The 55,846-nt window shown below is 61.5% G+C and carries 60 protein-coding genes (2 of these 60 only partly in view); 52 read left to right on the top strand and 8 right to left on the bottom strand.

Annotated features, from left to right (window positions below; genetic code table 11):
• The 36 genes from rpoC to dsbD all read left to right on the top strand — a co-directional run.
• A protein-coding gene (rpoC, locus tag FNZ07_RS31850) for a DNA-directed RNA polymerase subunit beta' (protein WP_091019593.1) crosses the window boundary here: on the top strand, positions 1–1,942 show its end. Its footprint begins 2,297 nt before the window's first position; only the last 1,942 of its 4,239 coding nucleotides appear in the window; its start codon lies off the left edge, out of view; the stop codon is at positions 1,940–1,942.
• 177 nt (positions 1,943–2,119) lie between these two features.
• Positions 2,120–3,967 (top strand): DNA helicase RecQ, encoded by a 1,848-nt coding sequence (recQ, locus tag FNZ07_RS31845; protein ID WP_091019595.1) that lies wholly within the window; start codon positions 2,120–2,122, stop codon positions 3,965–3,967.
• 208 nt (positions 3,968–4,175) lie between these two features.
• The gene (rpsL, locus tag FNZ07_RS31840) at positions 4,176–4,556 is read left to right on the top strand and encodes a 30S ribosomal protein S12 (RefSeq protein WP_035935550.1); all 381 of its coding nucleotides are present in this window, start codon (positions 4,176–4,178) and stop codon (positions 4,554–4,556) included.
• Positions 4,557–4,753: 197 nt separating this feature from the next.
• Positions 4,754–5,224 (top strand): 30S ribosomal protein S7, encoded by a 471-nt coding sequence (gene rpsG, locus FNZ07_RS31835; RefSeq protein WP_006053291.1) that lies wholly within the window; start codon positions 4,754–4,756, stop codon positions 5,222–5,224.
• 124 nt (positions 5,225–5,348) lie between these two features.
• Positions 5,349–7,451 carry an elongation factor G gene (gene fusA / locus FNZ07_RS31830; protein ID WP_091019598.1) on the top strand — a complete coding sequence of 701 codons (2,103 nt, stop codon included), beginning with the start codon at positions 5,349–5,351 and terminating at the stop codon, positions 7,449–7,451.
• 48 nt (positions 7,452–7,499) lie between these two features.
• Positions 7,500–8,690, top strand: a complete 1,191-nt coding sequence (gene tuf / locus FNZ07_RS31825) for an elongation factor Tu (RefSeq protein WP_091019580.1) — start codon at positions 7,500–7,502, stop codon at positions 8,688–8,690.
• Positions 8,691–8,824: 134 nt separating this feature from the next.
• Positions 8,825–9,136, top strand: a complete 312-nt coding sequence (rpsJ, locus tag FNZ07_RS31820; RefSeq protein WP_091019600.1) for a 30S ribosomal protein S10 — start codon at positions 8,825–8,827, stop codon at positions 9,134–9,136.
• A 198-nt stretch (positions 9,137–9,334) separates the two neighbouring features.
• Entirely contained in the window at positions 9,335–9,994 is a 660-nt protein-coding gene (gene rplC / locus FNZ07_RS31815; protein WP_091019908.1) for a 50S ribosomal protein L3, read from the top strand.
• Positions 9,994–10,614: a 50S ribosomal protein L4 gene (gene rplD / locus FNZ07_RS31810; protein WP_091019602.1), complete on the top strand. Its 621-nt coding sequence runs from the start codon at positions 9,994–9,996 to the stop codon at positions 10,612–10,614. The genes rplC and rplD overlap by 1 nt, the downstream gene beginning before the upstream one ends.
• Positions 10,611–10,925 carry a 50S ribosomal protein L23 gene (gene rplW / locus FNZ07_RS31805; protein ID WP_091019604.1) on the top strand — a complete coding sequence of 105 codons (315 nt, stop codon included), beginning with the start codon at positions 10,611–10,613 and terminating at the stop codon, positions 10,923–10,925. The genes rplD and rplW overlap by 4 nt, the downstream gene beginning before the upstream one ends.
• Positions 10,926–10,927: 2 nt before the next feature.
• Positions 10,928–11,755 carry a 50S ribosomal protein L2 gene (gene rplB, locus FNZ07_RS31800; RefSeq protein WP_091019606.1) on the top strand — a complete coding sequence of 276 codons (828 nt, stop codon included), beginning with the start codon at positions 10,928–10,930 and terminating at the stop codon, positions 11,753–11,755.
• Positions 11,756–11,765: 10 nt separating this feature from the next.
• Complete coding sequence (rpsS, locus tag FNZ07_RS31795) at positions 11,766–12,041, top strand: 30S ribosomal protein S19 (RefSeq protein WP_091019609.1); 276 nt, start codon at positions 11,766–11,768, stop codon at positions 12,039–12,041.
• 7 nt (positions 12,042–12,048) lie between these two features.
• Entirely contained in the window at positions 12,049–12,381 is a 333-nt protein-coding gene (rplV, locus tag FNZ07_RS31790; protein ID WP_007180133.1) for a 50S ribosomal protein L22, read from the top strand.
• 11 nt (positions 12,382–12,392) lie between these two features.
• Positions 12,393–13,208 (top strand): 30S ribosomal protein S3, encoded by an 816-nt coding sequence (gene rpsC, locus FNZ07_RS31785; RefSeq protein WP_091019612.1) that lies wholly within the window; start codon positions 12,393–12,395, stop codon positions 13,206–13,208.
• A gap of 2 nt (positions 13,209–13,210) precedes the next feature.
• Positions 13,211–13,627, top strand: coding sequence for a 50S ribosomal protein L16 (gene rplP, locus FNZ07_RS31780; protein WP_091019613.1), 417 nt, complete (start codon positions 13,211–13,213; stop codon positions 13,625–13,627).
• Positions 13,628–13,637: 10 nt separating this feature from the next.
• On the top strand, positions 13,638–13,832 hold the full coding sequence (gene rpmC / locus FNZ07_RS31775) for a 50S ribosomal protein L29 (RefSeq protein WP_091019615.1): 195 nt from the start codon (positions 13,638–13,640) through the stop codon (positions 13,830–13,832).
• The gene (gene rpsQ, locus FNZ07_RS31770) at positions 13,829–14,101 is read left to right on the top strand and encodes a 30S ribosomal protein S17 (protein ID WP_091019616.1); all 273 of its coding nucleotides are present in this window, start codon (positions 13,829–13,831) and stop codon (positions 14,099–14,101) included. Before rpmC ends, rpsQ begins: the two co-directional genes overlap by 4 nt.
• A gap of 290 nt (positions 14,102–14,391) precedes the next feature.
• Positions 14,392–14,760 carry a 50S ribosomal protein L14 gene (rplN, locus tag FNZ07_RS31765; protein ID WP_091019618.1) on the top strand — a complete coding sequence of 123 codons (369 nt, stop codon included), beginning with the start codon at positions 14,392–14,394 and terminating at the stop codon, positions 14,758–14,760.
• A gap of 9 nt (positions 14,761–14,769) precedes the next feature.
• On the top strand, positions 14,770–15,078 hold the full coding sequence (gene rplX / locus FNZ07_RS31760) for a 50S ribosomal protein L24 (RefSeq protein WP_091019620.1): 309 nt from the start codon (positions 14,770–14,772) through the stop codon (positions 15,076–15,078).
• A gap of 16 nt (positions 15,079–15,094) precedes the next feature.
• On the top strand, positions 15,095–15,634 hold the full coding sequence (rplE, locus tag FNZ07_RS31755) for a 50S ribosomal protein L5 (RefSeq protein WP_091019622.1): 540 nt from the start codon (positions 15,095–15,097) through the stop codon (positions 15,632–15,634).
• A gap of 7 nt (positions 15,635–15,641) precedes the next feature.
• Entirely contained in the window at positions 15,642–15,947 is a 306-nt protein-coding gene (rpsN, locus tag FNZ07_RS31750; protein ID WP_091019624.1) for a 30S ribosomal protein S14, read from the top strand.
• 14 nt (positions 15,948–15,961) lie between these two features.
• Positions 15,962–16,357, top strand: coding sequence for a 30S ribosomal protein S8 (gene rpsH / locus FNZ07_RS31745; RefSeq protein WP_091019626.1), 396 nt, complete (start codon positions 15,962–15,964; stop codon positions 16,355–16,357).
• A 19-nt stretch (positions 16,358–16,376) separates the two neighbouring features.
• Complete coding sequence (rplF, locus tag FNZ07_RS31740; RefSeq protein ID WP_091019630.1) at positions 16,377–16,907, top strand: 50S ribosomal protein L6; 531 nt, start codon at positions 16,377–16,379, stop codon at positions 16,905–16,907.
• Positions 16,908–16,919: 12 nt separating this feature from the next.
• Positions 16,920–17,285, top strand: coding sequence for a 50S ribosomal protein L18 (rplR, locus tag FNZ07_RS31735; protein WP_091019632.1), 366 nt, complete (start codon positions 16,920–16,922; stop codon positions 17,283–17,285).
• 14 nt (positions 17,286–17,299) lie between these two features.
• The gene (rpsE, locus tag FNZ07_RS31730) at positions 17,300–17,818 is read left to right on the top strand and encodes a 30S ribosomal protein S5 (protein WP_091019634.1); all 519 of its coding nucleotides are present in this window, start codon (positions 17,300–17,302) and stop codon (positions 17,816–17,818) included.
• Between the two features lie 11 nt (positions 17,819–17,829).
• Entirely contained in the window at positions 17,830–18,012 is a 183-nt protein-coding gene (rpmD, locus tag FNZ07_RS31725; protein ID WP_091019636.1) for a 50S ribosomal protein L30, read from the top strand.
• A 29-nt stretch (positions 18,013–18,041) separates the two neighbouring features.
• Entirely contained in the window at positions 18,042–18,476 is a 435-nt protein-coding gene (gene rplO, locus FNZ07_RS31720; protein ID WP_091019638.1) for a 50S ribosomal protein L15, read from the top strand.
• 46 nt (positions 18,477–18,522) lie between these two features.
• Positions 18,523–19,869, top strand: a complete 1,347-nt coding sequence (gene secY / locus FNZ07_RS31715) for a preprotein translocase subunit SecY (RefSeq protein WP_091019640.1) — start codon at positions 18,523–18,525, stop codon at positions 19,867–19,869.
• 8 nt (positions 19,870–19,877) lie between these two features.
• Positions 19,878–20,096, top strand: a complete 219-nt coding sequence (gene infA, locus FNZ07_RS31710; RefSeq protein ID WP_004521905.1) for a translation initiation factor IF-1 — start codon at positions 19,878–19,880, stop codon at positions 20,094–20,096.
• Between the two features lie 20 nt (positions 20,097–20,116).
• Positions 20,117–20,233 (top strand): 50S ribosomal protein L36, encoded by a 117-nt coding sequence (gene rpmJ / locus FNZ07_RS31705; protein WP_004199844.1) that lies wholly within the window; start codon positions 20,117–20,119, stop codon positions 20,231–20,233.
• Positions 20,234–20,274: 41 nt separating this feature from the next.
• A complete protein-coding gene (gene rpsM, locus FNZ07_RS31700) occupies positions 20,275–20,640 on the top strand; it encodes a 30S ribosomal protein S13 (protein WP_091019643.1) in 366 nt (121 codons plus the stop codon).
• A gap of 28 nt (positions 20,641–20,668) precedes the next feature.
• Positions 20,669–21,073, top strand: a complete 405-nt coding sequence (gene rpsK, locus FNZ07_RS31695; protein ID WP_091019645.1) for a 30S ribosomal protein S11 — start codon at positions 20,669–20,671, stop codon at positions 21,071–21,073.
• 146 nt (positions 21,074–21,219) lie between these two features.
• On the top strand, positions 21,220–21,843 hold the full coding sequence (gene rpsD / locus FNZ07_RS31690; protein ID WP_091019647.1) for a 30S ribosomal protein S4: 624 nt from the start codon (positions 21,220–21,222) through the stop codon (positions 21,841–21,843).
• Between the two features lie 124 nt (positions 21,844–21,967).
• Positions 21,968–22,945 (top strand): DNA-directed RNA polymerase subunit alpha, encoded by a 978-nt coding sequence (locus FNZ07_RS31685; protein ID WP_091019650.1) that lies wholly within the window; start codon positions 21,968–21,970, stop codon positions 22,943–22,945.
• 142 nt (positions 22,946–23,087) lie between these two features.
• On the top strand, positions 23,088–23,483 hold the full coding sequence (rplQ, locus tag FNZ07_RS31680) for a 50S ribosomal protein L17 (RefSeq protein ID WP_091019652.1): 396 nt from the start codon (positions 23,088–23,090) through the stop codon (positions 23,481–23,483).
• Positions 23,484–23,764: 281 nt separating this feature from the next.
• Complete coding sequence (gene dsbD / locus FNZ07_RS31670) at positions 23,765–25,645, top strand: protein-disulfide reductase DsbD (RefSeq protein WP_091019654.1); 1,881 nt, start codon at positions 23,765–23,767, stop codon at positions 25,643–25,645.
• 95 nt (positions 25,646–25,740) lie between these two features.
• On the opposite strand, the gene hemB is transcribed toward dsbD, so the two are convergent.
• Positions 25,741–26,739 (bottom strand): porphobilinogen synthase, encoded by a 999-nt coding sequence (gene hemB, locus FNZ07_RS31665; RefSeq protein WP_091019657.1) that lies wholly within the window; start codon positions 26,737–26,739, stop codon positions 25,741–25,743.
• Between the two features lie 259 nt (positions 26,740–26,998).
• Complete coding sequence (gene yihA / locus FNZ07_RS31660; RefSeq protein WP_091019659.1) at positions 26,999–27,649, bottom strand: ribosome biogenesis GTP-binding protein YihA/YsxC; 651 nt, start codon at positions 27,647–27,649, stop codon at positions 26,999–27,001.
• Between the two features lie 206 nt (positions 27,650–27,855).
• Between yihA and FNZ07_RS31655 the strand changes: the two genes are divergently transcribed.
• The 5 genes from FNZ07_RS31655 (at position 27,856) to msrQ (ending at position 33,921) form a co-directional block, all read left to right on the top strand.
• A complete protein-coding gene (locus tag FNZ07_RS31655) occupies positions 27,856–28,509 on the top strand; it encodes a c-type cytochrome (RefSeq protein ID WP_091019661.1) in 654 nt (217 codons plus the stop codon).
• 122 nt (positions 28,510–28,631) lie between these two features.
• The gene (locus FNZ07_RS31650; RefSeq protein ID WP_091019664.1) at positions 28,632–30,842 is read left to right on the top strand and encodes a cytochrome c biogenesis protein ResB; all 2,211 of its coding nucleotides are present in this window, start codon (positions 28,632–28,634) and stop codon (positions 30,840–30,842) included.
• Between the two features lie 4 nt (positions 30,843–30,846).
• Positions 30,847–32,064: a c-type cytochrome biogenesis protein CcsB gene (ccsB, locus tag FNZ07_RS31645; protein WP_091019666.1), complete on the top strand. Its 1,218-nt coding sequence runs from the start codon at positions 30,847–30,849 to the stop codon at positions 32,062–32,064.
• A 171-nt stretch (positions 32,065–32,235) separates the two neighbouring features.
• Positions 32,236–33,231: a protein-methionine-sulfoxide reductase catalytic subunit MsrP gene (gene msrP, locus FNZ07_RS31640; protein WP_091019910.1), complete on the top strand. Its 996-nt coding sequence runs from the start codon at positions 32,236–32,238 to the stop codon at positions 33,229–33,231.
• Positions 33,232–33,243: 12 nt separating this feature from the next.
• A complete protein-coding gene (gene msrQ, locus FNZ07_RS31635) occupies positions 33,244–33,921 on the top strand; it encodes a protein-methionine-sulfoxide reductase heme-binding subunit MsrQ (protein ID WP_091019668.1) in 678 nt (225 codons plus the stop codon).
• Positions 33,922–34,057: 136 nt separating this feature from the next.
• Here msrQ and lysA read toward each other — a convergent pair whose 3' ends face one another.
• A complete protein-coding gene (lysA, locus tag FNZ07_RS31630; RefSeq protein ID WP_091019670.1) occupies positions 34,058–35,320 on the bottom strand; it encodes a diaminopimelate decarboxylase in 1,263 nt (420 codons plus the stop codon).
• Between the two features lie 9 nt (positions 35,321–35,329).
• A complete protein-coding gene (gene lptM / locus FNZ07_RS31625) occupies positions 35,330–35,668 on the bottom strand; it encodes an LPS translocon maturation chaperone LptM (RefSeq protein ID WP_091019672.1) in 339 nt (112 codons plus the stop codon).
• Between the two features lie 37 nt (positions 35,669–35,705).
• Here lptM and cyaY point away from each other — a divergent pair, with 37 nt between their 5' ends.
• Positions 35,706–36,023, top strand: a complete 318-nt coding sequence (gene cyaY, locus FNZ07_RS31620) for an iron donor protein CyaY (protein WP_091019674.1) — start codon at positions 35,706–35,708, stop codon at positions 36,021–36,023.
• A 44-nt stretch (positions 36,024–36,067) separates the two neighbouring features.
• On the opposite strand, the gene FNZ07_RS31615 is transcribed toward cyaY, so the two are convergent.
• The gene (locus tag FNZ07_RS31615) at positions 36,068–38,470 is read right to left on the bottom strand and encodes a penicillin-binding protein 1A (RefSeq protein ID WP_091019677.1); all 2,403 of its coding nucleotides are present in this window, start codon (positions 38,468–38,470) and stop codon (positions 36,068–36,070) included.
• Positions 38,471–38,757: 287 nt separating this feature from the next.
• On the opposite strand from FNZ07_RS31615, the gene pilM reads away from it, so the two are divergent.
• From pilM to FNZ07_RS31580, 7 genes are all read left to right on the top strand, one after another.
• The gene (pilM, locus tag FNZ07_RS31610; RefSeq protein WP_091019679.1) at positions 38,758–39,735 is read left to right on the top strand and encodes a pilus assembly protein PilM; all 978 of its coding nucleotides are present in this window, start codon (positions 38,758–38,760) and stop codon (positions 39,733–39,735) included.
• A 5-nt stretch (positions 39,736–39,740) separates the two neighbouring features.
• A complete protein-coding gene (locus FNZ07_RS31605; protein WP_143098174.1) occupies positions 39,741–40,415 on the top strand; it encodes a fimbrial assembly protein in 675 nt (224 codons plus the stop codon).
• Positions 40,412–41,338 (top strand): hypothetical protein, encoded by a 927-nt coding sequence (locus tag FNZ07_RS31600; RefSeq protein ID WP_245811741.1) that lies wholly within the window; start codon positions 40,412–40,414, stop codon positions 41,336–41,338. Before FNZ07_RS31605 ends, FNZ07_RS31600 begins: the two co-directional genes overlap by 4 nt.
• Positions 41,335–42,960 carry a type IV pilus secretin PilQ gene (locus FNZ07_RS31595; RefSeq protein WP_091019684.1) on the top strand — a complete coding sequence of 542 codons (1,626 nt, stop codon included), beginning with the start codon at positions 41,335–41,337 and terminating at the stop codon, positions 42,958–42,960. The genes FNZ07_RS31600 and FNZ07_RS31595 overlap by 4 nt, the downstream gene beginning before the upstream one ends.
• A gap of 92 nt (positions 42,961–43,052) precedes the next feature.
• The gene (locus FNZ07_RS31590) at positions 43,053–43,604 is read left to right on the top strand and encodes a shikimate kinase (protein ID WP_091019686.1); all 552 of its coding nucleotides are present in this window, start codon (positions 43,053–43,055) and stop codon (positions 43,602–43,604) included.
• A gap of 20 nt (positions 43,605–43,624) precedes the next feature.
• Positions 43,625–44,701 carry a 3-dehydroquinate synthase gene (gene aroB, locus FNZ07_RS31585; RefSeq protein ID WP_091019688.1) on the top strand — a complete coding sequence of 359 codons (1,077 nt, stop codon included), beginning with the start codon at positions 43,625–43,627 and terminating at the stop codon, positions 44,699–44,701.
• 138 nt (positions 44,702–44,839) lie between these two features.
• Positions 44,840–45,988, top strand: coding sequence for a deoxyguanosinetriphosphate triphosphohydrolase (locus FNZ07_RS31580; protein ID WP_245811746.1), 1,149 nt, complete (start codon positions 44,840–44,842; stop codon positions 45,986–45,988).
• A gap of 78 nt (positions 45,989–46,066) precedes the next feature.
• On the opposite strand, the gene FNZ07_RS31575 is transcribed toward FNZ07_RS31580, so the two are convergent.
• Both FNZ07_RS31575 and FNZ07_RS31570 read right to left on the bottom strand, forming a co-directional pair.
• Complete coding sequence (locus FNZ07_RS31575; RefSeq protein WP_091019690.1) at positions 46,067–46,444, bottom strand: DUF883 family protein; 378 nt, start codon at positions 46,442–46,444, stop codon at positions 46,067–46,069.
• Positions 46,445–46,793: 349 nt separating this feature from the next.
• Entirely contained in the window at positions 46,794–47,513 is a 720-nt protein-coding gene (locus FNZ07_RS31570; protein ID WP_091019692.1) for an OmpW/AlkL family protein, read from the bottom strand.
• Positions 47,514–47,700: 187 nt separating this feature from the next.
• On the opposite strand from FNZ07_RS31570, the gene FNZ07_RS31565 reads away from it, so the two are divergent.
• The 3 genes from FNZ07_RS31565 (at position 47,701) to FNZ07_RS31555 (ending at position 54,978) form a co-directional block, all read left to right on the top strand.
• On the top strand, positions 47,701–48,408 hold the full coding sequence (locus FNZ07_RS31565; RefSeq protein ID WP_091019694.1) for a transposase: 708 nt from the start codon (positions 47,701–47,703) through the stop codon (positions 48,406–48,408).
• A 300-nt stretch (positions 48,409–48,708) separates the two neighbouring features.
• Positions 48,709–53,412, top strand: coding sequence for a glutamate synthase-related protein (locus FNZ07_RS31560; protein ID WP_091019696.1), 4,704 nt, complete (start codon positions 48,709–48,711; stop codon positions 53,410–53,412).
• A gap of 99 nt (positions 53,413–53,511) precedes the next feature.
• Positions 53,512–54,978, top strand: coding sequence for a glutamate synthase subunit beta (locus FNZ07_RS31555; RefSeq protein WP_091019699.1), 1,467 nt, complete (start codon positions 53,512–53,514; stop codon positions 54,976–54,978).
• A 146-nt stretch (positions 54,979–55,124) separates the two neighbouring features.
• On the opposite strand, the gene FNZ07_RS31550 is transcribed toward FNZ07_RS31555, so the two are convergent.
• Positions 55,125–55,846: the 3' portion of a D-amino acid dehydrogenase gene (locus FNZ07_RS31550; RefSeq protein WP_091019701.1), read on the bottom strand. 547 nt of this gene lie beyond the right edge of the window; only the last 722 of its 1,269 coding nucleotides appear in the window; its start codon lies off the right edge, out of view; it ends in the stop codon at positions 55,125–55,127.

Raw genomic sequence — 55,846 nt, 5'->3', positions numbered from 1 at the left:
GAACTTCCGCGAAGGCCTGAACGTGTTGCAGTACTTCATCTCGACCCACGGTGCACGTAAGGGTCTGGCTGATACGGCACTGAAGACGGCGAACTCGGGTTACCTGACGCGTCGTCTCGTCGACGTCACGCAGGATCTCGTGGTGGTCGAAGACGATTGCGGCACGTCGAACGGCGTGGCGATGAAGGCACTCGTCGAAGGCGGTGAAGTCGTCGAAGCACTGCGTGACCGGATTCTCGGCCGCGTTGCGGTGGCGGACGTCGTCAACCCGGAATCGCAGGAAACGCTGTACGAATCGGGCACGCTGCTCGATGAAGATGCGGTCGAAGAAATCGAACGCCTCGGCATCGACGAAGTGCGCGTACGTACGCCGCTCACCTGCGAAACGCGTTACGGCCTGTGCGCCGCGTGCTACGGCCGCGACCTCGGCCGCGGCTCGTCGGTCAACGTCGGCGAAGCAGTGGGCGTGATCGCTGCTCAGTCCATCGGCGAACCGGGTACCCAGTTGACGATGCGGACGTTCCACATCGGCGGTGCGGCATCGCGTGCGGCAGTGGCTTCGTCGGTTGAAGCCAAGTCGAACGGTACGGTGCGTTTCACGTCGACGATGCGTTACGTCACCAACGCGAAGGGCGAGCAGATCGTCATCTCGCGTTCGGGCGAAGCGATGATCACCGACGACCACGGCCGTGAGCGTGAACGTCACAAGGTGCCGTACGGCGCGACGCTGCTGCAGCTGGACGGTGCGCAGATCAAGGCCGGTACGCAACTCTCGACGTGGGATCCGATGACGCGTCCGATCATCACCGAGTACGGTGGTACGGTGAAGTTCGAAAACGTCGAAGAAGGCGTGACGGTGGCAAAGCAGATCGACGACGTGACGGGGCTTTCGACGCTCGTCGTGATCGACGTGAAGCGCCGCGGTTCGCAGGCTTCGAAGAGCGTGCGTCCGCAGGTGAAGCTGCTCGACGCGGCCGGCGAGGAAGTGAAGATCCCGAACACCGAGCATTCGGTGCAGATCGGCTTCCAGGTCGGCGCGCTGATCACCGTGAAGGACGGTCAGCAGGTGCAGGTCGGTGAAGTGCTCGCACGTATTCCGACTGAATCGCAGAAGACGCGTGACATTACCGGTGGTCTGCCGCGCGTGGCCGAACTGTTCGAAGCACGTTCGCCGAAGGACGCCGGCATTCTCGCGGAGGTCACGGGTACGACGTCGTTCGGTAAGGACACGAAGGGCAAGCAGCGTCTCGTTATCACGGACCTCGAAGGCGAACAGCACGAGTTCCTGATCGCGAAGGAAAAGCAGGTTCTGGTGCACGATGGTCAGGTCGTCAACAAGGGCGAAATGATTGTCGACGGACCGGCCGATCCGCACGACATCCTGCGTTTGCAGGGCGTCGAGGCGCTGTCGCGCTACATCGTGGACGAAGTGCAGGACGTGTACCGTCTGCAGGGCGTGAAGATCAACGACAAGCACATTGAAGTGATCGTGCGTCAGATGCTGCGTCGTGTGCAGATTTCGGACAACGGCGATACGCGCTTCATTCCGGGCGAACAGGTCGAGCGGTCGGACATGCTCGACGAGAACGACCGGATGATCGCGGAAGACAAGCGTCCGGCGACGTACGAAAACGTGCTGCTCGGTATCACGAAGGCGTCGCTGTCGACCGATTCGTTCATCTCAGCGGCGTCGTTCCAGGAAACGACCCGCGTGCTGACCGAAGCGGCGATCATGGGCAAGCGCGACGATCTGCGCGGGCTGAAGGAAAACGTGATCGTCGGTCGTCTGATTCCGGCTGGTACGGGTCTCGCGTTCCACAAGGCGCGCAAGAGCAAGGAACTGTCCGACCGCGAGCGTTTCGATCAGATCGCGGCCGAAGAGGCCTTCGAATTCGGTACGCCGGAAACCCCGGCAGCCGAACAGCAACACTCCGGCGAGTAAGACCTGGCGGCGCAAGCCGCCTGGCCTGCAAACCGATCGAGCCGCCCAGTTTCGACTGGGCGGTTTTTTTTCGCCCTTTCAACCGACCGAACGGCTAATGTCTGCGAGAAATGCGGGCACGGGCCGGATGCGTTGGTAAAATTCGTCAGTCCGCCCCGCCGTCTCTTCCCGATCTCAATGTCCCGTCCGCTCGAAATTCTCAAAGAAGTCTTCGGTTATCCCGCGTTCAGAGGGCAGCAGGGCGAGATTGTCGAGCACGTGGCCGCGGGTGGCGACTCGCTCGTGTTGATGCCGACCGGCGGCGGCAAGTCGCTGTGTTACCAGATTCCATCGTTGGTGCGGCGCGAAGCGGGCTTCGGCGCCGGCATCGTCGTGTCGCCGTTGATCGCATTGATGCAGGATCAGGTCGCGGCGCTCACCGAGGTCGGCGTGCGCGCGGCTTACCTGAATTCGACGCTGTCCGGCGCGGAAGCCGCCGCGACCGAGCGCGCCTTGCGCGAAGGCGATATCGACCTGTTGTACGTCGCGCCGGAACGGCTCATGACGTCGCGCTTTCTCGAGCTGCTGGAGCGCGCGCGCATTGGCCTCTTCGCGATCGATGAAGCGCATTGCGTGTCGCAATGGGGGCACGACTTCCGGCCGGAATATATCCAGCTCTCCGTGCTGCATGAACGGTTTCCGTCGGTGCCGCGTATCGCGCTCACCGCGACCGCCGACGCGATCACCCGCGAGGAAATCGTCCAGCGTCTCGCGCTCGATGACGCGCGCATCTTCGTATCGAGCTTCGATCGTCCGAATATCCGCTACCGCATTGTCGAAAAGGACAACGCGCGGTCGCAGCTGCTCGACTTCATCCGCGCCGAACACACGCGGCAGGACGGCACCACCGATGCCGGCGTGGTCTATTGCCTGTCGCGCCGCAAGGTCGAGGAAACCGCGGAATGGCTGAAGGCGCAGGGCGTGCGCGCGCTGCCTTATCACGCGGGCATGGAGTTCGAGATCCGCCAGAAGCATCAGGAGATGTTTCAGCGCGAGGAGGGCATCGTGATGTGCGCGACGATCGCCTTTGGTATGGGCATCGACAAGCCCGACGTCCGTTTCGTCGCTCACCTCGATTTGCCGAAGAGCGTCGAAGGCTACTACCAGGAAACCGGCCGAGCTGGGCGCGACGGCATGCCCGCCAACGCGTGGATGACCTACGGTCTCGGCGACGTGGTGCAGCAGCGCAAGATGATCGATGAATCCGAGGCGGACGAGGCGCACAAGCGCGTGCAGACCGGCAAGCTCGATGCGCTGCTCGGCCTGTGCGAAGCCGCATCGTGCCGGCGCGTGCGGCTACTCGGCTATTTCGGCGAACCGAGCGCGCCGTGCGGCAACTGTGACACCTGCCTCGAACCGCCGGCGTCGTGGGATGCAACCCGCGAGGCACAGATGGCGCTGTCCTGTGTGTTCCGCGCGCAGCGCGCGAGCGGTTTTCACTTCGGCGCAGGACATCTGATCGACATCCTGCGCGGCAACCGGAGCGAGAAAATCCTTCAGCGCGGTCACGAGAAGATCAGCACGTTCGGCATCGGCGCTGCGCTGTCGGAGCCCGAGTGGCGTGCGGTATACCGCCAGCTCGTCGCGTTCGGCTACCTGTCTGTCGACCACGAGGGCTATGGCTCGCTGGTACTGACCGAAGCGAGCAAGGCGGTGCTCAAGGGCGAGCAGAACGTGACGCTGCGCCGCTACGTGAAACCGACGCGGACGCGCCAGTCGTCGGGCCGCACCAGCGAGCGCGCCGACCCGACGCTCGGCATGGGCCCGCGCGAACGCGCCCGCTGGGAGCGCCTGCGCACATGGCGCACGGAAACCGCGAAGAGCGACGGCGTACCGGCCTACGTGATCTTCCACGACGCAACGCTCGCCGAGATTGCCCGCAATGGGCCCGAGACAATCGACGGTTTGCGGCATATTCCGGGCATCGGCGCCCGCAAGCTCGATCGCTTCGGTACCGAACTGCTGGAAGTCGTGTCCGCGGACTGACTACACCCCTCTCCAAACCCTCGCAAGCTGTTGACTCAGTTGGTATTTCCAGAATATCATGCTAGGTTCCGGATTTTGGCTTGCCCGCGCACGTCTTTCGTGCGTCGGTTGCGGCTTGGATACGGGAGTTTGGAAGTTTTCGATGCTCTCCATTTCTGCTTTGCCCAGAAACAGTTGCATCGATTTTGTTCAATTTCAGGAATAAACAATGCCAACCATCAATCAACTGGTTCGCAAAGGCCGCGCTTCAGAAACTGTGAAGAGCAAGAGCCCGGCCTTGCAGGACTGCCCCCAGCGTCGTGGCGTGTGCACCCGCGTGTACACGACGACGCCGAAGAAGCCTAACTCGGCGCTCCGTAAGGTCGCCAAGGTTCGTCTGACGAACGGCTTCGAAGTTATTTCGTACATCGGCGGTGAAGGCCACAACCTGCAGGAACACTCGGTTGTGCTGATCCGCGGCGGCCGCGTGAAGGATTTGCCGGGTGTGCGATATCACATGGTTCGTGGCTCGCTGGATACCCAGGGCGTCAAGGATCGTAAGCAAGCTCGCTCGAAGTACGGTGCGAAGCGCGCCAAGGCCGGCAAGTAAGCAGCCGGTCAGCAGTAACAGGGTTCAGGTCGCCTGAAAGGGCGGTAATGGCGGTGGTGCCGGATTCGCCGGTGCTGTCGAGTAAGTGGTCACCCGACCGGGCTGGTTAGTCGTAAAAGATGGATCGGGTTAGTTGGTGACCGCGGGGCCAGGTGCCAGAAAGGCACGGTTCCAACTGAAAAGTTAAAGGAAGAAACATGCCGCGTCGTCGCGAAGTCCCCAAGCGGGAAGTGTTGCCGGATCCGAAGTTCGGTAACGTTGATGTAGCAAAATTCATGAACGTACTGATGCTCTCCGGCAAGAAGTCGGTTGCCGAGCGTATCGTGTACGGCGCTTTTGAACAGATCCAGACCAAGGGTGGCAAGGACCCGCTGGAAGTGTTCACGGTAGCGCTCAACAACGTGAAGCCGGTGGTCGAAGTGAAGAGCCGTCGCGTTGGTGGTGCGAACTACCAGGTTCCGGTCGAAGTGCGCCCGTCGCGTCGTATGGCATTGGCGATGCGTTGGCTGCGTGAGGCTGCGAAAAAGCGTAGCGAGAAGTCCATGGCCCTGCGCCTGGCTGGTGAACTGTCCGAGGCTGCTGAAGGCCGCGGCGGCGCGATGAAGAAGCGCGACGAAGTCCACCGGATGGCAGAAGCCAACAAGGCGTTCTCGCATTTCCGTTTCTAAGCGTCCCGACCCCGGGTCAAGCGGAAAGAAATTCCGGGCGGGTGCGCTTTAAAGCGCCTCGCCCGTTTGTGTTAGGGCGCGCAGGGATTCATGTCCCGCGCGCCAACCCCCATAGAGGATCAAAGTGGCTCGCAAGACTCCTATCGAGCGCTACCGCAATATCGGTATTAGCGCTCACATCGACGCCGGCAAGACGACGACGACCGAGCGCATTCTGTTTTACACCGGCGTGAACCACAAGATTGGTGAAGTGCACGACGGCGCTGCAACCATGGACTGGATGGAGCAGGAGCAGGAGCGCGGCATCACGATTACGTCCGCTGCTACCACTGCTTTCTGGAAGGGCATGGGCGGCAACTATCCGGAACACCGCATCAACATCATCGACACCCCGGGCCACGTCGACTTCACGATTGAAGTGGAACGCTCGATGCGCGTGCTCGACGGCGCATGCATGGTGTATTGCGCAGTGGGCGGCGTGCAGCCGCAGTCGGAAACCGTGTGGCGTCAGGCGAACAAGTACAAGGTTCCCCGTCTCGCGTTCGTCAACAAGATGGACCGTACCGGCGCGAACTTCTTCAAGGTCTATGAACAGTTGAAGACGCGTCTGAAGGCGAATCCGGTTCCGGTTGTAGTGCCGATCGGTTCGGAAGAGAGCTTCAAGGGCGTTGTCGACCTGATCAAGATGAAGGCGATCGTGTGGGACGAAGCGTCGCAAGGTACGAAGTTCGACTACATCGACATCCCGGCTGAACTCGTTGACACGTGCAACGAGTGGCGCGAAAAGATGATCGAGTCGGCTGCCGAAGCCAGCGAAGAGCTGATGGAAAAGTACCTCGGCGGCGAAGAGCTGAGCGAAGCGGAAGTGGTGAAGGCGCTGCGCGACCGTACGATCGCGTGCGAAATCCAGCCGATGCTGTGCGGTACCGCGTTCAAGAACAAGGGCGTGCAGCGTATGCTCGACGCCGTGATCGATTTCCTGCCGTCGCCGGTTGACATTCCCCCGGTCACGGGCGAACTCGAAAACGGCGAGAAGGCAGAGCGCCGCGCAGCTGACGACGAAAAGTTCTCGGCACTCGCGTTCAAGATCATGACCGACCCGTTCGTCGGCCAGTTGATCTTCTTCCGTGTGTACTCGGGCGTCGTCAAGTCGGGTGACACGCTGCTGAATGCGACCAAGGACAAGAAGGAACGTCTCGGCCGGATTCTGCAGATGCATGCGAACCAGCGCGAAGAAATCAAGGAAGTGCACGCGGGCGACATCGCCGCGGCTGTCGGCCTGAAAGAAGCGACGACGGGCGACACGCTGTGCGATCCGCAGCATCCTATCGTGCTCGAACGCATGATTTTCCCGGAGCCGGTGATCTCGCAGGCCGTCGAGCCGAAGACCAAGGTCGACCAGGAAAAGATGGGTCTCGCACTGAACCGTCTGGCTCAGGAAGATCCGTCGTTCCGCGTTCAGACGGATGAAGAATCGGGTCAAACCATCATTTCGGGCATGGGCGAGCTCCACCTCGAAATTCTGGTCGACCGGATGAAGCGCGAGTTCGGCGTCGAAGCGACGGTCGGCAAGCCGCAGGTGGCATACCGCGAAACCATTCGCGGCACGGCAACGGATGTCGACGGCAAGTTCGTCAAGCAGTCGGGTGGTCGCGGCCAGTACGGTCACGCAACCATCACGCTCGAGCCGAACGAGCAGGGCAAGGGTTACGAGTTCCTCGACGAGATCAAGGGTGGCGTGATTCCGCGCGAATACATCCCCGCGGTCGACAAGGGTATCCAGGACACGCTGAAGGCTGGCGTGCTGGCCGGCTTCCCGGTGGTTGATGTGAAGGTTCACCTGACGTTCGGTTCGTACCACGACGTCGACTCGAACGAAAATGCGTTCCGTATGGCTGGCTCGATGGCGTTCAAGGAAGCGATGCGCCGCGCGAACCCGGTCGTGCTCGAGCCGATGATGGCGGTGGAAGTGGAAACGCCTGAAGACTACATGGGTAACGTGATGGGTGACCTGTCGGGTCGCCGCGGTATCGTTCAGGGCATGGAAGACATGGTCGGCGGTGGCAAGATCGTTCGTGCAGAAGTGCCGCTGTCGGAAATGTTCGGCTATTCGACGTCGCTGCGTTCGCTCACGCAAGGTCGTGCGACGTACACGATGGAATTCAAGCACTACTCCGAAGCGCCGCGCAACGTGCAGGAAGCGATCATCAGCGCCAAGTCGAAGTAATCGCGCGGCAAGTCATCAATCGATCAACATTTTTGAAAGAAGAGAATCATGGCAAAAGGTAAATTCGAACGGACGAAGCCGCACGTGAACGTTGGCACGATCGGTCACGTTGACCACGGCAAGACCACGCTGACGGCAGCGATCACGACGGTGCTGACCGCGAAGTTCGGCGGCGAAGCGAAGGCGTACGACCAGATCGACGCAGCGCCGGAAGAAAAGGCGCGCGGTATCACGATCAACACGGCGCACGTGGAGTACGAAACGGCGAACCGCCACTACGCGCACGTTGACTGCCCGGGCCACGCTGACTATGTGAAGAACATGATCACGGGCGCAGCGCAGATGGACGGCGCAATCCTGGTGTGCTCGGCCGCTGACGGCCCGATGCCGCAAACGCGTGAGCACATCCTGCTGGCGCGTCAGGTCGGTGTGCCGTACATCATCGTGTTCCTGAACAAGTGCGACATGGTGGACGACGCCGAGCTGCTGGAGCTGGTGGAAATGGAAGTTCGCGAACTTCTGTCGAAGTACGACTTCCCGGGCGACGACACGCCGATCATCAAGGGTTCGGCCAAGCTGGCGCTGGAAGGCGACAAGGGCGAACTGGGTGAAGTGGCGATCATGAACCTGGCCGACGCACTGGACACGTACATCCCGACGCCGGAGCGCGCAGTGGACGGCGCATTCCTGATGCCGGTGGAAGACGTGTTCTCGATCTCGGGTCGCGGTACGGTGGTGACGGGCCGGGTTGAGCGCGGCGTGGTGAAGGTCGGCGAAGAAATCGAAATCGTCGGGATCAAGCCGACGGTGAAGACGACGTGCACGGGCGTGGAAATGTTCCGCAAGCTGCTCGACCAGGGTCAGGCGGGCGACAACGTGGGTATCCTGCTGCGCGGCACGAAGCGTGAAGACGTGGAGCGTGGCCAGGTGCTGGCCAAGCCGGGTTCGATCAACCCGCACACGCACTTCACGGCCGAAGTGTACGTGCTGAGCAAGGATGAAGGCGGCCGTCATACGCCGTTCTTCAACAACTACCGTCCGCAGTTCTACTTCCGTACGACGGACGTGACGGGCTCGATCGAGCTGCCGAAGGACAAGGAAATGGTGATGCCGGGCGACAACGTGACGATCACGGTGAAGCTGATCAACCCGATCGCCATGGAAGAAGGTCTGCGCTTCGCTATCCGCGAAGGTGGCCGTACCGTCGGCGCTGGTGTCGTTGCCAAGATCCTCGAGTAAAATCGCGGGCTTGCTGTTGTAGTTGCAGTAAAGGTGCCCGGGACCGGGTGCCCGCCTCCGCGGAGGGTGCCCGGTCCTACGTTCTTTTTTAATCCGGCGGTGCAAGACCGCCTCGCTCTTTTCAAGGAATTGTCATGCCGAACCAGAAAATCCGTATTCGCCTGAAGGCTTTCGACTATCGCCTGATCGATCAATCGGCTGCTGAAATCGTCGATACGGCCAAGCGCACTGGCGCGATCGTCCGTGGTCCGGTGCCGCTGCCGACGCGTATTCAACGCTTCGACATTCTGCGCTCGCCGCACGTCAACAAGACGTCGCGTGACCAGCTCGAAATTCGTACCCACCAGCGCCTGATGGACATCGTCGATCCGACGGACAAGACCGTCGACGCATTGATGAAGCTCGATCTGCCGGCTGGCGTGGACGTCGAAATCAAGCTGCAATAAGGGTTGTACAGACTGTCCGGGGTATCGGGCAGTGCTAAGTCATTGATTGCTTGCGGAAAACGAAAAGCCTGCTATAATGCAAAGCTTTTCGCGCATTTGCGCAAAAAAGTCGGTGTGATTTCCCGGTTAAACACGGGTCCGAGCGCCGGCATTTTGTAAATTAGCCCCGACCAATCGCAGTCGGGAATGGAGAAAACGATGAGCCTTGGACTCGTAGGTCGCAAGGTTGGCATGACCCGTATCTTCACGGCTGAAGGGGATTCGATTCCCGTTACCGTGCTGGACGTGTCCGACAACCGCGTGACGCAGATCAAGACTGTTGAAACCGACGGCTACACAGCTGTTCAGGTTGCGTTCGGTACGCGCCGTGCTTCACGCGTGACGAAGCCGCTCGCAGGTCATCTCGCCAAAGCCGGTGTTCAGGCAGGCGAAATCCTCAAGGAATTCCAGATCGATGCCGCTAAGGCAGCCGAGTTGTCGGCTGGCACAGTGGTGGACGTCGATGTCTTCGAAGTGGGCCAGAAAGTCGACGTGCAAGGCGTGTCGATCGGTAAGGGCTACGCCGGTACCATCAAGCGTCACAACTTCGCATCTGGCCGTGCCTCGCACGGTAACTCGCGCTCGCACAACGTGCCGGGTTCGATCGGTATGGCGCAGGATCCGGGCCGTGTGTTCCCGGGTAAGCGCATGACCGGTCACATGGGTGACGACACCGTTACGGTACAAAACCTCGAAATCGCTCGTATCGACACCGACCGCAAGCTGTTGCTGGTCCGCGGTGCCGTTCCGGGGGCGAAGGGCGGCAAGGTCTTCGTGACGCCGGCCGTGAAGACGCGTGCCGTGAAAGGAGCGAAATAATGGAACTTAAGCTCCTGAACGCCAATGGTCAGGAAGGCGCAGCAGTCAGCGCGTCGGACGTCGTGTTCGGCCGTGACTACAACGAAGCCCTGATTCACCAGGTCGTGGTGGCCTACCAGGCCAATGCCCGTAGCGGCAACCGCGCGCAGAAGGACCGTGAGCAGGTCAAGCACACGACCAAGAAGCCGTGGCGCCAGAAGGGTACGGGCCGCGCCCGTGCCGGTATGTCGTCGAGCCCGTTGTGGCGCGGCGGTGGCCGTATCTTCCCGAATTCGCCGGAAGAAAACTTCTCGCACAAGGTCAACAAGAAGATGCATCGCGCAGGTCTCTGCTCGATCTTCTCGCAGCTGGCCCGTGAAGGCCGTATCTCGGTGGTTGACGAGCTGACGCTCGAAGCGCCGAAGACCAAGCTGCTGGCCGAAAAATTCAAGGCAATGGGTCTCGATTCCGTGCTGGTCATTACCGACACGGTTGACGAAAACCTGTACCTCGCGTCGCGCAACCTCGCCCACGTGGCGGTTGTCGAGCCGCGTTATGCCGACCCGCTGTCGCTGATCTACTTCAAGAAAGTACTGATCACGAAAGCCGCGGTCGCCCAGATCGAGGAGTTGCTGTCATGAGCGAGATTCGCAAAAACGATCATCGTTTGATGCAGGTTCTGCTCGCGCCGGTGATCTCCGAAAAAGCGACGCTGGTGGCCGACAAGCACGAGCAAGTCGTGTTCGAAGTCGCGCCGGATGCGACGAAGCAGGAAGTGAAGGCTGCTGTCGAGCTGCTGTTCAAGGTGGAAGTCAATTCCGTCAACGTGCTGGTCCAGAAGGGTAAAGCCAAGCGCTTTGGCCGCTTCATGGGCAAGCGCAAGGACGTGAAGAAGGCGTATGTCTGCCTGAAGCCCGGCCAGGAAATCAACTTTGAAGCGGAGGCCAAGTAATCATGGCAATCGTTAAAGTTAAGCCGACTTCGCCGGGCCGCCGTGCGATGGTCAAGGTGGTCAACAAGGATCTGCATAAGGGCAAGCCGTTCGCACCGCTGCTCGATTCGCAGAGCGTGACCGCCGGCCGTAACAACAACGGCCACATCACCACACGCCATAAGGGCGGTGGTCATAAGCAACAGTACCGTATCGTCGACTTCAAGCGTTCGAAGGACGGCATTCCGGCAAAGGTCGAGCGTCTCGAATACGACCCGAACCGCAGCGCGAACATCGCACTGGTTCTGTACGCAGACGGCGAACGTCGCTACATCATCGCATCGAAGGGTATGACGGTCGGCCAGCAACTGCTGTCCGGCTCGGAAGCGCCGATCAAGGCTGGCAACACGCTGCCGATCCGCAACATCCCCGTCGGTACGACGATTCACTGCATCGAAATGCTGCCGGGCAAGGGCGCGCAAATCGCACGTTCGGCTGGCACGTCGGCCATGCTGCTGGCTCGCGAAGGCACGTACGCGCAGGTTCGCCTGCGCTCCGGCGAAATCCGCCGCGTGCACGTCGAGTGCCGGGCAACGATCGGTGAAGTGGGCAACGAAGAACACAGCCTCCGTCAAATCGGTAAGGCCGGCGCAAATCGCTGGCGCGGTATCCGTCCGACGGTGCGTGGCGTTGTCATGAACCCGGTCGACCACCCGCACGGTGGCGGTGAAGGCAAGACGGCAGCAGGTCGCCATCCGGTGAGCCCGTGGGGCACGCCGACGAAGGGCTACCGTACCCGCAGCAACAAGCGCACGACGAGCATGATCGTCCAGCGCCGTCACAAGCGTTAAGGAGCAGACAATGGCACGTTCTGTAAAAAAAGGTCCGTTCTGCGACGCCCATTTGCTGAAGAAGGTAGAGGCGGCTGCAGCTACGCGCGACAAGAAACCGATCAAGACCTGGTCACGTCGTTCGACGATCCTCCCGGACTTCATCGGTCTGACGATCGCCGTCCATAACGGCCGTCAACACGTTCCGGTGTACGTCTCGGAAAACATGGTCGGCCACAAGCTTGGCGAGTTTGCATTGACCCGTACGTTCAAGGGTCATGCAGCCGACAAGAAGGCCAAGAAATAAGGGGCTCATGATGGAAGTGAAAGCAATTCATCGCGGTGCCCGCATCTCGGCGCAGAAAACGCGCCTTGTGGCTGACCAGATCCGCGGTTTGCCGGTCGACAAGGCGCTGAACGTTCTGACGTTCTCGCCGAAGAAAGCGGCTGGCATCGTGAAAAAGGTCGTGCTGTCGGCGATCGCGAATGCGGAGCACAACGAAGGCGCTGATATCGACGAGCTCAAGATCACGAGCATCTATATCGATAAGGCGGCCTCTCTCAAGCGGTTCACCGCGCGCGCTAAAGGCCGCGGCAACCGCATCGAGAAGCAATCCTGTCACATCACTGTGACGGTCGGGAATTAAGGGGTCATACGATGGGACAGAAAATTCATCCGACTGGCTTCCGTTTGGCCGTCAGCCGCAATTGGGCGTCGCGTTGGTACGCGAACAACAACAATTTCGCGGCGATGTTGCAGGAAGACATCGGTGTTCGTGAATACCTGAAGAAGAAGCTGAAGAACGCTTCGGTGGGCCGTGTTGTGATCGAGCGTCCGGCAAAGAACGCTCGCATCACGATTTACAGCTCGCGTCCGGGTGTCGTGATCGGCAAGAAGGGCGAGGACATCGAACTGCTGAAGTCCGAGCTGCAGAAGCGCATGGGTGTTCCGGTTCACGTGAACATCGAAGAAATCCGCAAGCCGGAAACTGATGCGCAACTGATCGCCGATTCGATTACGCAACAGCTCGAGCGCCGGATCATGTTCCGTCGCGCGATGAAGCGTGCCATGCAAAACGCGATGCGTCTTGGTGCCCAGGGCATCAAGATCATGAGCGCGGGCCGTCTGAACGGGATCGAAATCGCCCGTACGGAATGGTATCGCGAAGGTCGCGTACCGCTTCATACGCTGCGTGCGGACATCGACTACGCCACTTCGGAAGCGAAGACGACGTACGGCATCATCGGCGTCAAGGTGTGGGTCTACAAGGGCGACACGCTCGGCCGCAACGACGCACCGGTGGTGGAAGAAGTCGCTGAAGAAAAGCGTCCGCGCCGCAATGCGCGCCCGGGTGGCGATCGTCGTCCGCGCCGTGATGGCGAAGGCGGAGCCCCGGCAGGTGCGCGCCGTGGTGCGCCGCGTCGCGCGACGCCGGGTGGCAAGCCCGACGGCGACGGCAAGACTGGAGAATAACGATGCTGCAACCGAAACGCAGGAAGTATCGCAAAGAGCAGAAAGGTCGTAACACCGGCGTGGCTACTCGCGGCAACGCGGTGTCGTTCGGTGAGTACGGTCTGAAGTCGATCGGTCGTGGCCGCCTGACGGCGCGTCAGATTGAGGCTGCTCGTCGTGCCATGACGCGTCACATCAAGCGCGGTGGCCGGATCTGGATCCGCATTTTCCCGGACAAGCCGATCTCGCAAAAGCCGGCTGAAGTACGGATGGGTAACGGTAAAGGTAACCCTGAGTACTACGTCGCAGAGATTCAACCGGGCAAGATGCTGTACGAAATGGACGGCGTAACCGAAGAACTGGCACGCGAAGCGTTCCGTCTGGCTGCAGCGAAGCTGCCGCTGAAGACGGCGTTTATCGTGCGCCAGCTCGGCGCCTAAGGAGTAAACGATGAAGGCTTCCGAACTTCACCCGAAAGATCAGGCCGCGCTCAACAAGGAGCTGTCGGACCTGTTGAAGGCGCAATTCGGCCTGCGCATGCAACTCGCGACCCAGCAGCTCACGAACACGAGCCAGCTGAAGAAGGTTCGTCGCGACATCGCACGTGTGCGGACCGTCCTGACTGAGAAGGCGAACCAGAAATGAACGATAGCGTAAAAACCTCGCTTAAGCGGACGCTGGTCGGCAAGGTCGTCAGCAACAAGATGGACAAGACGGTTACCGTGCTGGTCGAGCACCGCGTGAAGCACCCGATGTACGGCAAGTACGTTGTGCGCTCGAAGAAGTATCACGCGCACGACGAGACGAACACGTACAACGAGGGTGACCTCGTCGAAATCCAGGAAACCCGTCCGATCGCAAAGACGAAGGCTTGGACCGTGTCGCGCCTGGTCGAAGCAGCTCGCGTGATCTAAAGATTGCACAGTTGTTGAAGTAGCTGAAATCGCAGTAAGTTTCGCTTGCAAGACCGGGATTATTTGTTATAATCTCGGTCTTCCCTCTTTGTGGGAGCCCCATCGCGGGCGAAGTTGGTGGGGGAAGCAGTTCGGGCGCCAGTCCGGGCTGAAAGATTCACCGGATTGCGATGGCGGGTTTCGTTTGCTGTCGCTGCTGTTCTTACCCAAGCAGCCAGTCGGCTGACGGGACCAAGACTGACCGGGTGTGCCATGGTGGCGCGTCCGGATTAAGTTGGGAATGATAAACCATGATCCAGACCGAAACTCGGCTTGAAGTGGCCGACAACACGGGTGCACGTGAAGTCCTGTGCATCAAGGTGCTCGGCGGCTCGAAGCGTCGTTATGCCAGCATCGGCGACATCATCAAGGTGAGCGTCAAAGAGGCAACGCCGCGCGGGCGCGTCAAGAAAGGCGAAATTTATAACGCCGTGGTGGTTCGCACCGCCAAGGGCGTGCGTCGTCCGGACGGCTCGCTGATCAAGTTCGACGGCAATGCCGCCGTGCTTTTGAATGCCAAGCTTGAGCCGATCGGCACCCGCATTTTCGGGCCGGTTACACGTGAGTTGCGCACCGAACGGTTTATGAAGATCGTTTCGTTGGCACCGGAAGTGCTGTAAGGAGTCGCGATGAACAAGATTCGCAAGGGTGACGAGGTCATCATCATCACCGGCAAAGACAAAGGCAAGCGCGGAGTCGTGCTCGCCCTTGATGAAGATCGCCTGACTGTCGAAGGCATCAACATCGTCAAGAAGCATGTCAAGCCGAATCCGATGAAGGGTACGACGGGCGGCGTGGAAGCAAAGACAATGCCGTTGCACATTTCGAACGTCGCGCTGGTCGACGGAAATGGCAAGCCGTCGCGTGTCGGCATCAAGGTCGAGGGAGACAAGAAGGTTCGTTTCCTCAAATCGACCGGTGCAGTGCTGAGCGCCTGACGCTGCGGAGTGAAAAATGGCACGTTTGCAAGAGTTCTATAAAGAGAAGGTTGTTCCCGGCCTGACCGAGAAGTTCGGTTACAAGTCCGTGATGGAAGTGCCGCGCATCACCAAGATCACCCTGAATATGGGTCTTGGCGAAGCCGTCGCTGACAAGAAGATCATCGAAAACGCTGTGGGCGATCTGACGAAGATCGCTGGTCAGAAGCCGGTGATCACGAAGGCGCGCAAGGCAATTGCCGGCTTCAAGATCCGTCAGGGCTATCCGATCGGTGCGATGGTCACGTTGCGTGGCCAGGCAATGTACGAATTTCTGGACCGTTTCGTGACGGTTGCGCTCCCCCGGGTGCGTGACTTCCGTGGCGTGTCGGGTCGTGCGTTCGACGGTCGCGGCAACTACAACATCGGTGTGAAAGAGCAGATCATTTTCCCCGAAATTGACTACGACAAGATCGACGCACTGCGTGGGCTGAATATCAGCATCACGACGACTGCGAAGACTGACGACGAAGCAAAGGCACTGCTCGCCAGCTTCAAGTTCCCGTTCAGAAACTGAGGTTACCGTGGCTAAACTGGCACTGATCGAACGTGAAAAGAAGCGCGCCCGCCTTGCAGCGAAGTTCGCACCGAAGCGCCTCGCGCTGAAGGCGATCATCGACGACCAAAGCAAGACGGACGAAGAGCGTTATGCGGCCCGTCTGGAACTGCAACAACTGCCGCGTAATTCGAACCCGACCCGTAAGCGCAATCGTTGCGCCATTACCGGTCGTCCGCGTGGCACGTTCCGTAAATTCGGCCTTGCGCGTAACAAGATTCGTGAAATCGCGTTCCGTGGCGAGATCCCTGGCCTGACCAAGGCGAGCTGGTAATAGGAGATACGTAAATGAGCATGAGTGATCCTATCGCCGATATGCTGACTCGCATCCGCAATGCGCAGATGGTTGAGAAGGTTTCGGTGACAATGCCCTCGTCGAAAGTCAAGATTGCGATCGCGCAGGTCCTGAAGGACGAAGGCTATATCGATGATTTCGCAGTGAAGTCCGAAGGTGCGAAGTCTGAATTGAATATCGCGTTGAAGTACTACGCTGGCCGCCCGGTTATCGAACGCCTTGAACGCGTTTCGAAGCCTGGTCTGCGTGTGTACCGTGGCCGTAACGACATCCCTCAGGTCATGAATGGCTTGGGTGTGGCGATCGTTTCGACGCCCAAGGGTGTGATGACTGACCGCAAGGCTCGCGCTACTGGCGTGGGCGGCGAAGTCATCTGCTACGTCGCTTAAGCCGAAAGGAGAGAGAAACATGTCTCGAGTAGGTAAAAGCCCGATCGTGCTGCAAGGCGCAGAAGTTGCCTTGAGCGGCGACGACATCATCGTCAAGGGCCCACTGGGTACGATTTCGCGAGCTGGCAACAGCCTCGTGAAGGTGGCGATCGACAGCGGCGTCGTGAAGTTCGAGCCGGTTGACGAAAGCCGCGAAGCGAATGCGATGTCGGGCACGATGCGCGCACTGGTTGCGAACATGGTGCACGGCGTTACGAAGGGTTTCGAGCGCAAGCTGACGCTGGTTGGCGTCGGTTACCGCGCACAGGCGCAAGGCGACAAGCTGAATCTGTCGCTGGGTTTCTCGCACCCGGTGGTGCACCAGATGCCGGAAGGCATCAAGGCTGAAACCCCGACGCAAACCGAAATCGTGATCAAGGGAATCGACAAGCAGAAGGTCGGCCAGGTAGCTGCGGAAGTTCGCGGTTATCGTCCGCCCGAGCCCTATAAGGGCAAGGGTGTGCGCTACGCCGACGAAGTCGTGATCCTTAAAGAAACGAAGAAGAAGTAAGGGTGCGCAATCATGGATAAGACTCAATCTCGCCTGCGCCGCGCTCGTCAGACGCGTATCAAGATCGCTGAGCTGCAGGTCGCGCGTCTCGCCGTGCATCGCACGAACACGCACATCTATGCACAGGTGTTCTCGCCGTGCGGCACCAAGGTGCTCGCCAGCGCGTCGACGCTCGAAGCCGAAGTGCGTGCGGAACTGGCTGAAAAGACCGGCAAGGGCGGCAACGTCGCCGCTGCCACGTTGATCGGCAAGCGCATTGCAGAAAAGGCTAAGGCTGCCGGCATCGAATCCGTCGCCTTCGACCGCTCGGGTTTCCGCTATCACGGCCGCGTTAAGGCGCTGGCTGATGCTGCGCGCGAAGCCGGGCTCAAGTTCTAAGGGAAGAATTCGTCATGGCAAAGATGCAAGCGAAAGTTCAGGCTGACGAACGCGACGACGGCCTTCGTGAAAAGATGATCTCGGTCAATCGCGTGACCAAGGTGGTGAAGGGCGGCCGGATTCTCGGTTTCGCCGCACTGACCGTGGTTGGCGATGGCGATGGTCGCGTCGGTATGGGCAAGGGCAAGGCGAAGGAAGTGCCGGTTGCCGTCCAGAAGGCAATGGAACAGGCTCGTCGCAACATGTTCAAGGTACCGCTCAAGAACGGTACGTTGCAGCACGAAGTGCACGGCAAGCACGGCGCATCGATGGTCCTCCTCGCTCCGGCGAAGGACGGTACCGGTGTGATCGCCGGCGGCCCGATGCGCGCAGTGTTCGACGTGATGGGCGTGCAGAATGTTGTGGCCAAGAGCCATGGTTCGACGAACCCGTACAACCTCGTTCGTGCAACGCTCGACGGCCTGCGCAAGCAGTCGACGCCGGGTGATATCGCGGCGAAGCGTGGCAAGTCCGTCGAAGAAATTCTCGGCTAAAGGTGGACACCATGTCTGAAAAAACTGTCAAGGTTCAGCTCGTCAAGAGCGTGATTGGGACCCGCGAAACACACCGTGCAACGGTCCGTGGTCTCGGCCTGCGCCGACTCAACTCGGTTAGCGAGTTGCAAGACACGCCTGCTGTGCGCGGCATGATCAACAAGGTTTCGTACCTCGTTAAGGTCATCGGCTAAGCAGCTGACCGGGACTCAAGGAGTTGATAATGGAATTGAATACCCTGAAGCCGGCAGAAGGCTCGAAGCACGCTAAGCGTCGCGTCGGCCGCGGCATCGGCTCCGGCCTCGGCAAGACCGCAGGTCGTGGCCATAAAGGTCAGAAATCGCGTTCGGGCGGCTTCCACAAGGTGGGTTTCGAAGGCGGTCAGATGCCTTTGCAACGTCGTCTGCCGAAGCGCGGCTTCACCTCGCTGACGAAGGAATTCGTCGGTGAAGTGCGTCTCTCGGATCTGGAAAAGCTGCCGGTCGACGAAATCGATCTGCTCGCACTGAAGCAAGCCGGCCTGGTCGGCGAACTGACGCGCAGCGCCAAGATCATCGCTACGGGCGAACTGAAGCGCAAGATCGTGGTGAAGGGTTTGGGTGCGACGAAGGGCGCGCGTGCTGCGATTGAAGCAGCAGGCGGTTCTTTTGCCGAGTAACGAGCAAGTCGGTTGCCGTCACTAGCATTTGCATCGGAGAAGCTACTTGGCTAACAGCCCGAGTCTCGCAAAACCCGGTCGAAGCGCGGCGAAGTATGGCGATCTGCGTCGGCGGGCAGTGTTTCTGCTGCTGGCACTGATCGTCTACCGTATCGGCGCGCATATTCCGGTGCCGGGTATTGACCCGGACCAACTGGCAAAGCTGTTTCAAAGCCAGTCGGGTGGCATCCTTGGCATGTTCAACATGTTCTCGGGTGGCGCACTTTCGAGGTTTACGATTTTTGCGCTGGGGATCATGCCGTATATCTCGGCGTCGATCATCATGCAGTTGCTGGCGATCGTATCGCCGCAGCTCGAGGCGCTGAAGAAGGAAGGGCAGTCGGGACAGCGGAAGATCACGCAGTACACGCGGGTCTTTACGGTTGTGCTGGCGACGTTCCAGGCTTTTGGTATTGCGGTGGCGCTGGAGAATCAACCGGCGTTGGTAATCGATCCGGGGATGGTATTCCGGTTGACGACGGTCGTGACGCTCGTGACGGGCACGATGTTCCTGATGTGGCTCGGCGAGCAGATCACGGAACGCGGTCTTGGTAACGGTATTTCGATCATCATCTTCGGCGGGATTGCGGCGGGTTTCCCGAACGCGATCGGTGGGCTGGTCTCGCTGGTGCAAACCGGCTCGATGGGCCCCGTGTCGGCGATTATCGTGGTCGCGCTGATTGCTGCTGTGACGTATCTGGTGGTGTTTATCGAACGCGGCCAGCGCAAGATTCTTGTGAATTACGCGAAGCGGCAGGTCGGCAACAAGATTTACGGCGGTCAGTCTTCGCATTTGCCGCTGAAGCTGAACATGTCGGGTGTGATTCCGCCGATCTTCGCATCGTCGATCATCCTGTTCCCGGCAACTATCCTGAACTGGTTTAGTTCGGGGTCGCGCACAGGCTGGTTCTCGGACACGCTGCATAACGTGGCCGAAGCGCTGAAGCCTGGGCAACCGGTGTATGTATTGCTGTATGCGTTGGCAATCGTGTTTTTCTGCTTTTTCTACACCGCACTGGTGTTCAACAGTAGGGAAACAGCTGACAACCTGAAGAAGAGCGGCGCTTTCGTCCCAGGCATTCGCCCGGGCGATCAGACGGCGCGATATATCGACCGCATTCTCACGCGTTTGACGCTGGCGGGTGCGATCTACATCGTGTTTGTTTGCCTGCTGCCCGAGTTTCTGGTGCTGCGCTGGAACGTGCCGTTTTATTTTGGTGGAACGTCGCTGCTGATCATTGTCGTCGTCACAATGGATTTCATGGCGCAGGTGCAGTCGTACGTTATGTCGCAACAGTATGAATCGCTGCTGAAGAAAGCAAACTTCAAAGGCGGCGGCGTCCCGATGCGTTGAAAGGACACATGGCCAAAGACGATGTAATCCAGATGCAGGGTGAGGTCATCGAAAACCTCCCCAACGCTACCTTTCGGGTGAAGCTGGAAAACGGCCATGTCGTATTGGGACACATATCCGGGAAGATGCGGATGCACTACATCCGCATCCTGCCCGGCGACAAGGTGACGGTTGAATTGACGCCTTACGATCTGTCGCGTGCGCGGATCGTGTTCCGGGCGAAGTGATTTGAAAAAAGGGTAATATCATGAAAGTGATGGCATCGGTTAAGCGCATTTGCCGCAATTGCAAGATCATCAAGCGCAAGGGCGTTGTGCGGGTGATTTGCAGTTCTGATCCGCGCCACAAACAGCGTCAAGGCTGAACGCCGCGCTTTTGCTTGCGCTTTTTGTTTGAGGAAAAACAATGGCTCGTATCGCAGGGGTTAACATCCCGAACCACCAGCATACCGAAATCGGCCTGACGGCGATCTACGGTATTGGCCGCACGCGTTCACGCGACATTTGCGTCGCGTCTGGTGTGGCATTTTCGAAGAAGGTCAAGGACCTGAGCGACGCAGACCTCGAAAAGCTGCGTGAAGAAATTGGCAAGTTCATCGTCGAAGGCGATCTGCGCCGTGAAACGACGATGAACATCAAGCGCCTGATGGATCTGGGCTGCTACCGTGGCGTGCGCCATCGCAAGGGCCTGCCCCTGCGTGGTCAGCGTACGCGTACGAACGCCCGTACACGCAAGGGTCCGCGTCGTGCAGCGCAGTCGCTGAAGAAGTAAGCGGAATTGACAGTTACAGGAAAACGTAATGGCTAAGGCTTCGAACAACTCGGCGGCGCAACGCGTTCGCAAGAAGGTCAAGAAGAACGTCGCCGAGGGCGTGGTTCACGTTCACGCGTCGTTCAACAACACCATCATCACGATCACCGATCGTCAAGGCAACGCGCTTGCCTGGGCAACGTCGGGTGGTCAGGGCTTCAAGGGCTCGCGTAAGTCGACGCCGTTTGCAGCTCAGGTGGCAGCCGAATCGGCTGGCCGCGTGGCGATGGAATACGGCGTGAAGAACCTCGAAGTGCGGATCAAGGGCCCTGGCCCTGGCCGTGAGTCCGCGGTGCGCGCGCTGCATGGTCTTGGCATCAAGATCACCACGATCTCCGACGTGACGCCGGTTCCGCATAACGGCTGCCGTCCGCCGAAGCGTCGCCGTATCTAAGGCGCCGCGTTTGCTTGTGCCTGTTGCCGCCTTGGGCGTCGACAGGCTACTTGCGTTATTGAATTAACTAAGCCCACCGTTCGACCCAAAGGGTTCGGACTAGCGTGAATGCAAGTTCACGTGATCAATCATAGAAGGAATGCAAAGTGGCACGCTATATCGGCCCTAAAGCCAAGTTGTCCCGCCGTGAAGGCACTGACCTCTTCCTGAAGAGCGCCCGTCGTTCGCTCGCTGACAAGTGCAAGCTTGACAGCAAGCCTGGCCAGCATGGCCGCACCTCGGGTGCGCGTACGTCCGACTACGGCACGCAGCTGCGCGAAAAGCAAAAAGTGAAGCGCATCTACGGTGTGCTCGAACGCCAGTTCCGCCGTTACTTCGCTGACGCTGACCGTATCAAGGGCAACACCGGTGAAAACCTGTTGCAACTGCTCGAATCGCGTCTCGACAACGTCGTGTATCGCATGGGCTTCGGCTCGACGCGCGCTGAAGCGCGTCAGCTCGTGGGCCACAAGGCGATCACGGTGAACGGCGTCGTCTCCAACATTCCGTCGATGCAAATTAAGGCTGGCGACGTCGTGTCGGTGCGCGAACAGGCGAAGAAGCAGGCGCGGATTCTCGAAGCGCTGTCGCTGGCCGAGCAAGGCGGTCTGCCGAGCTGGGTCTCCGTCGATTCGAAGAAATTCGAAGGCACGTTCAAGCAAAAGCCGGAACGCAGCGACATCGCTGGCGATATCAACGAAAGCCTGATCGTCGAATTGTATTCGCGGTAATCGGATTGACGGCCGGGGCGCCCTGATTGCGCTGAGCAAGGGGGCGGCTCGGCTGTTTATTTTCAGGTTGTTACCGGTCAGCCTTATCGGTGTAACGAGCCGAGGGTATTGAAAAGGAAAACCTATGCAAACCAGTTTGTTGAAGCCCAAGATCATCGCTGTCGAATCGCTTGGCGAGAGCCACGCGAAAGTGGTCATGGAGCCGTTTGAACGCGGCTATGGCCATACCTTGGGTAACGCGCTTCGGCGCGTGCTGCTGTCGTCGATGATCGGCTACGCGCCGACCGAAGTGACGATCGCAGGCGTCGTGCATGAGTACTCGACGCTCGACGGTGTGCAAGAGGATGTCGTCAACCTGTTGTTGAACCTCAAGGGTGTCGTATTCAAGTTGCACAACCGTGACGAAGTAACGGTCACGCTGCGCAAGGAAGGCGAAGGCCTCGTTACCGCCGGCGATATCGAACTCGCCCACGATTGCGAAGTCATCAACCCTGACCACGTCATCGCGCATCTGTCGAAGGGCGGCAAGCTCGACGTGCAGATCAAGGTCGAAAAGGGCCGTGGTTATGTGCCGGGCAACGTGCGTCGCTATGGCGAAGAATCGGCCAAGATCATCGGTCGTATCGTGCTGGATGCATCGTTCTCGCCGGTTCGCCGCGTGAGCTACGCCGTGGAAAGCGCGCGTGTCGAACAGCGTACCGACCTCGACAAGCTCGTGATGAACATCGAAACCAACGGTGTGATTTCGCCGGAAGAAGCGATCCGCCAATCGGCGCGCATCCTCGTCGATCAACTGTCGGTGTTCGCTGCGCTGGAAGGCACGGAAGCCGCTGCTGAAGCACCGTCGCGTGCACCGCAGATCGATCCGATCCTGCTGCGTCCGGTGGACGATCTCGAGTTGACGGTTCGTTCCGCGAACTGCCTGAAGGCCGAGAACATCTACTACATCGGCGATCTGATCCAGCGCACGGAAAACGAGTTGCTGAAGACGCCGAACCTGGGCCGCAAGTCGCTGAACGAGATCAAGGAAGTACTCGCTTCGCGCGGCCTGACGCTCGGTATGAAGCTGGAAAACTGGCCGCCGGCTGGTTTGGACAAGTAAATCGCACGCTGTACCGCGACTGGTAAAGACGCGGATTTTCCTTTAAAATCCGCGTCTTGCCTTTTTCACTACCGGCCCGTGCTTCCGCAACATAGGAAGCGATAGAAGAGCTGGACCAAAACTTTGAATCGAAGGAACTGAAATGCGTCACCGTCATGGTTTGCGGAAACTGAACCGCACGAGCAGCCACCGTCTGGCAATGCTCCGTAACATGTCCAACTCGCTGATCGAGCACGAAGTCATCAAGACGACGCTGCCGAAGGCGAAGGAACTCCGTAAAGTCGTCGAGCCGCTGATCACGCTCGGCAAGAAGCCGTCGCTGGCCAATCGTCGTCTGGCGTTCAACCGCCTGCGCGACCGCGACTCGGTGGGCAAGCTGTTCGACGTGCTCGGTCCGCGTTTCGCGAACCGTCCGGGCGGCTACCTGCGTATCCTGAAGTTCGGTTTCCGCGTCGGCGACAATGCACCGATGGCGCTGGTCGAACTGCTCGATCGTCCGGAAACCCCGGAAGGCGACAACGTTACTGAAGCAGAATAAATTCTGCAGCCGCAGTCGCTCAGTCGAGTCGAATCTGCGGCAACGAATTGCACTGAAAAGCCAGGCTCACAATGCCTGGCTTTTTTGTTGATGCGGATCGGTTACATGCCTGTTTTCGCCCTATACGGCGCGACCGATAGCCGCACTGGCCGCGAGCGGGCGCACAGCATCAGGTGTTACGATTACGGCACCCGATTTCAGTTGCTCTTCAAGACCAGTGCGGTTCGCGCGCTGGAGCTGGAGCACTTCATTCAGACGCGTCATCCCACCACGCCCCCTTCATGTTCAAGCGTATTGACCGCCGATCGAGCCTCGCAACATCCGTCGTCGCACTGCTGCTTTCCTGTCTTGCGTTGATCCTGATGTCGACGGGTGCCGCGCGCGCCGCCGACGATTTCCTCGATCCCGCCGTTGCATTCAGCTTCAGTGCAAGCGAACAACCCGGTGTGGTCGACGTGCACTACAAGATCGCCGACGGTTACTACATGTACCGCGAGCGTTTTGCCTTCGCGGTGAAAAGCGGTACCGCCACGCTCGGCGATCCGCAGTTGCCGGCCGGTCATGTGAAGTTCGATCAGACGTTCGCAAAGAATGTCGAGACCTATCGCGGTGATCTGACGATCCATATTCCGGTTAAACAGGCTGCCGGCGGTTTCGATCTTGCCGTGACGTCGCAGGGCTGTGCCGATGCGGGCATCTGCTATCCGCCGATGGAGCGTGTCTATCACGTGAGCGGCGCTGCGCTCCACGCTGCGGCGGCCACCACCGCTACGACGCCTGCGTCGCCATCGGCAGGGCCGCAGGGCTCGTGGTACGAACGCGCGACGAGCGCCGACTATGCGCAATCGCTGCTCGAAGGCGGCGGTTTCTTCACGATCGTCGGCTTGTACTTCATCGCGGGTGTCATATTGAGCCTGCTGCCGTGTTCGTATCCGATGATCCCGATTCTGTCCGCAATCATCATCGGTGAAGGTGCGCGGGTTACGCGCTCGCGCGGCTTCTCGTTGTCACTCGCCTATGTGATCGGGATGGCGCTCGTCTATACGGCGCTCGGCATTGCCGCTGCGCTGATTGGCCAGAGCCTCGGCGCGTGGCTGCAGAACCCCTGGGTGCTCGGCGTCTTCGCGGTGCTGCTCACGGCGTTTGCACTGACGTTGATCGCCGGTTTCGATATCGCGTTGCCGCAGCGCTGGCAGGACGGTGTATCGAAGGCATCGCAGGGGCGCTCGGGCGGCAAGTTCGCGGCCGTCGCAGTGATGGGCGCGCTTTCGGCACTCGTCGTCGGCGCATGCATGACCGCGCCGTTGTTCGCCGTGCTTGCGTTCATTGCGCATACAGGAAACGCATGGCTCGGCGGGGCCGCACTGTTCTCGATGGGCATCGGGCTTGGCGTTCCGTTGTTGATCATCGGTCTCGGTGCGGGGACGCTGTTGCCGCGTGCCGGTGCCTGGATGGATGGCGTGAAGGTGTTCTTCGGCGTCGTCTTGCTTGCGGCTGCGTTGTGGATCGTCTGGCCGGTGCTCGGTGGGACTGCACAGATGCTGCTGAGCGTGTTGTGGCTACTCGTCGCCGCAGCGGGGCTCGGTTTGTTTTCGGCGCAGGCGGCTGGTGGTTCGATCTGGCGTGGCCTCGGGCGCGGGCTCGGTGCGGCGCTGGCGATCTGGGCCGCAGTGCTGCTCGTCGGCCTGGCAGCGGGATCGACCGATCCGCTGCGGCCGCTCGCCGTTCTCGCGGCTCGTGGCGCAGCGGTAGGGGGCACGGCAGGCGGCGCGCAAGGCGCACAGGCAGCGCAGAACGATCTGATCTTCGCGCCGGTCCGATCGTCGCAGCAACTCGATCAGGCGGTCGCCGCAAGCAACCAGCCGGCGATGCTCGATTTCTACGCTGACTGGTGCGTGAGCTGCAAGGAAATGGAGAAGTTCACGTTCAGCGATCCGCGCGTGCAGGCGCGACTCAAGCAGATGGATCTGCTGCGGGCCGACGTGACCGCGAACAATCCCGACGACCAGGCGCTGCTCAAGCGCTTCAAACTGTTCGGGCCGCCGGGCATTATTTTCTTCGACCGTAGCGGGAAGGAAGTGCTGCGCGTCGTGGGTTATGAGTCGGCGGATGTGTTTCTGCGCAGCCTCGATCGTGCTGCGACTCCGCAGCCGCAATCGTGAGTGGTACTGCGCAAGCAGTAGATAAAAAACAAAGGCGCTGATCAGCGCCTTTGTTTTTCCACATCCGCACGACCGCGTCGTGCGACCTGCGCTAACTAGCCCTGAGCCCGCAACAGCCGCGCCGCATCAAGCGCAAAGTACGTCAGCACACCATCAGCGCCAGCCCGCTTGAACGCAAGCAGCGCTTCCATCATCGCCTTGTCGTGATCGAGCCAGCCGTTCTGCGCCGCAGCCTTGAGCATCGCGTACTCGCCGCTCACCTGGTACACATAGGTCGGAAAGCGGAACTCGTCCTTCACGCGCCGCACGATGTCCAGATACGGCATGCCGGGCTTCACCATCACCATGTCCGCGCCCTCGTCGATGTCTGCCTGCACTTCGCGCAGCGCTTCATCGGTGTTGGCCGGGTCCATCTGATAGGTCATCTTGTTGCTCTTGCCCAGATTCGTCGCCGAGCCGACTGCGTCGCGGAACGGACCGTAGAAGGCCGACGCGTACTTCGCCGAATAAGCCATGATCCGCGTATGGATGTGGTCGTCGCTTTCGAGCATCTCGCGGATCGCGCCGATGCGCCCGTCCATCATGTCCGACGGCGCGACGATATCGACGCCGGCTTCCGCTTGCGCGCGAGCCTGATCGACGAGGATGTCGACAGTTTCATCGTTGATCACGTAGCCGTTTTCGTCGAGCACGCCGTCCTGGCCATGGCTCGTGTACGGATCGAGGGCGACGTCCGTCAGGATGCCCAGTTCGGGGAAGCGTTTCTTCAGCTCACGCACCGCCCGCGGGATCAGGCCGGCTTCGTTGGTCGCTTCGCGGCCGTCGGGTGTCTTCAGCGACGGTTCGATGGCCGGAAACAGCGACAGCACCGGGATGCCCAGCGCAACGCATTGCTCGGCGACGCCCATCAGCAGATCGACCGATACGCGTTCGACGCCCGGCATCGACGGTACGGCCTGTTTCTGGTTGTTACCCTCGACGACGAATACCGGGTAGATCAGGTCGTTGGTGGTGAGGATGTTCTCGCGCATCATGCGGCGCGAGAAATCGTCGCGGCGCATGCGGCGCGGACGGTGATGCGGGAAGAAACTCATGGCGAATATCGTAGAGGTGACAAAAAGGATCTACTGCTGGATCGGCTGCGAGGCCTGCGGCGCGCCCTGAAAACGCTTTTTGAGACAATGGTATATCATACCGATCGAGCAAGGCGCCATGCGCTGACCTCCCCGCTTCTCCTCCCTGAGCGGGTGCCTGTCGTTTTTCGATTAGGCTGTTTCGCCCGCCGTCACATAGCGGCGGGTTTTTTTATGGGCGATCGAAAAACGCTGCGGTCAGACTGAGGTCGGTCTGACGTCAGGCATCGACCCCCACGGAAGACTCGCCCGGTATGAGCCAGCTCTCGATCAGCACATGCGCCTCGTCCAACCCGATCCGCTTCAGCGACGAAAAGAGCTGGGCGCTCAGTTCGCCTCGATAGCCGGCCGCCTTGTACTCCGCGAAACCCTTCTGTGCAGCCCGCAGCGTGTTGACGCATTCCTGACGCGTCAATTTGTCGCACTTCGTCAGCAGGGCGTGGATCGGTTTGCCGGTCGGCGCAAACCATTCGATCATGCGGCGGTCCAGCTCGGTCAGCGGGCGCCGTGCGTCCATCATCAGGATCATGCCGCGCAGCTGTGCGCGCGACTGCAGGTAGGTCGAGAGCAGGGCCTCCCAGTGGGCCTTGGCCGCACCTGGCACCTCGGCATAACCGTAGCCGGGCAGGTCGACCACATGGGCGACCGGCTCGTCCGCAGGCCCGACAGAGAAGTAATTGATATGCTGCGTGCGTCCCGGCGTCTTGCTGGCGAACGCCAGTTGCTTTTGATTGCACAGCACATTGATGGCCGTCGATTTACCCGCGTTCGACCGTCCGGCGAAGGCAATCTCAGGCTGAGGCGTTGCCGGCAGATCGCGTAAATGATTGACGGTAGTGAAGAAACGGGCTTGGTGGAGCAGAAAGGCCATGGAGGAACCAGGAGATGAGACGCGACGGAACCCGGATTGGGGCCGGGACATGCCCGACTGGCGTCTTAGCGATTAGCGAGTTATTGTACAATACGACGGTTTACTGAATACCAGCGAGGCCAGTGCGCGCGTCTTTGCAAGGTTGTTCGGTCACCGTCGTGTTTTGCAAAACATCTAATTCCCACAAGACGAGACAGGGTGTGCGAATGAATCGACTGGGCAAGTTTCTGGTGGTACTTCACACAGCAGCAGGTCTTTCAGTTTTCGCGGCACAGGCAAGAGCAGCAGATCCGGCAAAGCCGGACGCCAACAAAGGGCAGGTCATCGCGACGCAGGTTTGCGCGGCATGCCATGCAGCAGATGGAAATAGCGCCGGCGGTGCATATCCAAAGCTGGCGGGCCAGCATCCCGAGTATCTCGTCAAGCAGCTCAAGGATTTCAAGACGCAGCCCGGTGCGACGAAGCCCGCGCGTAACAACGCGATCATGGTCGGCATCGTGGCTGGGCTGTCCGACCAGGACATGGTCAACGTAGCAACGTATTTCTCCGAGCAGACACCGAAGCCGGGTTTCGCGCACAACAAGGACACGGTTGCGCTCGGTCTGAAGATTTATCGCGGTGGTATCGCCGAGAAGGGCGTACCGGCATGCGCAAGCTGTCACGGTCCGACCGGTCAGGGCATTCCGTCGCAGTATCCGCGGTTGTCGGGGCAATGGGCCGACTACACCGTGGCGCAGTTGACCGCGTTCCAGCAGGGTCCGGGTGCGCGGAACAACAACGAGGCGATGCATACGATCGCATCGCGTCTGTCGGATAGCGAGATCAAGGCAGTAGCCGATTACATCGCGGGCTTGCACTAAACAGCGGTCCGCACGCAAGTGCAGCCGGCCCGGCGAGGCCGGTGAAAAACAAGAAAAGGGTGGGGGCGTCGCGCCCATAGCGACAGCCCTCCACCCTTTTTTGCTGTTCAGTCGGAGTTTGAATGAGCGTCACCACGTCGGGTTTGCAGTTGAAGTCGGGTCAGCGGGTCGTCCGTCGCACAGTCGAACTGCTGAGTTCGATGCGCTTTGCGATCGCCTTGCTCGTGATCCTCGCGATCGCCAGCATCATCGGCACCGTACTCACCCAGGACGACCCGTACCCCAACTACGTCAACCAGTTCGGCCCGTTCTGGGCGGACATTTTCCGCTCGCTGTCGCTGTACAACGTGTACAGCGCGTGGTGGTTCATGCTGATTCTCAGCTTCCTCGTCGTATCGGTGTCGCTGTGCGTGATCCGCAACGCGCCGAAGATGCTGGCCGACATGAAGAGCTGGAAAGACAAGGTACGCGAAGGCAGCCTGCGCGCGTTCCATCACAAGGGTGAATTTGCCGTTAGCGGCACGCGGGCGGACGCGACCGCGCTGCTGGCGCGTCTGTCCGGCAAGCTCGGCTACCGGTTCGTCACACGCGAGAGCGAAGGCGCAACGTTGATTGCGGCGAAACGCGGCGCGCTGACGAAGATCGGCTACATCTTTGCGCACGTTGCGTTTGTGGTGATCTGTATCGGTGGGCTGCTCGACAGCAATCTGCCGATCAAGCTGCAGATGCTGCTGTTCGACAAGACACCGGTTCGTGGCAACACGGTCATCAACGACATTGCCGCCGAGCACCGTCTCTCGCAGACCAACCCGACATTTCGCGGTTACGCGTGGGTGCCGGAAGGACAGTATGTGTCGACGGCGATCCTGAACCAGCAGGACGGCTCGCTGATCCAGGATCTGCCGTTCTCGATCGAGCTGAAGAAGTTCATCGTCGACTACTACTCGACGGGCATGCCGAAGCTGTTCGCGAGCGATATCGTCGTGATCGATCACAAGACCGGCGAGCGGATTCCGGCGCGCGTCGAGGTGAACAAGCCGTTCACCTACGACGGCGTATCGATCTACCAGTCGAGCTTCCAGGACGGCGGCTCGCAGATGCAGATGACCGCCTATCCGATGGTGGGCGGCACCACGAAGACGATGCCGTTTAGCGGCACGATCGGCAATTCGGCGCCGCTTTCTCCCACGATGCCTGGCGTGAACGGCCAGACCGTCGAGTTCGCCGATTTCCGTGCGATCAACGTCGAGAACATCTCGGACGGCAGCGGGATGAACGACGTGCGCGGCGTGAGCGCTCACCGCACGCTGAAGGAAGCGTTCGACGAACGGCTCGGCTCCGGTGCGAAGACATCGAAGCCACTCGATCTGCATAACGTCGGCCCGTCGGTGCAGTACAAGGTCCGCGGCAAGGACGGCCAGGCGCGCGAGTACAACAACTACATGCTGCCCGTCGATGTCGCCGGCGAACGGATGTTTCTGGCCGGCATGCGCGTCAATCCCGACGATCCATTCCGCTATCTGCGAATTCCCGCCGACAGCGGCGGTACCGTCAACGAGTGGATGAATCTGCGCGCGGCGTTCGAAGACCCGGCGCTGCGTGCCGAAGCCGCGCGTCGTTTCGCGGCGCGCTCGGTGCCCGAGGCGAACCGCGATCTGCAGGAACATTTGCAGGAAAGCGCCGTGCGCGTGCTGACCTTGTTCGCCGGCGCCGATAGCAGCATGGGCCAGACGTCGACCGGGCAGGACATGGGCGGGTTCCAGGCGGTGGCGGGCTTCATCGACCGCTCCGTGCCGAAGCCCGAGCAGGAAAAGGCCGCCGGACTGCTGCTGCGCATGCTGGAAGGCGCGACGTGGGACCTGTGGCAACTGTCCCGGGCCCAGGCCGGCGAAGCACCGGAAACACCCACAGCGGACAACAGCCGCTTCCTGCAAAGCGCGATCAACGCGATATCCGACAGCTTTTTGTATGGTTCGCCGGTCTATTTGCAGCTGGATTCATTCAAGCAGGTGCAAGCTTCGGTATTTCAGCTGACGCGCGCACCTGGCAAAAAAGTCGTGTATCTTGGCAGCCTGCTCCTCGTGCTAGGCATCTTCTCGATGTTCTACGTCCGCGAACGAAGGCTGTGGTTCTGGCTCAGAGATACCGATCGCGGCGTCAACATCGTCATGGCAATGTCCAGCGCCCGCAAGACACTCGATTTCGAAAAAGAGTTTGTCCAGACGCGCGACGCGGTCGGTGCGGCGCTGGGCGCCAAACCGACCGACGCATCCGGCCCAGCCGGCGCCTCCACGGCGCCGCAGCCCTCAGGCTCACCCGATTCGACCCGGTAAGAACATGGATTTAACTCAATCTCCCACGTCCCCATCGCGCCCCGCGGCAACGCCGCGGGCGAGCACGCCCGCCACTCCGGCAACCGATCCGGCGCTGTTCGACGAGCGCCCGTTCCTGAAACGCCTTGGTACCACCGACTGGCTGTTCGCACTCGCGCTGGTCGCGGGTGCGGGCTTCGCGCTGTGGCGGTACCACCCGTTCATGAACTACTACGACAAGCTGATACTGGTCTGCGCAGTACCGGCGATGATCGTACTCGGCTGGCGCTGGAAGCCGGCGCGCCTGCTGATGGCCGGCATCGCCGTGCTGTCGCTGTTTGCGATCCAGACCTATCACGGCGATCTGGCGCGAGCCGACACCGCGTTCTTCCTCAAATACTTCCTGTCGAGCCAGTCCGCGATCCTGTGGATGAGCGCGCTGTTCGTGCTCGCCACGCTGTTCTACTGGATCGGTTTGCTGTCACGCTCGCCTACGGGCGGCTCGATCGGTTCGCGGATGACGTGGGCCGCGGTGCTGATGGGGTTCGTCGGACTGATGGTGCGCTGGTACGAGTCGTACCTGATCGGCGCGGACGTTGGCCACATTCCAATCTCGAACCTGTATGAAGTGTTCGTGCTGTTCAGCCTGATCACGGCGCTGTTCTATCTGTACTACGAGCGCCACTACAACACGCGGGCGCTCGGCGCGTTCGTGCTGCTCGTGATCAGCGCGGCCGTCGGTTTCCTGATGTGGTATTCGATCGCCCGCGACGCGCAGCAGATCCAGCCGCTCGTTCCCGCGCTGCAAAGCTGGTGGATGAAGATTCACGTGCCGGCCAACTTCATCGGCTACGGCAGCTTTGCGCTGTCGGCGATGGTCGGTGTCGCGTACCTCGTGAAGGAGCGCGGCGTGCTGGCGGACCGGTTGCCGCCGCTCGATGTGCTCGACGACCTGATGTACAAGTCGATCGCAGTCGGTTTTGCGTTCTTCACGATCGCGACCATTCTCGGCGCGCTGTGGGCCGCGGAAGCTTGGGGCGGCTACTGGAGCTGGGACCCGAAGGAAACGTGGGCGCTGATCGTCTGGCTGAATTACGCGGCGTGGCTGCACATGCGGCTGATGAAGGGCCTGCGCGGCGCCGTGGCGGCCTGGTGGGCGCTGACCGGCCTGCTGGTCACGACCTTTGCGTTCCTGGGCGTGAATATGTTCCTGTCGGGCCTGCATAGCTACGGCAAGTTGTAAGATCCGCCGCGCTGCAACGACTATCAAACCGCCGGGTGCGTTGCACCGGCGGTTTTTTTATTCAGGCGGTGGATGATTCGGGACCTTCCCGGCGTTCACTACAGCATGACCCCTGCATTGGCGGGTCGAACGGACATCGACGTGGCGCGCGGCGCCACTGGGAGCGGCAACATGTGGATCAGGCGAACCGGCAGCATGGCCCTGCGTGGCGACGACATCGCGCGCGGCGACATTACGCCACAGCAGTTCTTCGAAAACCGGCGGCGCGTGCTGCAAGTGGCGGGGGCCGCGGCGCTCGGGGGGTTGATCGGGGTAAATGGCGAAGCGCTCGCGGCGTACACGTCGCCGGATAGCCGTGCGCAGAAACTGGCCGCGAAGACGAACCCGAAGTTCGTCGTGACGGACAAGGTGACGCCGTATAAGGACATCACCACCTACAACAACTTCTACGAATTCGGCACCGACAAGGGCGACCCCGCTGAAAATGCCGGCACGCTGCGTCCGCGGCCGTGGCGCGTGAGCGTCGAAGGCGAGGTGAAGAACGCGAAAGTCTATGACATCGATGAGTTGCTGAAACTCGCGCCGCTCGAAGAGCGGGTTTACCGGCATCGATGTGTCGAAGGTTGGTCGATGGTGATTCCGTGGATCGGCTTTTCGCTGTCCGAGCTGGTCAAGCGCGCACAACCCACTGGCAACGCGAAATACGTGCAGTTCATCACGCTGGCGGACCCGTCGCAGATGCCCGGCCTGTCGCAGCCGATCCTCGCGTGGCCGTATTCGGAAGGATTGCGGATGGACGAGGCGATGAATCCGCTCACGCTGCTTGCAGTGGGCGTCTACGGCCAGGTGCTGCCGAACCAGAACGGTGCGCCGATCCGCATCGTCTTGCCGTGGAAGTACGGGTTCAAAAGCGCGAAGTCGCTGGTGAAAATCCGCTTCGTCGAAAAGCAGCCGTCGACGAGCTGGAACACCTACGCGCCGCAGGAGTACGGCTTCTATTCGAACGTGAATCCGAACGTCGATCATCCGCGCTGGAGCCAGGCGACCGAGCGGCGCATCGGTGAGGACGGGTTCTTCACGCCGAAGCGCAAGACGTTGATGTTCAACGGCTACGGCGACCAGGTCGCGTCGCTGTATCAGGGGCTCGACCTGAAGAAGAATTTTTGAGCGGGGCGGGCTATGCAATCCGATACACCAACCGCGTCACCTCCCGTCCGCGCTGCTGCGACACGTACCGCAGCTAACGGGAATCGCTGGATCGTGCCGGCAAAGGTCGCGGTGTTCATCGCCGCGTGGTATCCGCTCGCGCGCATCGTGTTCTTCGGCGTGACGGATCGGCTCGGTGCGAATCCGATCGAGTTCATCACGCGCTCAACCGGCCTGTGGACGCTCGTCTTCCTGTGTCTCACGCTCGCGGTCACGCCGTTGCGCAGGCTCACGGGCGTGACTGCGCTGGTGAGGTTTCGCCGCATGCTCGGCCTGTACGCGTTCTTCTACGCGACGCTGCACTTCACGACGTACTTCTGGTTCGACAAATGGTTCGACGTTGCGGCGATTCTGAAGGACATCGTCAAGCGTCCTTTCATCACGGTTGGGTTTGCCGCGTTCGTGCTGCTCATTCCGCTTGCTGTCACGTCGCCGCGCGCAATGGTTCGCAGGCTGGGACGTCGGTGGCAGAGCTTGCATCGTGCGATCTATCTGATCGGTGCGCTGGCGATCCTGCATTTCTGGTGGATGAAGGCCGGCAAGCACGATCTGCTGCTGCCGAAGATCTATGGCGCGATTGTGGTGGCGTTGCTCGGCTGGCGGTTGCTTGTGTGGTTTAGGGAGCGTATGGCGCGACGGCGCTTACCGTGATCAGCGAGCAAGCTCGACCCGCGGCGTGATTGAAGAGTGCGTGCGGCACCGATGCAACCAATAAAAAAGGCGATGCCGTTATAAGCATCGCCTTTTTTCATGCGGCCGGCCCGGATGGACCGTACTCGCATCGTACTCACTCCGGCAGGATCGCTTCGCCGGCAAACAGTTGCGCAATCTGTTCCCGCTCGCGCACCAGATGCACCGCGTCGCCATCGACCATCACCTCGGCCGCGCGCGGACGCGTGTTGTAATTCGAGCTCATCACGAAGCTGTACGCTCCCGCGGAGCGGATCGCGAGCAGATCGTCGGGGAGCAACGCCAGTTGTCGCTCGCGGCCCAGCCAGTCGCCGCTTTCGCAAACCGGACCGACCACATCGTAGAGTTGCGCCCCCGTCGCGCGTTGCACGACCGGCTCGATCAGGTGATACGCACCGTACATCGCGGGACGAGCCAGATCGTTCATCGCTGCGTCGACGATAGCGAAGTTCTTTTCCTCGCCCGGCTTCAGATACTCGACGCGCGTCAGCAGGATGCCCGCGTTGCCGACGAGCGAGCGGCCCGGTTCGAAATACACTTCGCGATGACCGTGACCGCGCGCATCGATGCGATCGAGCACCGTACGCACGAACTCGCCGATATCCGGCGGCGTTTCATCGGCGTAGGTGATACCGAGTCCACCACCGACATCGATGTGCCGGATCTTCACGCCGTCCGCTTCGATCTGTTCGATCAGCTCGAGCAGCTTGTCGACCGCATCGAGATACGGCGCGATCTCGGTGATCTGTGAGCCGATATGACAGTCGATCCCGACCACGTCGAGATGCGTCATCGCTGCCGCCGCGCGATACGTGGCGCGCGCTTCGTCGAAGGCGACGCCGAACTTGTTCGACTTCAACCCCGTGGAAATATACGGATGCGTCTTCGCGTCCACATCGGGATTCACGCGCAGCGACACAGGCGCAACTTTGCCCAACGCACCGGCAACCGCATTGAGCCGGTCGAGTTCGGGAATCGATTCGACGTTGAAGCATTTCACGCCGGCCGCGAGGGCCTCGCGCATTTCGCTTTCGCTCTTGCCGACACCTGAGAACACGGTGTGTTCTGCCTTGCCGCCGGCGGCCAGCACGCGCGCGAGTTCACCGATCGACACGATATCGAAGCCCGCGCCGAGACGCGCAAACACGTTGAGCACCGCGAGGTTGCTGTTGGCTTTGACGGCTACGTGAACGGTTGCGCGGCGGCCCACGCAGGCGCCTGCATACGCTTGCCAGGCTGCGGTCAGTGCAGCACGCGAATAGACGTACAGCGGCGTGCCGAACTGCTCGGCGAGCGAAATGGCGGACACGCCTTCGACGTGCAACACGCCGTCGACATACGCGAATGCGGAACGAGTCATGCGAAAGTCTTACTCTGTGGTTTGCGTGCCGGAGGATGCCGGCAAGGCTGTAGACGGTGTGACCGCGGACGCTGCCGAGGCCGGCACGGCATCCGACGCGGGCGGGTTGCTCAGCTCGGTATCGGGCGACAGCGACAGTGGCGTACCCGACGTGTCGGGCACGCTACCCGTTTGCGCGGCAGATGCAGCATCCGCGTTGGGTTGCTGGGTCTGCTCGACGGGTTTGGGCGGCAGAGGCGGCACGGTAGGCAAATAGAGCGCGCCGCGTTGCCCGCAGCCGCTCAGTGCGCCACCTGCGAGAATGGCCAAAGCCGCTACAATCGCGCTCATCCGAAAGACGACTCGCATGAGACTGTCCCTGAATAATCAATCGCTGGAGTTTAGCATGTCCGACAACGAATACCTGACCCGCGCCGAGGCCGCACTGGCCGCTGTGGAGCGCACGCTCGACGACTCGAATGCCGATATCGAGTTCGAGCGCAGCGGTAATGTCCTGACGCTCGAATTCGAGAACGGCACGAAGATTATCGTGAATCTTCAGCCGCCGATGCGCGAGATCTGGATCGCCGCGAAGGCCGGCGGTTTTCACTTCCGCTTCACCGATGGCGCGTGGCGCGATACGCGCAGCGGCACCGAGTTTTTCGCCGCGCTGTCGGATTACGCGACGCAGCAGTCCGGCGAGGCGGTTCATTTCGAACCGTAACGCCGGCTGCACGCCGCGCAGCGCAGCGGTTGCACGGCAGCAGCCTAGTGCCCGCGGAACAGATTCATGATGTCCTGCTTTTCCTGCTCGCCGACCTGTTCCGGCGCAGCGCCGGGCATTGCGCCGCTCGCTCCGGCATCCAGCGACGCCTGGCTCACGCCGACCGTCGCGACGAAACCGTGGCCCGGCGTGAAGTCCTCGAAATACAGCTCGTCGCCGAGCGTGACGACGCCGTCGGGCACCGGCATCCGGTATTCCGGTACGCCTTTCAACGCATTGGCCATGTACTCGATCCACACCGGCAGTGCGAGCCCGCCGCCGGTTTCGCGATCGCCGAGGCTGCGCGGATTGTCATAGCCGATCCACGCGATCGCGGTCAGCGTGTGCTGATAGCCGGCAAACCACGCGTCGCGCGAATCGTTGGTCGTGCCTGTCTTGCCGCCGAGATCCGTACGCTTCAGAACGTTCGACTTCGCGCCGGTGCCGCGTTGCGCGACGCTTTGCAAGAGGCTGTTCATCACATACGCGTTGCGCGGTTCGATTGCGTGCGGCGCGCTTTCTCCCGCGATGAGCGGTTGCGCATGCGCGACCACGATGCCGTGCAAATCGGTCACTTCGGCGATCAGATACGGGTTCACGCGATAGCCGCCGTTCGCGAACACCGAGAACGCACCGGCCATCTGCAGAGGCGTGACCTGGCCTGCACCGAGCGCCATCGGTAGATAGGCCGGATGGCGATCGGCGTCGAAGCCGAAACGCGTGATGTATTGCTGCGCGTATTTCGTGCCGATCTGGTTGAGAATCCGGATCGATACGAGGTTCTTCGATTTCTGCAGCGCCGTGCGCATCGTCATCGGACCATCGAACCCGCCCCCGTAATTCTTCGGCTCCCATGCCTGGCCGCCGGTTTCCGCCGCGCTGAAAAAGAGCGGCGCGTCGTTGATGATGGTGGCGGGCGCGAGACCCTTCTCAAGCGAAGCCGAATAGATGAACGGCTTGAAGCTCGAACCGGGCTGACGCCACGCCTGTGTCACGTGGTTGAACTTGTTCTTGTTGAAGTCGAATCCGCCGACCAGCGCGCGAATCGCGCCGTCCTGCGGTACGACCGACACGAAGGCGCCTTCCACCTGCGGCAACTGCGTGATGGTCCAGTTGCCGTCGTCACCCTTGACGACGCGCACGATCGCGCCCGGTCGTACGCGCTGGTTCGGCTGCGCGCGCGGACCGAGTGCAAACGACGCGAAGCGCAGACCGTCGCCTTGCAACGTTGCGACGTTGCCGTCGATAAAAGTGACCTGCACCGCTTTCGGATTCGCCGCCGTTACCACCGCCGCAATGATTTCTCCGTTGTCCGGATGTTCGAGCAGCGCGTCGTCGATGGCCTGCTCGCGGTCGTTGGCGTCGTCGGGAAGATCGATGAATGCTTCGGGGCCACGGTAGCCGTGGCGTCGCTCGTAGTCCATCAAGCCTTTGCGCAGCGCGCGGTAGGCGACGTCCTGATCGGCGGAATCGATCGTCGTCACGACGCTCAGGCCGAGCGTGTAGGCGTCCTCGCGGTACTGCGCGTACATCATCTGGCGCACCATTTCCGCGACGTATTCCGCGTGCACGCTGAACTCCTTGCCCGCGCCCTTCACGATGAGCGGCTGGTGGCTCGCAGCGTCGTACTGCTCCTGCGTGATGTAGCGCAACTCGAGCATGCGCTGCAGGATGTATTCCTGGCGCACCTTGGCGCGTTTCGGATTCACCACCGGGTTATACGCCGACGGCGCTTTCGGCAGACCCGCGAGCATCGCGCATTCGGCGAGCGTCAGGTCCTTCAGATCCTTGCCGAAGTAGACGCGCGCGGCACTCGCAAAGCCGTAGGCGCGCTGGCCGAGATAGATCTGATTCATGTACACCTCGAGAATCTGATCCTTCGACAGCTTCGACTCGATCTTGTACGCGAGCAGCATCTCGTAGATCTTGCGCGTATAGGTCTTCTCGCTCGACAGGAAGAAGTTGCGCGCCACCTGCATCGTGATCGTGCTTGCGCCCTGGGTGGCGTGGCCGTTGGTCAACGCGACAAAACCCGCGCGCGCGATACCGGTCAGATCGACGCCGCCGTGATCGTAGAAGCGCGCGTCTTCGATGGCGAGCACGGCTTTCTTCAGATTGTCCGGCACATCCTGGATACGCACGATGTCACGGCGCTCTTCTCCGAATTCGCCGATCAGCACGTGGTCGGCGGTGTAGATGCGCAGCGGTACCTTGGGCCGGTAATCGGTGAGCGCGTCGAGCGACGGCAGATTGGGTGTCGCGACGACCAGTGCGTAGCCGAGCACGAGCGCAACGCACATGATGCACGCCACGATAAGGCCCACCAACCCGAGGACGAGTTTGAGCCACAGCGGACGCTTGCGCTTTTGCGGCGCGGGCGGCGGAGAGGTGGGAGACGAGGATTGCATATGAACACCAAAAAACAGTCCCGCGATTATAGCCGCCCGATTCGTTTGCTTTCGACATGCTTACTTTGTGGGCTGCTTCGTCCATTCTTTCGCGTCGGGATAGCTCAACTGTAGTCGCTTTGCGGTCCGCTGCGGCGTGCCGTGTGAGTCGTTCCTGTACGGGTCCCTGCGTAGTCCCTGTACGCATTGGCCATCCGGCCGAATGTCGCATGCAGCGTTCGCTTTGCAGAATGTCTTCCGTGATCCGCGCACGAATGGTTCGTCGCGGCAGCCAGGACGGGGGCGCGATGGCATTCAGAAATTCGTTGTTGTTACCGGCGCGGCGCTTTGCGGCCGGCATCGATGTGGGCTCGCTGTCGCTGCGCCTCGTCGTCTTGAGTTCGCGTTCGCGCCGCGACGGCGTTGTGCGGCTTGAACACGTCGCGATTGCGCCGCTCACGGCCGGTGCGATGGCGGGCGCGGAGATCGTCGATCGCGCCGCGGTAGCGCGTGCGCTGCGCGATCTGTTCGCCGGATTGCCGTCCGTCTGTACTGCAGCGACGTTGCGTTGCGCGATGGGGTTGCCGGCGTCGGCGACCCTGATGGCGACGATGCCGCTCGCGCAGCTTGGGGCTGGCGCCGTGCGCTCGGTGCGGCGGCATGCGTTGGGCGAACTGGAGCCCACGGTGCTCGTCGAGGCAGAGCGGATCGCGGGCATCGAGCGACATGCGCTCGCGGTCGACTGGTTTATCGACGACGCGTCGCCTGAGCGGGATCGTGTGACGATCGCGGCGGCCGGACGAATGCATCTCGAAGCACGGGTCGAATGTGCGGCGTCGGCGGGTATCACGTTGACGGCGCTCGATAGCGAGCCGTTTGCCGCGTTGCGCGCATTGCGTTATGCGGCGGGGCGCGAACTCGGTGCGAACGAGCCTTACCTCGCGATCTGGATCGGCGCGGAAGGCGTTCACGGGTGGCGCATCGCAGGCGACGCGATCGACGGTGAAATCCGTTACCCCGCACCTGAATATGACGACTTCGCCGACGCATTGCGCGATCTCGCCGCGGACCATGCGTCGGGTTCCGTGTTGATCGGCGGCGAGGTCGATCTGCTCGATGGGATCGGCTTTTCTACCGCCGATGTCGGCGACGTGCTCGGTTGCACGACACTGCCGTTCGAATGCGCGACGTTCGGCGAGGGCGCGCATCCGTTTGCGCCTGAATTCCTGCATGAGCCGGCATGTACGGTCGCATTCGGTCTCGCGTTGCGCGGCGTGTTCGAATGAAGTTCATGCACGCTCTGTTTGACCGACCGGGCCATACGACGCCAGGCCACCCGTGGATCGGCGGATTCAATCTTGTGCCGTACCGTCGGCGCAACGCCGCATTGGCGCGACGTCGCTGTCTCGCCGAATGCGGTTGCGCGGTGCTGGCTGGCGGTGCATGCGTGTTGTTGCTGACCATGTACCAGAGCTGGCAGCGCACCGGTATCGAGGCGAACCGTGCATCGGTCGAGCGAACGCTTGTGCAACTGTCCGCGCCGCTCGCGGAACAGAATCGGCTGGCTCGCAGCGAAGCCGATGCGCGTTCGAGTGTCGTACACACACGAACGCGGGTCGTGCCGCTCGAGCGTCTGCTCGACATGCTCGATACCTTGAGTAGCGAACCGGCGGGCGGCGTCGTGTTGCAACAGCTGCGGCATCGCGGAGAAGCAACGGAGCTGCTTGCGAGATCGAGTGACCACGCAGCGGCGGCGGCGTGGATCGAGCGGCTCGACAGCGTGCGGGGTGCTGCGAGTGCGGAGGCGAGTGAGTTACGTCGACCGGCGAGTGCCGGGCGCGGAGCGAGCGCTATCGGCGACGGTAGCTTCGAATTCGGAGCGAACGTGCGGTGGATGAAACCGCTCGCTCCATCGGGCGGTGTTACGCATCGGCAGGTTGCATCACGTGCGGGAGGGACGCGATGAATCCGCCGATAACAGCGGGCATTGTCCCGTGGCGAAGCGCTGCAACGTCTCTCGACCACTGGCTGGACCGGTTGCGTGTGCCGCTCGAAGCGTGGAGCGGCGCGCGCCGGCTCGCTGTCGCACTGCTGGTTGCCGTGGGCGTGTTCGTACCGGGTGCACGTAGCTGGAGTGCCGTGGATCTGGGCGGCATCGCAGCAAGCCGCGTCGCACTCGATGACGCGCAGCGCCGCCTCGTATCGGCACGGCATGTACTCGCACAACTGCCTGCGTTACGCGCGCGCGTCGCGGCGAAAGCGCTGCACGGACAACCTGTGGTCTGGACATCCGCGGACGACGTGCGCGCATTTTCGCAACTCGCCGCGCGCAGCGAGCTCGTTCTCGTCTCGCTCGAACCGGGTGCCGCGAGTGGCGAAGGAATCGACGCGATGCGGTCCGTAAAGCTCGCTGCACGCGGCAATTTCGCTCAGATCATGAGGTTCGTGCATGGGTTGACGGGTTTGCCGGTGCTGGTTGTCCCCGCCGATCTGACGGTGAAGCGTCATGACGACGCGCTTGAAATCGCCGCGACGTTGCAGGTGTTCAGCAAGCTCATCCCCGTCGGCGCAGGGCGGGTGACGCCACAGGACGAGATGCTCGACGCGAGCGATGCGCCAATCGACCAGGATGTCGCGCTCCACGATCCTTTTTCGCCACAGCGGATTGGCGGTGTCGACCTGCCGGATGCGATGCGGTTGCGGCTCGTCGGTCTGCTGCGCGACCGCACGCATGGACTTGCACTGGTGGAAACAGCGCAAGGCACGCAGACCGTCGAACCGGGGCAATCGTTCGGCGAGCAACGCGTGACGAAGATCGACGCGCTCGGACTCGCGCTTGCGGCACGCGGTGAGGCTCATCTGCTGACACTTGCCGGGGAACCAGAATGAGCGTGATCTGCAAAACGAGGTATGTCGCGCTGTACGTCCTGATCATCACGAGCGTTATGGTCCCCGCAGCGCGCGCATCGTTACCGCCGCTGCCGGAGCACATGCCGCTCGACGATACGATCGTGCCGTTCGGCGTACCGCCGTTGCCGCGCGATGCGATCGGGGAGGTGGCGAATCCGTCCCAGCTAGACGGCGCGGAGCGTGCTGCCGCGAATGGCGGGGGTAGCGGGGATATCGGAAGCAGGGAGGCGCGTAGCGGCGAGATCGACAGCCCCGCGACGCCTCGTAGCGAAGCGGTACATTCGGGCGCCGCTCGCGATGTACTCGAGGGCCCACCGGTACCGTTGCCGCGCGCGCAACGGATCGCTACCGATGCCGCTACCGATACCGATGAGCCCGGGAGCGGCGTCCCCCCCGATCGCCCGATCACGATGCATTTCCAGAAGGCCGAACTGGGCGCGGTGCTAGATGCATTCGCGCGCTTTACCGGGCTCAATATCGTCTCGAGCGACCAGGTGCGCGGCACGGTATCGCTGCGGCTCGACAAGGTGCGATGGCGAGATGCGTTCGATACGTTGCTCGATGTAAACGGTCTCGCGATGGAACGCCGTGGCAACGTGATCTGGGTTGCGCCGCTCGCGCAACTGGCGACGCGCGAGCGTCAGCGGTTCGAAACTCATGCGCGCACAGCCGACCTTGAACCGCTCGCGAGCCGTGTGTTCGAGTTGCGCTATGCGCGCGCGGACGAAGTGCGTCGTCTATTGAGTGCGTCCGGCAACCAGCGTGTGTTGTCGAAACGCGGCGCGGTCATGGCCGACGCGCGGACCAACCTGCTGTTCGTCACCGATCTAGAAGCGCGGCTTGCACAGATCGCCGATGTGATTGCAATGATTGACCGGCCGACGCGACAGGTGCTGATCGAAGCGCGCATCGTCGAAGGCGAGCGAGGTTTTTCGCGCAACCTGGGCGCACGCATGTTGCTGGCGAATACGCACGAGAGCGGTTCAGGAATGGGAGTGGTCGGCGGCAGCGAAGGCAAGGTCGTCGATCTGTCGGCGCGCCCCCTTTCCGGGTTCGATGCCGCGACCGCGGGCCTGACGCTGTTCGCGGCGCAAGCCACCCGTCTGTTGAATATCGAGCTGAGCGCGCTCGAGGCGGAAGGGCACGGCGAAACCGTATCGAGCCCGCGTGTCGTCACCGCGGACCGCACGAAGGCCATTGTCGAGCAGGGCACCGAGCTGCCGTATCAGGCGAAAGTGGGGCAGGGTGTGTCCGGCGTACAGTTCCGCCGCGCGGGCCTCAAACTCGAGGTCGAACCGCAGATCACACCCGACGGCCGCGTCGTGCTGGACCTCGATGTGGCGAAAGACAGTGTCGGCGAACAGACCGCGGCGGGGCCCGCAATCAACACGAAACACGTGCAGACGCGTGTCGAAGTGGAGGACGGCGGGACGGTATCGATTGGCGGGATTTACGAGCAGGACGAGCGCGACGATGTGACGCGGGTGCCGCTCCTGGGCAAAATACCGGTTTTAGGTGCACTTTTCAGGCATCGGGCCCATCGCCAGCGTAACGGCGAACTGGTCGTTTTCATCACGCCACGCGTCGTGCATGCACCATGAGTGCTCCTGCCCGCCGCGGCCGCAGGCTCGACAAGGCAGTCGCTTTGCCAGTAAGCTGCGGCACGAACTACCGGATTAACCAGAGGATACCGTTGCAAGCGCGGGACGCAGACGCCAATGTCTTTTTTGTAGGGCTCATGGGGGCGGGCAAGACCACGGTGGGCCGGGCGGTGGCACGCCGGCTCGATCGCCCGTTCTTCGATTCGGACCATGAGATCGAGGCGCGCACCGGCGCACGCGTCGCACTGATTTTCGAACACGAAGGCGAGGCCGGTTTTCGCGACCGCGAGGCCCAGGTGATCGGCGATCTGACCGCACGCGAGAACATCGTGCTCGCCACCGGCGGCGGCGCGATTCTACGCCCCGAAAATCGCGAGGCGCTGCGCAATCGCGGTCTCGTGGTTTATCTGCGCGCCAATCCGCACGACCTGTGGATGCGCACGCGGCGCGACAAGAATCGTCCGCTGTTGCAGACCGACGACCCGAAAGCGCGTCTCGAAGCACTCTATGAAGTGCGCGATCCGCTGTACCGCGAATGCGCGCATTTCGTCATCGAAACCGGACGGCCGTCGGTCAACGGGCTCGTCAACATGGTCCTGATGCAACTCGAGCTAGCCGGCGTCACCCGGCATCCTGCGCCATAATCGCAAGCATGATTACCCCCATGATTACCGTCAACGTCGAACTGGGCGAGCGCGCCTATCCCATCCACATCGGTGCCGGTCTGATTGACCAGACGGCACTGTTTGCGCCGCATATCGCCGGTGCATCGGTGACGATCGTCACCAACACGACAGTCGAACCACTCTACGGCGATGCGCTGCGGCGTGCGCTGGCGCCGCTCGGCAAGCAGGTATCGACGGTCGTGCTGCCCGACGGCGAGGTGTACAAGAACTGGGAAACGCTCAATCTGATCTTCGACGCGCTGCTCGGTGCCCGCGCCGACCGCAAGACCACGCTGATTGCGTTGGGCGGCGGTGTGATCGGCGACATGACCGGTTTTGCTGCTGCCAGCTATATGCGCGGCGTGCCGTTTATCCAGGTGCCGACCACGCTGCTGTCGCAGGTCGATTCGTCGGTGGGCGGTAAGACCGGCATCAACCATCCGCTCGGCAAGAACATGATCGGCGCGTTTTATCAGCCGCAGGCGGTCATCGCGGATATCGGCGCGCTGAAGACGCTGCCCGCGCGCGAGCTGGCGGCCGGCGTCGCCGAAGTCATCAAGACCGGCGCGATTGCCGATGCGGCGTTCTTCGACTGGATCGAAGCGAACGTCGGCGCGTTGAACAACTGCGAACCCGAGGCGCTCGCGCAGGCGGTCAAGCGGTCGTGCGAGATCAAGGCATCGGTCGTCGCTGCGGACGAGCGCGAAGGCGGCCTGCGAGCGATCCTGAACTTCGGCCACACGTTCGGCCACGCGATCGAAGCCGGGCTCGGCTACGGCGAATGGCTGCACGGCGAGGCGGTGGGCTGCGGCATGGTGATGGCGGCTGACCTGTCGGTGCGGCTCGGCCACCTGGACGAAGCCGCGCGACGGCGTCTCGTCGACGTGATCGCGGCCGCGCATCTGCCCACTCGCGCACCGGCGCTCGGCGCCGACCGCTATGTCGAACTGATGCGCGTCGACAAGAAGGCCGAAGCGGGCGAGATCAAGTTCATCCTGCTGAAGCGTTTTGGTGAGACGCTGATCGCCCGGGCCCCTGACGACACCGTGAACGCGACGCTCGCGGCTGCCATCTAGCCGACGCAGCAGCGGCAGCAAGCACGCTTCACACGGTGCCCACCTCTTGATGCGGAGAAACCGGTGAGCGACACCCGCAGCAACCTGCCGACCGACTCGCGCGAACCCGATACCGATCGGCCGCGCGTAGCACCCGCAATCATCACGCCAAGCGTCGACGCACTCGAGGCGCATCTCGCGCCCTATGCGGCGCATTCATCGCAGTCGCGTGGGCGCCGTTACCCGGAAGCTGCACCGGCTGCGCGCACCGAGTTTCAACGCGACCGCGACCGTATCGTGCATTCGACGGCATTCCGCCGGCTCGAGTACAAGACCCAGGTGTTCGTCAATCACGAAGGCGACCTGTTCCGCACGCGTCTCACGCATAGCCTCGAGGTGGCCCAGATCGCGCGATCGGTAGCCCGCAACCTGCGCGTCAACGAAGATCTCGTCGAAGCCATTTCGCTGGCCCACGATCTTGGTCACACGCCGTTCGGCCATGCCGGTCAGGACACACTGAACGAATGCATGCGTGAGCACGGCGGCTTCGAGCACAACCTGCAGAGCCTCGCGGTGGTCGACGATCTGGAAGAACACTACGGCGCGTTCGACGGGCTGAACCTGTGTTTCGAAACGCGTGAGGGCATCCTGAAGCATTGCTCGCGCGAGAACGCGCGCCGCCTGGGCGAACTTGGCGAGCGCTTTCTGAACGGACATCAGCCGTCGATCGAAGCGCAGATTGCCAATCTCGCCGACGAGATCGCCTACAACAATCATGACGTCGACGACGGCTTGCGCTCGGGGCTGCTCACCATCGAGCAGCTGTCCGAGGTCGCGTTATGGCAGGTGCATTACGAGGCGGCGCGCGGCGACTATCCGCAGATCGAAGGACGGCGGCTCGTGCACGAGACGGTGCGCAGAATCATCAATACGCTGATCGTCGATCTGATCGATACCACCGCGCGCCAGCTCGAACGCCATGCGCCGACATCGCTGGACGACGTGCGGGCGGCACCCCCGCTGGTCGCACACAGCGAGGTCGTGGCGGCGCAGGCCGGCGAGCTGAAGCGCTTCCTGTTCAAGAACCTGTACCGGCACTACCGCGTGATGCGTATGGCGAACAAGGCGAGGCGTGTGATCGCCGGGTTGTTCGACGCATTCACGGACGATTCGCGGTTATTGCCGCCGGCCTATCAGGCGAAGGATGCCGCCGCGCAGCCGCGGCTGATTGCTCATTACATCGCCGGTATGACGGACCGGTACGCGCTGAAGGAATACCGGCGGTTGTTCGTCGTGGACGACAACTAGGCGCGCGGAAACGCGCCCGGGGGCGCGCCCCACGCGTCTGGTCCCACCCGTGATTCAGCTCAGCCGGTATAGCGCGCCCTAGCGCGATCGCGCGAGCAGCGCACCGGTCAGCAACGCCAGTCCACCCACCACAGCGATCGTGCGCCACGGATTCTCATGCACGTAATCGTCGGCATCCGCGAGCACGTTTTCGGCGTGTTCGCGCACAGCCTCGCGGGTTTCCTGCAGACGTACGCGGGCCGCTTCGAGCCGCTTGCGCAATTGCTCGCGCAATACCTTCGCGTCGGCCTGGGTGCCGTCCGCCAGCGTTTCTTCGAGTTCCGACATCAGCGAACGTAGTTCGCCGGCGACATCTTCGGCGGCATCGCGGCTGTGGCGTGCGATGCGGCGGGCGCGCCGGCTCGTGGTGGTCCAGGATTCGCCGATGGCATCTCGCGTGTTCGGTAGTGCAGTCATGGTTGCTCCGTCGATGGAAGATGGATGTGCATGGGAACGCCCGGATTTGCAGCAGGGTTCCTTGCGAGCAACCTCAGACGTTGCAACTTCGGTGCCTGACCCGCGCAGAAGGGCGTACGGCCTGCCCATCGGACATTGGGCAGACAAGCCGGCGGAGCAACGACAACTCCAGCCCGGCAGAATTTTCATCCCTGGCGCCGACGATGGTCAAAATTACAATGGATTTCATATGCATGCGGCACATGCGCCATAGGCATAGAATCCAGAAAACAAAACGCCGCCACGAAGTGACGGCGTTTGAATGTGCCGGGGCGGTGCAGCAAACCCGGCAGCAGGAAAGCGGGTCGCGCTAGAACACGTAGCCGATCTTGGCGTAGGTCACGATCGGGTTCAGCTTGATCTTCGCCTGCGACTCCACACTGCCGCCAACCGGCGTTGCATTCGGCGTATGCAGCGTGGCCGTCACGCTGAGCGGAATGTACGACACCGAGATGCCCGCGAACCAGTGCTTGGTGATCGCGTAATTGAAGCCGAGGTTAAACACCGGCGCCCAGGAACGATCTGTCGACACGGAGGTCGGACCATGCAGCACGCCTTGCTCGAACGCGGTATTAGTGATCTTCGCGTCGGTGAACCAGACGTACGTTGCACCGATACCCACATACGGACGGAATTTCGCCTGAGCATCGAAGAAGTGATACTTGAACAGCACCGCCGGGCTCCATTGCTTCGCCGAGCCGAGCTGGCCGAACTGCGAAAAGCTGCCTTCGCCGAGCAGGTTGAACTTGGGCGGAATGCCGAGTTCCGCTTCGGCAGCGATATGGTCGGTGATGAAGTAACCGATACTCCCGCCCAGCGTGTCGGACGAATCGATGCCGGCGCCAGTGCCTGGCTGGCTTTGATTGATAGGCGTGCCGCCAATCGAGAGTACCTTCAACGGATCACTGCTGTCCTGTGGCGCCAGATGGAACCAACCCGTGGTGAGGTAGATGCTTCCAGCCGATTGCGCATGAGCGCCCGTGATGCAGGCAAGCGCTGCAATCCCCGTTATGGCCTGTTTTAATTTCATGTGTGCTCCTCCTGAAAAAGCCCGCTCATTATGACCACAACGTTTCAAACAAACCATACGCTGCAGTTAGAGCATTTTCCCTAAGCGCCAGGCGGTTTCCGGCTCAGCCGCATTGCGCCGAATCTAGCGCTCAGGCGGTTCTTCGGACCCTCGGGTATATACCAACGCGACTATTGGATAATCCAGCATGGCACGGCTTGCACGTCTTTATGTTCCTGACCAGCCGCAGCACGTGATTCTGCGCGGACTCGACCAGCAGCCCGCATTTGTCGACGACCAGGATTACGAGCTCTTCATCGATTGCCTGAAGGCGGCCTCGCGCGATCACCGGCTGGCGATTCACGCGTATGCGCTGATGCCCGGCGCGGTCCAGCTGCTCGTCACCCCCGCCGACGAAGCGAGCCTGCCGAAGGCGATGCAGGCTGTCGGCCGCCGCTATGTGGCGCACTTCAACCGCCGCTATGCACGGCGCGGCACCTTGTGGGAAGGACGCTATCGCGCGACTGTGATCGAGGGCGAGCGCTACTTCCTGCTGGCGAGCCGCGTAGTCGAGCTGTGCCCCGTGCGTACCCAGCTCGTGAGCGCGGCGGAAGACTACCGCTGGTCGAGCTACCGGCATCACATCGGGCTGACACTCGATAGCCTCATCACCGATCACCCGCTGTACTGGTCGCTCGGCAACACGCCGTTTGAACGGCAGCGCGCGTATCGCGACCTGTGCGAACAACCGCTCGACGAACGCGAAGCCAGCCAGCTCCAGCAAGCCACGCTCAAGGGTTGGGTGCTGGGCGGCGAGTCGTATCGCGAGTGGGCGGCGCGGGCGGCCAACCGGCGCGTGTCGCCGCTGCCCCGCGGACGGCCGCGCAAGGTGCGCGAAACGCCGCAAACCCAGTAAGCCGCGCCGGACCGGCGGCAGATACGAAAGACGGCATCTCCGCATGCCGTTTTCTTTTGCACCGTTTCGATATGGCACCGATTAAAAATCAAAATCATGCACCATCACGATAATAGGTGCCCGATCATCACGTTTTATTTGCTATTCCCTTGATTCGTCGCGTATATTCCGAATTCTGGCGGTTCCCCGGCACACAAAGCTGGAAGCCCGATCGCCCGCGTAGCTGCACACCGGCACAGCGGAAGGCGAAAACAACAAATGGTTAAACGGCCGCCCCGGCCCCTTTCAGACGGTGTCCCCATGAACGACCCCCTGCAACCGACTTCGTCGGTGCCCGCTGCGCAAGGTCTGTACGACCCGCAAAACGAACACGACGCCTGTGGCGTCGGCTTCGTCGCTCATATCAAGGGCAAGAAAAGCCACGAGATCATTCAGCAAGGCCTGAAGATCCTGGAAAACCTCGATCACCGCGGCGCAGTCGGCGCCGATCCGCTGATGGGCGACGGCGCGGGCATCCTGATCCAGATTCCCGATGGCTTCTATCGCGAGGAAATGGCGAAGCAGGGCGTGACGCTGCCGCCGTCCGGCGAATACGGCGTCGGCATGATCTTCCTGCCGAAAGAACACGCCTCGCGCCTCGCGTGCGAGCAAGAACTCGAGCGCACCGTGAAAGCGGAAGGCCAGGTCGTGCTGGGCTGGCGCGATGTGCCGGTCGACCACGCCATGCCGATCTCGCCGACGGTGAAGGCGAGCGAGCCGCTGATCCGCCAGATCTTCATCGGTCGCGGCAAGGACATCATGGTGACCGACGCGCTCGAGCGGAAGCTTTACGTGATCCGCAAGACCGCGAGCCACCGCATCCAGGCGCTCAAGCTCAAGCACGGCAAGGAATACTTCGTGCCGTCGTGCTCGGCGCGCACCGTCGTCTACAAGGGACTGCTGCTGGCCGGTCAGGTCGGCGTGTACTACCGCGACCTGCAGGACGAGCGCGTCGTGTCGGCGCTCGCGCTTGTGCACCAGCGCTTCTCGACCAACACATTCCCGGCCTGGGAACTCGCTCACCCGTACCGGATGATTGCTCACAACGGCGAAATCAACACCGTGAAGGGCAACGTCAACTGGCTGAACGCACGCACCGGCGCGATCGCGAGCCACGTGCTCGGCGACGATCTGCCGAAGCTGTGGCCGCTCATTTACCCGGGCCAGTCGGACACGGCATCGTTCGATAACTGTCTCGAACTGCTCGTGATGGCCGGCTACCCGCTCGTGCACGCGGTGATGATGATGATCCCCGAAGCGTGGGAACAGCACACGCTGATGGACGACAACCGCCGCGCGTTCTACGAGTACCACGCCGCGATGATGGAGCCGTGGGACGGCCCCGCCGCGATCGCGTTCACCGACGGTCGTCAGATCGGCGCGACGCTCGACCGTAACGGTCTGCGTCCGGCGCGCTACATCATCACCGACGACGACCTCGTCATCATGGCGTCGGAATCGGGCGTGCTGCCCATTCCCGAATCGAAGATCGTCAAGAAGTGGCGTCTGCAGCCAGGCAAGATGTTCCTGATCGACATGGAGCACGGCCGCATCATCGACGACAAGGAACTGAAGGACAACCTCGCGAACGCGAAGCCGTACAAGAGCTGGATCGATGCCGTGCGGATCAAGCTCGACGAGATCGAGCCGAAGGCCGAAGATATCGTCACGGAACGCCGCGAAGCCGCTGCGCTGCTCGATCGTCAGCAGGCGTTCGGCTATACGCAAGAAGACCTCAAGTTCCTGATGGCGCCGATGGCGCAGGCGGGCGAGGAAGCGGTCGGCTCGATGGGCAACGACTCGCCGCTCGCGGTGATGTCGAACAAGAACAAGACGCTGTATCACTACTTCAAGCAGCTGTTCGCCCAGGTGACAAACCCGCCGATCGATCCGATCCGCGAGAACATGGTGATGTCACTGGTGTCGTTCGTCGGTCCGAAGCCGAACCTGCTCGACACGAACAACATCAACCCGCCGATGCGGCTCGAAGTGTCGCAGCCGGTGCTCGACTTCAAGGACATCGCGAAGATCCGCGCGATCGATCAATACACGGGCGGCAAGTTCAGTTCGTACGAACTGAACATCTGCTACCCGGTGGCCTGGGGCAAGGAAGGCATCGAGGCGCGTCTCGCGTCGCTGTGCGCCGAAGCCGTCGATGCCGTGAAGTCCGGCTACAACATGCTGATCGTGTCGGACCGCAAGACCGATCGCGACAACGTCGCGATTCCGGCGCTGCTCGCCACGGCCGCGATTCACACGCATCTCGTGCAGCATGGTCTGCGCACGAGCGCGGGCCTCGTTGTCGAAACCGGCTCCGCGCGTGAAACCCATCACTTCGCGCTGCTCGCGGGCTACGGCGCGGAAGCCGTGCACCCGTACCTTGCGCTCGAAACGCTCGCGCAGTTCGCAGCGGGTCTGAAGGGCGACCTGTCGGCGGACAAGGCGATCTACAACTTCACGAAAGCCGTCGGCAAGGGCCTGCAAAAGGTCATGTCGAAGATGGGCATTTCGACCTACATGTCGTACACCGGCGCGCAGATTTTCGAAGCAGTCGGTCTTGCCGAAGAACTGGTCACAAAGTACTTCAAGGGCACGGCGTCGAAGGTCGGCGGCATTGGCCTGTTCGATGTCGCGGAAGAAGCAATCCGTCTGCATCGCGACGCGTTCGGCGACAACCCGGTCCTCGCGACCATGCTCGATGCGGGCGGCGAATACGCGTATCGCGTGCGCGGCGAAGACCATATGTGGACGCCCGATGCAATCGCCAAGCTGCAGCATTCGGCACGCAGCAACTCGTATCAGACGTATAAGGAATACGCGCATCTGATCAACGATCAGACGAAGCGTCACATGACCTTCCGCGGCCTGTTCGAGTTCAAGGTCGATCCGATGAAGGCGATTGCCCTCGACGACGTCGAGTCGGCGAAGGACATCGTCAAGCGCTTCGCAACGGGCGCGATGTCGCTCGGTTCGATCAGCACAGAAGCGCATACGACGCTCGCGATTGCGATGAACCGCATCGGCGGCAAGTCGAACACCGGTGAAGGCGGCGAGGACGAAAACCGCTATCGCAACGAACTGCGTGGCATTCCGATCAAGAACGGCGACACGCTGAAGTCGATCATCGGCGACGAGATCGTGCGCGACATTCCGCTGAAGGACGGCGATTCGCTGCGCTCGAAGATCAAGCAGGTCGCATCGGGCCGTTTCGGCGTGACGGCGCAGTATCTTGCTTCGGCCGACCAGATCCAGATCAAGATGGCGCAGGGCGCGAAGCCCGGCGAAGGCGGTCAGTTGCCGGGCCACAAGGTGTCCGAATACATCGGCAAGCTGCGCTACTCGGTGCCGGGCGTCGGCCTGATTTCGCCGCCGCCGCACCACGACATCTATTCGATCGAAGACCTTGCACAGCTGATTCACGATCTGAAGAACGTGAACCCCGCCGCAAGCATTTCCGTGAAGCTGGTGTCGGAAGTGGGTGTCGGCACGGTTGCCGCTGGTGTTGCGAAGGCGAAGGCCGACCACGTCGTGATCGCCGGTCATGATGGCGGCACCGGCGCGTCGCCGCTATCGTCGCTCAAGCACGCCGGCACGCCGTGGGAACTCGGTCTCGCCGAAACGCAGCAGACGCTGGTGCTGAACCAGTTGCGCGGCCGCATTCGCGTGCAGGCCGACGGCCAGATGAAGACCGGTCGCGACGTCGTGATCGGCGCGCTGCTCGGCGCCGACGAATTCGGATTCGCGACTGCGCCGCTCGTCGTCGAAGGCTGCATCATGATGCGCAAGTGCCATCTGAACACCTGCCCGGTCGGCGTTGCGACGCAAGACCCGGTGCTGCGCGCGAAATTCCAGGGTCAGCCGGAACACGTCGTCAACTTCTTCTTCTTTATCGCCGAAGAAGTGCGCGAGATCATGGCGCAACTCGGCATCCGCAAGTTCGACGATCTGATCGGCCGCGCGGACCTGCTCGATATGAAGAAGGGCATCGAGCACTGGAAGGCGAAGGGTCTCGATTTTTCGAAGGTGTTCTATCTGCCACAGGTTCCGGCCGAGGTTGCGCGTCTGCACGTCGACACGCAGGATCACGGCCTCGAGCGCGCACTCGACCACACGCTGGTCGAGAAGGCGAAAGCCGCACTCGAGAAGGGCGAGCACGTTTCGTTCATCCAGCCGGTGCGCAACGTGAACCGCACGGTCGGTGCGATGTTGTCGGGTCTCGTCGCGAAGAAGTACGGCCACGAAGGTCTGTCCGACGACACGATCCACATCCAGTTGAAGGGCACGGCCGGTCAGAGCTTCGGCGCGTTCCTCGCGAAGGGCATCACGCTCGATCTCGTCGGCGACGGCAACGACTACGTCGGCAAGGGCCTGTCGGGCGGGCGCATCATCATTCGCCCGACCAACGATTTCCGCGGCAAGTCAGAAGAAAACATCATCTGCGGCAACACGGTGATGTACGGCGCGATCGAAGGTGAAGCATTCTTGCGCGGTGTCGCCGGTGAGCGTTTCTGCGTGCGCAATTCGGGTGCGACGGCGGTAGTCGAAGGCACCGGCGATCACGGTTGCGAATACATGACGGGCGGCACAGTGGTCGTGCTCGGCGAAACCGGGCGCAACTTTGCGGCCGGCATGTCGGGCGGCGTCGCATACGTGTACGACCCGGACAACACGTTCGCGGGCAAGTGCAACAAGGCGATGGTCGCGCTCGATCCGGTGCTGCAACAGGCCGAACAGGAACGAACCGTCGATCGCGCACTGTGGCATACCGGCCAGACCGACGAAGCGTTGCTGAAGGGGTTGATCGAACGTCACTTCCAGTTCACGGGCTCGACGCGTGCGAAGGCGCTGCTCGAAAACTGGGACGCGGCGCGCCGCCAGTTCGTGAAGGTGTTCCCGACCGAATACAAGCGTGCGCTGGGTGAAATGGGCGCGAAGAAGGCCAGCAAGGAAGTGCTCGCGGCCTGATCCGACTCCACACCGACTATATAACCCGCTGATGTGCCGCCGCATTCGATGCGGCGGACACCGCTCCCCTCACTCGATACAGATAGACACGAGAACCACATGGGCAAGGCAACCGGCTTTCTCGAGTTCGAACGCCGCCACGAGGCGTACGAAGCTCCGCTCACACGTGTGAAGCACTACAAGGAATTCGTCGCCGCATTGAGCGATGACGAAGCGAAGATTCAGGGCGCACGTTGCATGGACTGCGGCATTCCGTTTTGCAACAACGGCTGCCCGGTGAACAACATCATCCCGGACTTCAACGACCTGGTGTTTCATCAGGACTGGAAGACGGCGATCGACGTGCTGCATTCCACCAATAATTTCCCCGAGTTCACGGGCCGCATCTGCCCGGCACCGTGCGAATCGGCGTGCACGCTCGGCATCAACGACGACCCCGTCGGCATCAAGTCGATCGAGCACGCGATCATCGACAAGGCGTGGTCCGAAGGCTGGGTTGCGCCGCTGCCGCCGAAGCACAAGACCGGCAAGAAGGTTGCCGTGGTCGGGTCAGGTCCTGCAGGCCTCGCCGCCGCGCAACAACTCGCACGTGCGGGCCACGACGTGACGGTGTTCGAGAAGAACGACCGGATCGGCGGATTGCTGCGTTATGGTATCCCCGACTTCAAGCTCGAAAAGTGGCTGATCGATCGGCGCATGCGCCAGATGGAAGCGGAAGGCGTGACGTTCCGCCCGAACGTGTTCGTCGGCAAGGATGCGCTGCCGGCGCATATCGGCAACACCGCGAAGGAAACCGTCACACCTGAAGAACTGAAAGAACAGTTCGATGCGATCGTGATTTCGGGCGGTTCGGAAACGCCGCGCGATCTGCCGGTACCGGGCCGCGAACTCGCCGGCATTCACTACGCGATGGAGTTCCTGCCGCAGCAGAACAAGATCAATGCCGGCGACAAGGTCGTCGATCAACTGGTCGCGAAGGGCAAGCATGTCGTCGTGATCGGTGGTGGCGATACGGGCTCCGATTGCGTCGGTACGTCGAACCGGCACGGTGCGAAGGGCGTCACGCAGTTCGAATTGTTGCCGCAGCCGCCGGAAGAAGAGAACAAGCCGCTCGTCTGGCCGTACTGGCCGATCAAGCTGCGCACGTCGTCGTCGCACGAAGAAGGGTGCGAGCGCGACTGGGCGGTCGCGACCAAGCGTTTCGAAGGCAAGAACGGCAAGGTCGAGAAGCTGGTGGCGGTGCGTGTCGAATGGAAGGACGGCAAGATGCAGGAAGTGCCGGGTTCCGAGTTCGATATGAAGGCCGATCTCGTGCTGCTCGCGATGGGCTTCACGCAGCCGGTGTCGCCGGTGCTCGAAGCGTTCGGCGTCGACAAGGACGCGCGCGGCAACGTGCGTGCGGCTACCGAAGGCGACAAGGCGTACTACACGTCGGTGGACAAGGTTTTCGCGGCGGGCGATATGCGTCGCGGCCAGTCGCTCGTCGTGTGGGCGATTCGCGAAGGCCGGCAATGTGCGCGTTCGGTCGATGCGTACCTGATGGGACATTCGGATCTGCCGCGCTGAAGCCGAAGCTGAATCTGGCAGCGGCGCTGCCGCGTTCACGAGTTGCAGGAACAGGTGGAGACGACAGCGTAGTACGAGACAAAACCGGGCGCCCGTGAGGGCGACCCGGTTTTTTTACGATGTATCAACGAAGCAACCGCCGCAAATTACGCGCGCCGATAGCGCGCAAGCGTAAGCCCGTCGAGATCGATCTCCGGTGTGCGCTGCGTGATCAGATCGGCGACGACGCGCGCGGAGCCGAGCGACATCGCCCAGCCCGTTGAACCGTGTCCGAGATTGATCCACAGGTTGTCGACACCCGATGGCCCGAGCAGTGGTGCGCCATCCGGTGTCATTGGCCGGCGTCCTACCCAGAAGTGCGCGGACGATGGTTTTGCCGCATGCGGAAACCAGTCGTCGAGGACTTTCATCAGCGTATGCAGCGCCTGTTCGCGCAGCGTCGCGCGGGCATTGCCGAGTTCGGCGGTGCCGGCTACGCGCAGGTTGGTACCGAAGCGCGTGATCGCCGTCTTCAGCGATTCGTCCATCAGAGCAGCGCGCGGTGCCTTTTCGTCATCGATAACCGGCAGCGTCGCCGAGTAGCCCTTCACCGGATAGAGCGGCACCTTCACGCCGAGCGGCGCGAGCAGTGCCGCACTGTCGACACCGAGCGCAACCACCACCGCATCCGCCGCCAGCGTCTCGCTGCCGCGCGCACTGTCGATACGCACACCACGCACCGCACCACCTTGCACGTCGAGCGCGCCGACGCTGGTTTCGAAGCGAAACCGCACACCGGCTCTTTCGCACAGCATGCGCAGCTCGCGTGTGAAGCGCGCGCAATCGCCGGCTTCATCGTCCGGCAGATACAGACCGGAAACCGGCGTTT

This window comes from Paraburkholderia megapolitana (assembly GCF_007556815.1).
Taxonomy (GTDB): Bacteria; Pseudomonadota; Gammaproteobacteria; order Burkholderiales; family Burkholderiaceae; genus Paraburkholderia; species Paraburkholderia megapolitana.
This window is presented reverse-complemented; position numbering and strand designations above follow the sequence as displayed.

Bases quoted from the DNA above. Each gene is read 5' to 3' on its own strand.
- recQ (WP_091019595.1), top strand. From the start codon at position 2,120: ATGTCCCGTCCGCTCGAAATTCTCAAAGAAGTCTTCGGTTATCCCGCG.
- rpsL (WP_035935550.1), top strand. From the start codon at position 4,176: ATGCCAACCATCAATCAACTGGTTCGCAAAGGCCGCGCTTCAGAAACT.
- rpsG (WP_006053291.1), top strand. From the start codon at position 4,754: ATGCCGCGTCGTCGCGAAGTCCCCAAGCGGGAAGTGTTGCCGGATCCG.
- tuf (WP_091019580.1), top strand. From the start codon at position 7,500: ATGGCAAAAGGTAAATTCGAACGGACGAAGCCGCACGTGAACGTTGGC.
- rpsJ (WP_091019600.1), top strand. From the start codon at position 8,825: ATGCCGAACCAGAAAATCCGTATTCGCCTGAAGGCTTTCGACTATCGC.
- rplC (WP_091019908.1), top strand. From the start codon at position 9,335: ATGAGCCTTGGACTCGTAGGTCGCAAGGTTGGCATGACCCGTATCTTC.
- rplD (WP_091019602.1), top strand. From the start codon at position 9,994: ATGGAACTTAAGCTCCTGAACGCCAATGGTCAGGAAGGCGCAGCAGTC.
- rplW (WP_091019604.1), top strand. From the start codon at position 10,611: ATGAGCGAGATTCGCAAAAACGATCATCGTTTGATGCAGGTTCTGCTC.
- rplB (WP_091019606.1), top strand. From the start codon at position 10,928: ATGGCAATCGTTAAAGTTAAGCCGACTTCGCCGGGCCGCCGTGCGATG.
- rpsS (WP_091019609.1), top strand. From the start codon at position 11,766: ATGGCACGTTCTGTAAAAAAAGGTCCGTTCTGCGACGCCCATTTGCTG.
- rplV (WP_007180133.1), top strand. From the start codon at position 12,049: ATGATGGAAGTGAAAGCAATTCATCGCGGTGCCCGCATCTCGGCGCAG.
- rpsC (WP_091019612.1), top strand. From the start codon at position 12,393: ATGGGACAGAAAATTCATCCGACTGGCTTCCGTTTGGCCGTCAGCCGC.
- rplP (WP_091019613.1), top strand. From the start codon at position 13,211: ATGCTGCAACCGAAACGCAGGAAGTATCGCAAAGAGCAGAAAGGTCGT.
- rpmC (WP_091019615.1), top strand. From the start codon at position 13,638: ATGAAGGCTTCCGAACTTCACCCGAAAGATCAGGCCGCGCTCAACAAG.
- rpsQ (WP_091019616.1), top strand. From the start codon at position 13,829: ATGAACGATAGCGTAAAAACCTCGCTTAAGCGGACGCTGGTCGGCAAG.
- rplN (WP_091019618.1), top strand. From the start codon at position 14,392: ATGATCCAGACCGAAACTCGGCTTGAAGTGGCCGACAACACGGGTGCA.
- rplX (WP_091019620.1), top strand. From the start codon at position 14,770: ATGAACAAGATTCGCAAGGGTGACGAGGTCATCATCATCACCGGCAAA.
- rplE (WP_091019622.1), top strand. From the start codon at position 15,095: ATGGCACGTTTGCAAGAGTTCTATAAAGAGAAGGTTGTTCCCGGCCTG.
- rpsH (WP_091019626.1), top strand. From the start codon at position 15,962: ATGAGCATGAGTGATCCTATCGCCGATATGCTGACTCGCATCCGCAAT.
- rplF (WP_091019630.1), top strand. From the start codon at position 16,377: ATGTCTCGAGTAGGTAAAAGCCCGATCGTGCTGCAAGGCGCAGAAGTT.
- rplR (WP_091019632.1), top strand. From the start codon at position 16,920: ATGGATAAGACTCAATCTCGCCTGCGCCGCGCTCGTCAGACGCGTATC.
- rpsE (WP_091019634.1), top strand. From the start codon at position 17,300: ATGGCAAAGATGCAAGCGAAAGTTCAGGCTGACGAACGCGACGACGGC.
- rpmD (WP_091019636.1), top strand. From the start codon at position 17,830: ATGTCTGAAAAAACTGTCAAGGTTCAGCTCGTCAAGAGCGTGATTGGG.
- rplO (WP_091019638.1), top strand. From the start codon at position 18,042: ATGGAATTGAATACCCTGAAGCCGGCAGAAGGCTCGAAGCACGCTAAG.
- infA (WP_004521905.1), top strand. From the start codon at position 19,878: ATGGCCAAAGACGATGTAATCCAGATGCAGGGTGAGGTCATCGAAAAC.
- rpmJ (WP_004199844.1), top strand. From the start codon at position 20,117: ATGAAAGTGATGGCATCGGTTAAGCGCATTTGCCGCAATTGCAAGATC.
- rpsM (WP_091019643.1), top strand. From the start codon at position 20,275: ATGGCTCGTATCGCAGGGGTTAACATCCCGAACCACCAGCATACCGAA.
- rpsK (WP_091019645.1), top strand. From the start codon at position 20,669: ATGGCTAAGGCTTCGAACAACTCGGCGGCGCAACGCGTTCGCAAGAAG.
- FNZ07_RS31685 (WP_091019650.1), top strand. From the start codon at position 21,968: ATGCAAACCAGTTTGTTGAAGCCCAAGATCATCGCTGTCGAATCGCTT.
- rplQ (WP_091019652.1), top strand. From the start codon at position 23,088: ATGCGTCACCGTCATGGTTTGCGGAAACTGAACCGCACGAGCAGCCAC.
- dsbD (WP_091019654.1), top strand. From the start codon at position 23,765: ATGTTCAAGCGTATTGACCGCCGATCGAGCCTCGCAACATCCGTCGTC.
- hemB (WP_091019657.1), bottom strand. From the start codon at position 26,739: ATGAGTTTCTTCCCGCATCACCGTCCGCGCCGCATGCGCCGCGACGAT.
- yihA (WP_091019659.1), bottom strand. From the start codon at position 27,649: ATGGCCTTTCTGCTCCACCAAGCCCGTTTCTTCACTACCGTCAATCAT.
- FNZ07_RS31655 (WP_091019661.1), top strand. From the start codon at position 27,856: ATGAATCGACTGGGCAAGTTTCTGGTGGTACTTCACACAGCAGCAGGT.
- FNZ07_RS31650 (WP_091019664.1), top strand. From the start codon at position 28,632: ATGAGCGTCACCACGTCGGGTTTGCAGTTGAAGTCGGGTCAGCGGGTC.
- ccsB (WP_091019666.1), top strand. From the start codon at position 30,847: ATGGATTTAACTCAATCTCCCACGTCCCCATCGCGCCCCGCGGCAACG.
- msrP (WP_091019910.1), top strand. From the start codon at position 32,236: ATGTGGATCAGGCGAACCGGCAGCATGGCCCTGCGTGGCGACGACATC.
- msrQ (WP_091019668.1), top strand. From the start codon at position 33,244: ATGCAATCCGATACACCAACCGCGTCACCTCCCGTCCGCGCTGCTGCG.
- lysA (WP_091019670.1), bottom strand. From the start codon at position 35,320: ATGACTCGTTCCGCATTCGCGTATGTCGACGGCGTGTTGCACGTCGAA.
- lptM (WP_091019672.1), bottom strand. From the start codon at position 35,668: ATGCGAGTCGTCTTTCGGATGAGCGCGATTGTAGCGGCTTTGGCCATT.
- cyaY (WP_091019674.1), top strand. From the start codon at position 35,706: ATGTCCGACAACGAATACCTGACCCGCGCCGAGGCCGCACTGGCCGCT.
- FNZ07_RS31615 (WP_091019677.1), bottom strand. From the start codon at position 38,470: ATGCAATCCTCGTCTCCCACCTCTCCGCCGCCCGCGCCGCAAAAGCGC.
- pilM (WP_091019679.1), top strand. From the start codon at position 38,758: ATGGCATTCAGAAATTCGTTGTTGTTACCGGCGCGGCGCTTTGCGGCC.
- FNZ07_RS31605 (WP_143098174.1), top strand. From the start codon at position 39,741: ATGCACGCTCTGTTTGACCGACCGGGCCATACGACGCCAGGCCACCCG.
- FNZ07_RS31600 (WP_245811741.1), top strand. From the start codon at position 40,412: ATGAATCCGCCGATAACAGCGGGCATTGTCCCGTGGCGAAGCGCTGCA.
- FNZ07_RS31595 (WP_091019684.1), top strand. From the start codon at position 41,335: ATGAGCGTGATCTGCAAAACGAGGTATGTCGCGCTGTACGTCCTGATC.
- aroB (WP_091019688.1), top strand. From the start codon at position 43,625: ATGATTACCGTCAACGTCGAACTGGGCGAGCGCGCCTATCCCATCCAC.
- FNZ07_RS31575 (WP_091019690.1), bottom strand. From the start codon at position 46,444: ATGACTGCACTACCGAACACGCGAGATGCCATCGGCGAATCCTGGACC.
- FNZ07_RS31570 (WP_091019692.1), bottom strand. From the start codon at position 47,513: ATGAAATTAAAACAGGCCATAACGGGGATTGCAGCGCTTGCCTGCATC.
- FNZ07_RS31565 (WP_091019694.1), top strand. From the start codon at position 47,701: ATGGCACGGCTTGCACGTCTTTATGTTCCTGACCAGCCGCAGCACGTG.
- FNZ07_RS31560 (WP_091019696.1), top strand. From the start codon at position 48,709: ATGAACGACCCCCTGCAACCGACTTCGTCGGTGCCCGCTGCGCAAGGT.
- FNZ07_RS31555 (WP_091019699.1), top strand. From the start codon at position 53,512: ATGGGCAAGGCAACCGGCTTTCTCGAGTTCGAACGCCGCCACGAGGCG.